The following is a 56152-nucleotide window of genomic DNA, read 5'->3' on the forward strand; positions in this document are numbered from 1 at the left end:
ATGGCGTGCAGCCCGCCCACTGCGATCACGACCTGCGTGCCCGCATCGGGATCCCCGTCGGTGATGGAGAACACGGTCCCGGTGATCGGCACGGGGCCGTGCGGGCCTGCGTCGACCCCTGCGCCGGCGTCGAGGGTGACGGTGGCGCCGACACCGGCGGCCGCTGCCTGGGTGACGGCCACGGGATCGAAGATCGAGGCGACCAGCGTGGTGCGGCTGCCGTCGGTGAGCTCCGCACGCTGCAGCAGGTGCGCGAGCGTCCAGGTCACGTCGCCCGCACCACCGGCGGTCGGGTTGTCGCCCGAGTCCGAGATCAGGTACGGATGCGGCGCTCCCGGGGCGAGCGCCTTCTCGAGCGCCTCATCGAGGGATCCGGTCTCGGCCACGAAGACGAAGTCCTCGCGGGCGTCCCAGAACATCCGCGCCACGCGCTCGGCCTCACGGGCGATCAGCTCCTCGTCGTCACCGGTGACCACGACGTACGCCTGGCACCGCGGCTCATCCGCCCAGGCATAGCCGATCCACACCGAGGCGTCGACGACGCCGGGAAGCGCTTCGATCTCGGGCAGCTGCGCGTAGATGCTGCGCGCCGGCTCCAGGCGGGTGCTGGTCTTCTCCCCGGGCAGCAGCACCGGGACCGGCACCCACGCCGTGAACGGGCGCCGACGCAGCGGGTCGGTGCCGTGCGGCCCCCGCAGTCGCGAGAGCAGGTTCCACACCGCCCTCTCCTTGGTGTTCATCCAGTCCTCGTGCGGCGCCATCCGGTAGCAGGTCAGCAGATCGACCGCGTCGCGCAGCACCTCTGAGACGTTGCCGTGCAGATCCATCGACGTCGACACCAGCGTGTCGGGGCCGAGGGCTGCGCGCACCGCGAGAGCGAGATCCCCCTCGGCGTCCTCCATGCCGACGACGCTCATGGCGCCGTGGATGTCGAAGAAGAAGCCGTCGAAGGGCCCCTGCGTGCGGATGCCCTCCACGATCGCATCCTTCATCCGGTGGTAGGTCTCCGGAGCCACGGCGCCGCCCGGCAGAGAGCGTCCGTGTGTGAGCGGCACCCACTCCGCGGCGGCTTCGAGCTCGCGCCCGTCCTCGAGGAAGGGATAATACGCGCGCAGGGCCTCTCCGGTGCGGACCGTGAAGGCCTCGTCACCGGAGATATGAGGGGAGAACGTGCTCGACTCGATCGAGATCCCGGCGATGCCGATGCGGGGTCTCGGGAGCCCGCCGTCTACGACGGAAGGAAGGGAACCCATCCAGATCTCGTGGGCTTCGGGACGTGCAGTCACGTGGTGTGCTCCTTGTCGGGGGTCGTCGGGTGGACTCATCGGGTGTTCGGGGGCCATCGGGTGTTCGGTGCGAACCGGGATCAGTGTGCTCGTGCCGGCACGAGGGCACGGCGGGCGGTCTCGATGGCGCCGAGAGCGACGGCATCGGAACCGAGGACGGCGGGGATGATGCGCAGCGGGATGCCCGATACCGGGGAGTCCGTGCGCAGCGTGCGCGCGATCGCCGGCTCGAGGAGGTCCCAGGCGGTGGCGACGCCGCCGCCCACGATCGCACAGGGCAGATCGATGATCGTCGCCGCACTGGCACACGCGAGCGCGAGCGCGTGTCCGGCGGCGTCGAACACCGCGATCGCGTCCACGTCGCCCTGTCGGGCACGGTCGGCGACGTCTCTGGCGTCGAGGATCGGTCCCGCCGTGCGCTCCTGAAAGCGCAGTGCGATCGAGGTGCCCGACGCCAATGTCTCCAGATGGCCGGTCTGGCCACAGGTGCACACGAGCTCGCTGTAGCCGGGGGTGTGTCCGATCTCCCCCGCCGCACCGTGCGGACCGTGATGGAGTTCACCGTCGATCATGAGCGCACCGCCGACGCCCGTGCCGAGCATCACGCCGAGCACATCGCGGTCCGTGCGCCCGTCGGCGGCGGCCTCGCCGAGCAGGAAGGCGTTGACGTCGTTCTCGACACGTACGGGGACGCCGAGACGTGCTTCGAGTTCGTCCGCCAGGGGGAACCCCGCCCACCCGACGAAGGTGGCCGATGCCGCGCGGATCGTCCCGGTCTCATGGTCGATGACCCCCGCTGCGCCGACCCCTGCCGCGACGAGTGTCACGTCGGCCTCGGCGACCAGCGCGCGGGTGAGTTCTGCCGCCGCATCGGCCATCGCGCCTCCGCCGAGGGCAGCGGGTGCCGGGACGCTTCCCCTGGCGAGGACTGTTCCTTCGGCACTGACGAGGAGGGCCGCGATCTTGGTGCCGCCGATGTCGATCCCGACCAGACCGGTGCCGTCGGGGAGGACGATGCCGTCGACGGGCATGGTGGTGCGCTGTTCCTGACCGATCATGCTCAGCGCCCGCCCAGTCCTGCCATCGCGATGCCCTTGACGAGGTGCTTCTGCAACACGATCACGAGAATCGTCGTCGGCACCATCGAGATGATGGCCGCGGCCATCTGCAGGTCCCACCGCGTGCCGGTGAGTCCTGCGAAGCTCGCGAGTCCGACGGGGAGCGTTCCGTGCGCGTTGTAGTCGACCGTCACGATCAGCGGCCACAGGTAGCTGTTCCAGAACGAGAGGAACGTGAACACCGCGAGCACCGCCACGGCCGACTTCGACAGGGGAAGGATGATCTGCAGGAACGAGCGCACGGGGCCGGCGCCGTCGACGCGTGCCGCCTCCTCCAGCTCGTACGGGATGCCGCGGAAGAACTGCCGCATCAGGAACGTGCCGAAGGCCCCGAAGGCGAAGGGCAGGATCAGCGCCTGGTAGGTGTCGACCCAGTTGAACCACTGCATCACCTGGAACATCGGGATGACGAGGACTTCGGCCGGCACCATGAGCGTCGCGAGGAACAGCACGAACACCGCGTCGCGGCCCTTCCAGCGCAGACGCCCGAAGGCGTACCCTGCCGTGGTCGAGACGACCAGAACGACGAGGGTGCCGCCGATCGCGACGATGAAGGAGTTCATGATGTAGGTCAGGAACGGCCCGTAGGCGAACACGTCGACGAAGTTGCTCCACCGCAGCTCGGAACCCACCAGGGTCGGCGGCATCGAGAACATCTCGGCGTTCGGCTTGAGCGCCGAGAAGAACGCGTAGATCAGCGGGGAGATGAAGATCAGCGCCGCGATGTAGATCGCGACATGGGCGAGGATCAGTCGCGCGCGGGCACCCGGTGTGGTCGCCGCGCCGCGCGCACGCTCCCGATCGGAGCGGCCGGCACGGCCCGTGGGGCGGACGAGGGTCTCAGTGCTCATAGTGCACCCACTTCTTCTGCGCGGCGAACTGGAGCCCGGTGATCGCGATGATGATCGCGAAGAGGATCCACGCGGCTGCGGCGGCGAGGCCGAGGTCGCCGAAGGTGAACCCCTGCTCCCAGATGTACATGACGAGCGGCTTGGTGGCGTTGCCGGGACCGCCGCCGGTGAGCATCTGCGGCTGGACGAACACCTGCAGGGAGGTGATCATCGTCATGATCGTCGCGAAGAAGATCGACGGCGAGATCATCGGGATGATGATGCTCCATACCCGGCGGAACCCTCGGGCGCCGTCGATGCTCGCCGCCTCCAGCACGCTCTCGGGGAGCTGCTCGAGAGCGGCCGAGAAGATCAGCATGTTGTAGCCGAGCCCCTGCCAGACGCTCATCACGACGACCATGATCATGGCCCATGACGGGTCGGCGAGGAAGTTCGGCAGCTCGATGCCGAACCAGGTCTGCGAGAGACCGTTGAACAGCCCCTGCGGCTGCAGCATCATCTTCCACACCAGCACGTTGGCGACCATCGGAGTCACCACGGGGATGAAGAAGAGCACGCGCAGGGCTCCTCGTCCGCGGATTCGCGATCCGAGGCCGAGAGCGAGCACGAGCGAGAGAGCGACGCTCAGCGGCACGTAGAGCAGGGTGTACACCGCCGAGTTGCGCAGCGCCGGCCAGAAGTCGGGGCTGCTGGTGAACAGCTTGACGTAGTTGTCCACGCCGTTGAAGGTCCGCTCGCCGAAGGTCGGCCAGTCGAAGACGCTCATCACGATCGAGAGCCCGACGGGCACGATCGTGAACAGGGCGAGCCCGATCAGGGCGGGGCTTGCGAACCCCAGCGCCTGACCGGCCTCCACCTTGGCGAGCGATCGTCGACGTCTCGTCGTGATCGTCATCTCAGTTCTTTCTCTGTTGCTGCGTTACTGCGGTGGCCGGAGCCGGGTCACTCGCCGAACTGCGCCTGCGCGTTGGAGAGCAGCTCTTCCATCGTCATCTGACCGTTGTAGACGCTGACCAGGTTGGGCTGGATGTAGCTGTCGAGCTTCTGCCAGTTCTTCGTCATGTACAGCGGAACGGTGTCGCCGAACGCGGCCTCGAACACCGACTGCACCTGGTCGCGGTACTTCTCATCGATCGACTCGAAGTACAGCGGCTGCGAAGAGGTGCGCGCGGGGTACGAGCGACCGGAGGAGGCGATGTAGTCCTGCGCATCCTCACCCAGCAGCGAGCCCATGACCTTGAGCGCGGCCTCCGGGTTCTTGCAGTTCGCCGAGATGCCGTAGCCGGAGCCGAGGATCGGGCCGGGGTTGCCGTCCGCACCTGCGGGCAGCGGCACCATGCCGGCGGCGAAGCCGGACTCGTTGTCGAGGTAGCTCACGGCGTTCCACGTGCCGTCGACCGCCATCGCGGCGTTCGCGCCCGTGTACTGGTTCTCACCCCAGCCGGTGTCCGACGCCGACGCCACGGGAGCCGCGACCTTCTTCTCGGTGACGAGCTCGGCATACCAGGTCGAGGCGTCGACGAACGCCTTCTCGTCGATGTGCAGGGTGCCGTCCTCGGAAGCCGGCTGCGTCGCGGAGTACGCGATCGGCATCGACATCCACTGGTAGCCGCCCATGCCCATGCCGAAGCCGTACTTGCCGTCCTTGGTGGCAGCCGCGGCGATGGTGTCGAAGTCGTCGAACGTCCACCCGATCTCCGGGGTGGGGGCGCCCGCTGCGGTCAGCATGTCCTGGTTGTAGTAGACGAGCATGGTCGCGACGTCGAAGGGCACACCGTAGGTCTTGCCCTCGAAGCTGAGGATGCCGTCGGCGCTCGGGTTGAACTCGGACCAGTCGATGCCCGCCGTCTTGAGGTCGGCGTCGCTCAGCTCGCGGAATCCGCCGGTGTAGCCGCCCAGCTGCGCTCCGCTCATACCGGTCACGCACGCCATGTTGCCGCTGGCCATGTTGGTGGTCAGCTTCGTGAAGAAGTCGCTCCACGGCGACGTCTGCAGCTTGATCTTGATGTCGGGGTTCTGCTCCTGCGCGAATGCGACCTGGGCCTCGAGGGCATCGACGTCGGACTCGCTCCCCGCCCACATGTCGACGACGATCGTGTCGCCGTCGGCGGAACCGCCGGTGCCGTTGCCGCTCGCGCAGCCGGTCATCGCGACTGCGACGCCGGCGACGGCGACAACAGCCCCTACACGCAACTTCTTCATTGAATGCCTCCTGGAAGGGAACTGGTTATTTCGAGGCTCGAATTAACCTAGTAGGATTTCGTATGAAGTTACCGTTTCATACTTCGCAAGGGGCCGCAAGCTGAACATCCGATGTTTATCGGACCTTGATAATTCGTAACTCCCGGGAAACACGACCATCCCCCGCTACGCTGACGATGCTCCGACAGGAAAGTGCTCCCATGACGAACACCGCTGACACCACCGTCGACGACCCGCACACGCGGCGGATCCTCGACCTCGTCGCGCGCGGCGAGGCCCGCTCGCGATCGGAGCTCGCCACATCGCTCGGCGTCGCCGCATCGACGGTCGGACTCCGCGTACAGTCCCTCCTCGACGCCGGAGTCCTCCGCGAAGCGGGCGACGGCACCTCGCGCGGCGGACGACGTCCCCGGGTCCTCCAGATCGCCGCGGACGGCTTCGTACTCTCGGCAGACCTCGGCGGCGGCCACGCGCGCATCGGCAGGCACTCCCTCAGTGGCGCCCTCTTGGACAGCGAGTCGATCGCCGTCGATGTGACCGAGGGCCCCGAGGCGACGCTCGACCGCCTCGGTGTCGTGTTCGACCGCCTGGCGTCCGCCGGCCGCGTCCACGCGATCGGCATCAGCCTTCCGGGCCCCGTCGACATCGCGACAGGCTCGGTCGATCAGCCATCGCGGATGCCCGGATGGCCGGGGTTCCGCGTCGGCGAGCACCTCTCCACGCGCTACGACGTTCCGGTGGCGGTCGACAACGACGCCAATCTCGCCGCCCTGGGAGAGCACCGTGAGCGCTTCGGCCACACCGGCCACAGCATCACGGTGAAGGCGGGAACCGCGATCGGCAGCGGCATCATCGTCGACGGCCGCGTGCACCGCGGTGCGACCTCCGCCGCCGGCGACATCACGCACACCCGCATCGACGGCAGCGGCGACATCCCCTGCTCCTGCGGCAACACCGGCTGCCTCGAGACCGTGGCGAGCGGGGCGAGCCTCGTGCGGCAGATGCGAGACCGCGGCAACGACTCCGTGCACACGACGACCGATGTGCTCAGCCTGGCACGCGATGCGGATCCCCTGGCCACGACGCTGGTGCGGACCGCAGGCACCCATCTCGGACAGGCGCTCTCCGGCGTCGTGAACTTCTTCAACCCGCACGCCGTGTTCCTCACCGGCAGCATGAGCGCATCCGAACCGTTCATCGCCGCCGTCCGCAGCCGGGTCTACGAGGCGTGCCACCCGCTCGCCACGCAGCGCCTGCGCATCGAGTCCGCGACCACGGGCGCTGATGCCATCCTGCATGGAGCCGCGCGCCTCGCGCTCGAGGGCATGGACATCCCCGTGGCGACGGCCTGAGCCGCCGCCACGAGGGACTCAGTCGGCGATCAGAGTCAGTTCGATCACGGGCACGAGCACGTCGGGGCGCCGCACCGGGAGGTGCACCGTCAGCGTCCCCTCGGCCTCCCCCGCAGGCGTCATCAGATCCGCCTCGCGATCCGGATCGGACACGCTGGTCCGGAGCCACGATCCGTCGTTCAGCAGCCGCGCGTACGACACCTTCCCGGCGAGCTCCGGCAGGTGCACGAAGCCCATCGGCCAACTGAACAGGTTCAGGTACAGGCGGTTCCCCCTACGCGTGTACACCCCCTCGCGCGGCGGGGTGAACGACGCGTGCCCGGCGCCGATCACGGCGCCCCGATGCAGGCGCATCCACTCGCCGATCTCTCCCAGCGTCTGCGCATCGCGGGGCGCGATCGCCCCACGTCCGTCCGGGCCGATGTTCAACAGCATGTTGCCGCCCATCGACACAGAGTCCACCAGCATCTGCACGAGCATGGTGGGCGACTTCTGATCGGTGTTGTCACGGTGGTAGCCCCAGGAGCCGTTCAGCGTCTGGCACGCCTCCCAGATCAGCGGCACACCGTCACGCACGATCGGCGAGGTCGGCTGGTACTGCTCGGGGGTGACGAAGTCGGCCGGAATGCCCAGACGATCATTCACGAGCATGTTCGGCTGCAGTTCCCGGCACAGGGCGAGCAGGGCTGTCGCGTCCCAGTCGCCGGGCCCCTTGCCCACCCATCCGTCCTTCTCCTCGGGGTAGGTGAAGTCGAAGAAGAGGTAGTCGATGTCGCCGTACTCCGTGAGGAGCTCGCGCACCTGCCCGTGGAGGTAGTCGCGGTACGCGGCCATGTCGCGCCCGACGTTCAGCGCGTGCGCGCCCTCGTCGTCACGGCGCGGGTGATTCCAGTCCACGGTGAAGTCGGGGTGATGCCAATCGATCACCGAGTGGTAGAGGCCGACCTTGAGGCCCTCGGCCCGCAGCGCCTCCACATACTCGCGCACGAGGTCGCGTCCGGTGTTCGTCACCGACGTGAAGTCCGTCAGCTTCGAGTCCCAGAGGCAGAATCCGTCGTGGTGCTTCGTGGTGAGCACCACGTATCCCATGCCGGTCTCCTTCGCCGTGCGCGCCAGGGCGGTCGCATCGAAGAGATCCGGGTCGAAGTGCTCGAAATACTGCCGGTAGTCCTCATCGGTGAGGCGTTCGTAGTTCTGGACCCACTCGTGCCGGGCAGCGCCGCTGTAGAGGCCGAAGTGGACGAACATGCCGAACCGGGCCCGGTCAAACCATTCCTGTCGCATGTCCTCCATCCTGGCATAGACATCGGATGTTTAGAGGCAGAATGACCTCGGTCACGAAGAACGGGCGCCCCCGAAGGGACGCCCGTTCTTTCGAGAATCGAATCAGCGCGCGGCGCTGCCGTCGACGTAGTCCTCATCCTGCTGCTTCCACGCGAAGAGCGAACGCAGTTCCTTGCCGGTGACCTCGATCGGGTGCTGCTCCTCCTTCGCACGCAGTGCCAGGAACTCCTCGGCCCCGTTGTCCTGGTCGTCGATGAAGCGCTTCGCGAAGGCGCCGGACTGGATGTCGGCCAGCACGCCCTTCATGCTCTCCTTGACGCGCTCGTCGATGACGCGCGGGCCGGAGACGTAGTCGCCGAACTCGGCGGTGTCGGAGATCGACCAGCGCTGCTTGGCGATGCCGCCCTCCCACATCAGGTCGACGATCAGCTTGAGCTCGTGCAGAACCTCGAAGTACGCGATCTGCGGCTGGTAGCCCGCCTCGGTCAGCGTCTCGAAGCCGGCCTGCACCAGGTGGCTCACGCCACCGCAGAGCACGGCCTGCTCACCGAACAGGTCGGTCTCGGTCTCCTCGGTGAAGGTCGTCTTGATGACGCCGGCGCGGGTGCCGCCGATGGCCTTGGCGTACGAGAGCGCGAGGTCCCATGCCGTGCCCGATGCGTCGCGCTCGACGGCGATGATGTCGGGGATGCCACGGCCGGCGACGAACTCGCGACGGACCGTGTGACCGGGAGCCTTCGGGGCGACCAGGATCACGTCGACACCCTCGGGAGCGTCGATGTAACCGAAGCGGATGTTGAAGCCGTGCGCGAAGGCGAGCGTCTTGCCGGCCGTCAGGTTCGGCGCGATCGACTCGCTGTAGATCGTGCGCTGGTGCTGGTCCGGCGCGAGGATCATGATGACGTCGGCCCACTCGGTGGCCTCGGCGACGGTCTTCACCGGGAAGCCGGCCTCCTCGGCCTTGGCTGCCGACTTGGAGCCCTCCTTGAGGGCGATCGCGACCTCGACACCCGAGTCGCGCAGGTTCTGCGCGTGGGCGTGACCCTGCGATCCGTAGCCGACGATCGCGACCTTCTTGCCCTGGATCAGGGACAGGTCTGCATCGGCGTCGTAGAAGATCTCGGTGCTCACTATGTGTTTCTCCTTGTTCTTTGCGTTTCGTCTTGCTTCGCGCGCTCGATGAGCGGCGAAAAATCGGTACTCGGGTTGGTCAGCCGCGCAGGACGCGTTCGGTGATGCTCTTGCCGCCGCGGCCGATCGCGAGAAGGCCGGACTGCGCGATCTCCTTGATGCCGAAGGGCTCGAGCGCGCGCAGCATCGCATCGACCTTGCCCTTGTCACCGGTCACCTCGATCACGAGTGCGTCGGAGGCGTAGTCGACCACGGAGGCGCGGAAGAGGTTCACCACCTCGATCACGTTCGAGCGCGTGGCGTTGTCGGTGCGCACCTTCACGAGCATGTGCTCGCGCTGCACGGAGGTGGCGAAGTCGAGCTCGACGATCTTGATCACATTGATCAGCTTGTTGAGCTGCTTGGTGACCTGCTCGAGCGGAAGCTCGTCGACGTCGACGACGACGGTGATGCGGGAGATGCCCGGCACCTCCGTCACGCCGACGGCGAGGGAGTCGATGTTGAAGCCGCGGCGGGCGAAGAGCCCCGCGACACGGGTCAGCAGGCCGGGGGTGTTCTCCACCAGCAGGCTCAGCACGTGGGTCGACATGGATCAGTCCTCCTCGTCGAATGCGGGCGCGTGCTCGCGGGCGTACTGGACATAGCTGTTGCTGACTCCCTGCGGGACCATCGGCCACACCATGGAGTCGGCACTCACGACGAAATCGATCACCACGGGGCGGTCGTTCGTCTCGAGCGCGAGCTGGATGGCGGCGTCCACCTCCTCTTCCTTCTCCACGCGGATCGCGAGGCAGCCGTAGGCCTCGGCGAGCTTCACGAAGTCGGGGATGCGGATCGTGCCGTGACCCGTGTTCAGGTCGGTGTTGGAGTGACGGCCGTCATAGAACAGCGTCTGCCACTGCCGGACCATGCCGAGCGACGAGTTGTTGATGATCGCGACCTTGATCGGGATGTTGTTGATCGTGCAGGTCGCGAGCTCCTGATTCGTCATCTGGAAGCAGCCGTCGCCGTCGATCGCCCAGACCGGACGCTCGGGCTGCGCCACCTTGGCCCCCATCGCGGCCGGCACCGAGTAACCCATCGTGCCGGCACCGCCGGAGTTCAACCAGGCGTTCGGACGCTCGTACTTGATGAACTGTGCCGCCCACATCTGGTGCTGACCGACGCCGGAGGCGAAGATGCCCTCCGGACCGGTGAGCTCGCCGATCCGCTGGATCACATACTGCGGAGCCAGGAGGCCGTCCGTCGTCGGCGCGTATCCGAGGGGGAACTCGGTGCGCAGTCCGTCGAGGTACGACCACCATTCCTCGATGTCGGGCTTCGCGCCGGAGGTCGCCCCGCGGAAGGCCGCATCGAGATCGGTGAGCACATCGCGCACGTCGCCGACGATCGGCACATCGGCCGTGCGGATCTTGGAGATCTCGGCCGGGTCGATGTCGACATGGACGACCTTCGCGTTCGGCGCGAACAGAGCCGCCTTACCCGTGACGCGGTCGTCGAACCGGGCACCGAGCGACACCAGGAGGTCGGCCTCCTGGAGCGCCAGCACGGCGGGAACCGTGCCGTGCATGCCGGGCATGCCGAGGTGCTGAGGGTGCGAGTCGGGGAACGCGCCGCGCGCCATCAGCGTGGTGACGACCGGCGCGCCGGTGGACTCCGCGAGCTCGAGGAGCTCCGCCGACGCCTTGCCGCGGATCACACCACCGCCGACGTACAGCACCGGCTTCTTGGCCTCGGCGAGCAGCGTCGCCGCGGCCTGGATCTGCTTGCCGTGCGCCTTAGTGACGGGACGATAGCCGGGGAGGTCGATCTTGGGCGGCCACACGAACGGGGCGGTCGCCTGCTGCGCATCCTTCGTGATGTCGACCAGCACGGGGCCGGGGCGTCCGGTGCCCGCGATCTCGTAGGCCGCGGCGATCGCGCCGGGGATGTCCGCGGCATCCTTCACCAGGAACGAGTGCTTGGTGATCGGCATCGTGATGCCCACGATGTCGGCTTCCTGGAACGCGTCGGTTCCCATCAGCGTCGAGAACACCTGGCCGGTGATGGCGAGCATCGGAACCGAGTCCATGTAGGCATCGGCGATCGCGGTCACGAGGTTGGTCGCACCGGGCCCGGAGGTCGCGATGCACACGCCGACCTTGCCGGAGGCCGATGCGTAGCCCTCGGCGGCGTGACCGGCGCCCTGCTCGTGCCGCACCAGGATGTGGCGCAGCTCGGAGGCATCCATGAGCGGGTCGTAGACCGGGAGGATCGCACCTCCGGGAAGACCGAACACGTCGGTGACACCGAGCAGCTCGAGCGAGCGGACCACGGCCTCCGCGCCGGTGATCTCCGGCGCAGAGGATTGACGGGCGGGCGGCCTCGGCACGGCCGGGGCGGTATCAGCAGTCATGAGTTTCCTTCTGATGATCTGTGGAGGACGCCGGACGTCGGAGCGTCCGGGTCAGCCGGTGGTCGCTCCCTCGGCGGCGGACCGCACGAGGCGCGAGTACTTGGCAAGAACGCCTCGGGTGTAGCGCGGGGGAAGCGGCTCCCAGCCAGAACGGCGGGAGGCGAGCTCTGCCTCGTCGACGAGTAGATCGAGAGAGCGAGCTGCGATATCGACCCGTATCAGATCACCATCGCGCACGAAGGCGATAGGACCTGCGTCCACCGCTTCGGGTGCTATGTGGCCGATGCACAGGCCGGTTGTGCCGCCTGAGAATCGTCCGTCAGTCAAGAGTAGTACATCTTTTCCGAGCCCCGCGCCCTTGATGGCCGCAGTGATGGCGAGCATCTCGCGCATGCCCGGTCCGCCCTTGGGGCCCTCGTAGCGGATCACGATGACGGTGCCGGGCTCGATCTCCCCCTCGGCGACCGCGTCCATGGCGGCGCGCTCGCGCTCGAACACGCGTGCAGGGCCCTCGAACACGGCGGCGTCGAAGCCGGCGGTCTTGACGACAGCGCCCTCGGGGGCGAGGGAGCCGTGCAGGATCGTGAGGCCGCCGGTCGCGTGGATCGGGTTGTCGAAGGTGTGGATGACCTCGCCGTCGATCGGCTGCGGGTCGAGGTCGGCGAGGTTCTCGGCGAGCGTCTTGCCCGTGACGGTGAGCGCGTCGCCGTGCAACAGGCCCTCGTCGAGCATCGCCTTCATGATCACGGGGATGCCGCCGTGACGATCGACGTCGTTCATCACGTACTTGCCGAAGGGCTTCATGTCGGCGACGTGCGGGACCTTGTCGCCGATGCGGTTGAAGTCGTGCAGGCTCAGCTCGACGTCGGCCTCACGGGCGATCGCGAGCAGGTGCAGGACGACGTTCGTGGAACCACCGAGGGCCATCGCGAGGGCGATCGCGTTCTCGAACGCCTCCTTGGTGAGGATGTCGCGCGTCGTGATGCCCTGACGGAGCAGGTTCACCACGGCCTCACCCGAGCGGTGCGCGTAGTAGTCGCGACGACGATCCGCTGCGGGCGGAGCCGCCGAGCCCGGAAGGCTGAGGCCGAGGGCCTCCGCGACCGACGCCATAGTGTTGGCGGTGTACATGCCACCGCAGGCACCCTCGCCGGGAGCGATGGCGCACTCGATGCGCTTGAGGTCCTCCTCGCTCATGAGACCGGCACGGCAGGCACCGACCGCCTCGAACGAGTCGATGATCGTGACGTCCTTCTCGGTGCCGTCCGAGAGCTTGACCCAGCCGGGAGCGATCGACCCGGCGTACAGGAACACGCTCGACAGGTCGAGGCGCGCGCTGGCCATGAGCATTCCGGGGATCGACTTGTCGCAGCCGGCGAGGAGCACGGAACCGTCGAGGCGCTCGGCCATCATGACGGTCTCGACGGAGTCGGCGATGACCTCGCGCGACACGAGCGAGAAGTGCATCCCCTCGTGGCCCATCGAGATGCCGTCCGAGACGGAGATCGTGCCGAACTGCAGCGGGTAGCCGCCGCCGGAGTGCACGCCTTCCTTGGCCCCCTGAGCGAGACGGTCGAGGCTCAGGTTGCAGGGAGTGATCTCGTTCCAGCTCGACGCGATGCCGATCTGCGGCTTGTCCCAGTCGGCGTCTCCCATGCCGACGGCACGGAGCATGCCTCGGGAGGTCGTGGCCTCGATGCCGTCGGTGACGACGCGGCTGCGGGGCTTGATGTCGATGGGCGCGCTGTGAGAGGGATCATGCGAGGACATGACGGAAGTCTATTGCCGACGAGAGGCGCGTTCGTCCGCCAACGCCTCCAGAAGCTCGGCGATCTGTTGTGGAGTGTCCACACGCAGGGTCGCGACGCTCTCCCCCGGGCCCACGCGCACGCCGAGGTCGCCCTCTCCGAGCACACGCATCGCGTCCTCGTCGGTCACATCGTCGCCGGCGAACAGGATCCCCGTGGCATCGAAGCGATCGCGGAGCGCGGTCATCGCGGCGTCCTTGCCCTCGGTGCGCGAGGAGAATTCGAGAACCCGGTGCCCGGAGCGCCGCCGCCAGTGCGGGAATCGCTCGGCGACGAGCGCGTCGATCTCCGCGAAGACGCGTTGCTCGGTCTCCCGGTCCGCACGGCGGGTGTGCACGCCCATGCCGAAGGTCTTGGGCTCGAACTCCGCACCCTCGTACCGCTCGATGATCGGCTTCGCCGCAGCCCAGAGCTCTTCCCGAGCCCCTTCTTCCGTCTCCTCGCCTGGTGCGTCCACGTCGCCCTCGCCGGGGAACCAGTACTGGGCGCCGTGTGAGCCGGCCAGCGCGATCGCGGAGTCGTCCGTGTGCTCGGTGATCACGCGGAGGTCGTGCATGCTGCGACCGGAGACGTAGGCGACGACCGTGTCCGGCAGAGCGGCGAGGCGTTCGACCTGGACCGCCACCTCGGGAAGCGCCCGTGCCGCCATCGGGTCTGCGACCAGAGGAGAAGCCGTGCCGTCGAAGTCGAGGGCGACCACCAAGCGCGGTGTGGCAGCCAGAGCCTGCAGGTCGTCGTCAGCGGTTCCGGGGATCCAGGGACGCGTCACGGATTCTCCAATCACAGGGGTGGTTCTCGGCGGCTCCGGCGTGAGCCGCACGCTCAGTATCTCGGTCGTGGAGGAACGTCAGCGACCACGGACCTCGGAGAGCGCGGCCAGGAACGACGACGACCACGCGTCGACGTCGTTGTCCAGCACCCGACGTCGAAGCGACCGCATACGCCGCCCCTGCTCCGCCGGAGGCATCTCCACGGCCGTCATGATCGCATCCTTGAGACCCTCGATGTCGTGCGGGTTCACCCGGACCGCCTGCCGCAGCTCGTCCGCGGCGCCGGTGAACTCGCTGAGCACCAGCACCCCGCGGTCGTCGACGCGGGTCGCGACATACTCCTTGGCGACGAGGTTCATGCCGTCCCGCAGGGCCGTCACCAGCATCACATCCGCGGCGAGGTACAGCGCGACCATCTCTTCGCGCGGATACCCCTGGTGAAGATATCGGATCGCGGAATGGCCCATCGTGTCGGTATCACCGTTGATGCGGCTGACCGCGAGCTCGATCTCGTCGCGCAGGTGCACGTACGCATCCACACGCTCCCGGCTGGGACTGGCGACCTGCACGAGCGTCACGTCTTCGACTTTGAGTCGCCCCTCTGCGAGCAGCTCGCCGTATGCCTTGATGCGGTGACGGATGCCCTTGGTGTAGTCGAGCCGGTCGACACCGAGCAGGATGCGCTTGGGGTTTCCGAGGCTCGCGCGGATCTCCGCCGCCCTCGCGCGCACATCCTCGCGGGCAGCGAGCTCGAGATACGGGGTGGTGTCGATCGAGATCGGGAATGCCCGCGCCATCGCGGTTCGGGTGCCCTCTCCCTCGGGGACGGAGACATGGGGACCCTTGACCTCGTAGCGCAGCCGCCGGCGTACGGCGGTCAGGAAGTAGGTGGCGTCCTGCGCGCGCTGGAAGCCGATGACGTCGGCGCCGAGCAGCCCGCGCAGCACCTGGTCACGCCAGGGCAGCTGCGCGTAGAGCCCGTGTGCGGGGAACGGGATGTGATGGAAATACCCGATCGTGACATCCGGGCGCAGTTCGCGCACCATCTGCGGCACGAGCTGCAGCTGGTAGTCGTGAACCCAGACCGTGCCCTCCGGCGCCGCGGCATCAGCGGCCGCCTCGGCGAACCGTCGATTCACGGTGACGTAGGCATCCCACCACTCGCGGTGGTACTGCGGAGGAGCGATCACGTCGTGATAGAGCGGCCAGATCGTGTCGTTCGCGAAGCCCTCGTAGTACTCCGCCACCTCCTGGGCACTCAGCGCGACCGGAATCAGATCGATGCCGTCGGCCTCGAAAGGCTCCAGCTCGACGTCGGCCTGACCGGGCCAGCCCACCCAGGCTCCGTGGACACTGCGCATCATGGGTTCGAGGGCGGCGACGAGTCCGCCCGGAGAGGTGCGCCAGGTCTCCTCACCATCAGGCCCCACCACGCGATCCACGGGCAGGCGGTTGGCGACGACGACGAAATCTGCTGCGGCCACGAGGGCTCCTCCCGGGGGTTTCCTCCAGGCTATCGAGGAACGCGGACTTCCGCGGATCGTCGCTCAGGCCTTGACGAGAGCCTCCCGGCGCCCCACACCAGTCAGGAACCAGTTGGCCAGGCCCGCCGCGAAGGCGATGAACGCCGCGATCATCGGCAAGAGAAGCGCCGCAGGAGTGCCGACGTTCTCTGCGATCTCACCGGCGAACGCGGCTCCGATCGACTGACCGACGACCACACCGGATCCCAACATGGTCATGACGGTGGCCGAGCGTCCGCGCGGACTGCGGGCGGCGCCGAAGCTGTACTGCGTGACGAGGGTGGGTCCGATGCCGATTCCCATGATCGCGAGCGCCAGCATCATCGTGCCCGGTGTGTCGACGAATCCGAGCAGAAGGGTGCCCGCCAGCAGGATGCCGGAGAAGACGAGCCATCGCGCCCGCATCGAGAAGGCGGCGGGAAGCCAGGCGACGCCGAGCGCGAGGATGGCGGAACCGACGCCCATGACCCCGTAGAGGAGCCCGGCCTGCTCCGGCGCGCCGCGATCGGCCATGAACGACGTCAGCGAGGTGAGCATCGTGCCGAAGAAGATCCCGACTCCGAGGATGCCGAGGACGACGATCAGCAATTGCGGGCGGAACAGCTCGGAGACGGCGGACGGCGCCCTGCCGTCGGCGTCGCGATCCTGCGACACGTGTCGACCGCTGGGGTGCAAAGCGAAGGCACCGACGAAGACCACCGTGAGCACGGCCGCGCCGACCAGAGGCGCCCACGGCGCGATGGCCGACGCGAGGATACCGACCAGGAAGGGACCGAAGACGAACACGGTCTCGTCGGCCGCGGACTCGTAGGCCATCGTGCCCGACACCGTCTTGGCGCGGCGAGCCACGGCCATCCGTTCGTTGATGATCGTCACCAGCCGCGAGCGCGAGAGCGGTGCGACCTGCGGGGCGGTGGCTCCGATGCCCACTGCGGCCAGCAGCACGAAGCCGTCTGCCGCGGTGCCATAGACCACGAACGTGAAGAGCAGGAGCATGGCGCCGTTGGCGAGGGCGAGCACCATCAGGACGACGCGCTGACCGAAGCGGTCTGCGGCGGCGCCGAGAAGAGGCCCGAAGCAGGCCGTGCCGAGGCCGACGGCTGCGGAGGTGAGCCCGCCCAGGGACAGGGAACCGCGGGCGGACACGACCACGGTCAGGACGCCGACCACCATCATGGCGAACGGCAGTCGCGCGATGAAGGCGATCAGGAAGTAGGGCAGACCGGCGAGACGCAGAAGGCTCGGCTCGGTGAGTGGTGGGATTGCTGTGGCGCGTGTCATGGCTCTCGCGCGTCGAGGACGCGATGTCGGGTGCCGCCGCTGTCCGTCGGAATGCCGACGGCCGGTAGATACACGGGGTGCGGCCGCGGGCGAGCCGCGACGAAACCATGATAGCGGGTCGGCCCGGGGAACAGCAGGGAAGCCGGCGCCTCGGGACGGGTCTAGTCTGGGCGACACCCGCCCAACGACAAGCGCCCGAGGAGTCCCCGTTGCCCACTGCCCCGCAGGCCGCCGCGCCGATCCTCTCCCTCCCGTCGCGTTCACAGCGTGCCGGCAGTGCCAAGACCTCGCCGGTCCGCGACCTGCTGGCCCTCACCGCGCGCCCCGAGGTCATCTCGTTCGCCGGCGGGCTCCCCGCGCCCGAGCTCTTCGACGTCGAGGGCATCCGCGCCGCGTTCGATGCCGTGCTCGACTCCCCGGGGGTGCTCCAGTACTCCACGTCCGAGGGAGACCCGGGACTGCGGGACGCGGTCGCCAGACGCTATTCGTCCGACGGGCTACCCACCGCGGCATCCGACCTCATCGTCACGACGGGGTCGCAGCAGGGGCTGGGGCTCATCTCGACGACGCTCGTCGATCCCGGCGACACGATCCTGGTTGAGGAGCCCTGCTACCTCGCAGCGCTCCAGACGTTCGCGCTGGCCGGTGCCCGCGTCGTCGGTGTCCCCTACGTCGGCGATGACCTCGACCTCGACGCACTGGACCGCCTCGCCGCGCACCATGGACCGAAGTTCTTCTACACCGTGCCCACGTTTCAGAATCCGACCGGACGCACGCACGATGTCGAAGCACGACGCACGATCGCCGCGATCGCGCAGCGCCGAGGCTTCCGGATCGTCGAGGACGAGCCGTACCGCCAGCTGCGGTACTCGGGGGATGCCCTCCCCTCGCTCGCCGCGTTCGCCCCCGAACATGTCATCAGCCTCGGCAGCTTCTCCAAGGTGATCGCACCCGGCCTGCGCATCGGCTGGATCCGCACCACGGCCGACATCCGCTCGTCGATCACGATCGCCAAACAGGCGGCCGACCTGCACACCTCCACGATCGACCAGGCCGCGGCCGCCCACTACCTCGCTTCGGGCCGCGGCGAAATCGCGCTCTCGCGCATCCGCGAAGCGTATGCCGCTCGTCGCGACGCGATGCTGGAGATGCTTCCCTCCGCGCTCCCGGACGGAAGCAGCTGGAACCGACCCGACGGTGGCATGTTCGTCTGGGTTCGACTCCCCGAGGGACGGGACGCCGCATCGGCGCTTCCCGCAGCGCTCGCCCACGACGTCGCTTTCGTACCGGGCACGTCGTTCTTCTCCGGTATCCCCGACGAACGCACCCTCCGCCTGTCCTTCACCACCTACTCCCCTGCCAGGATCAGGGAGGGCTTGTCAAGGCTCGGTGCGACCTGGGGTACGGGAAGGTAGCGTGGGGGCATGCGCTACCTCTTCAGCACTGGACTTGTCGCTGCGATCTCTGCCGGGGTCTCCCTGCTGCGCGGCACGCGCGAGCAGCCGATCACCTGGCGCGCCGTCCTGTCGTGGGTGAGCTGGGGAATCACGATGGCACTCGCGGTCGGCGCCGTCGTCGACATGAACCGTGAACGCCGCGGCGTCCTGGTCGACGCCGACTCGCCCCAGTCGGTCAAGAAGGCGAAGAAGGCCCAGCGACTGCAGTTCCGGTCGCAGAAGGCTCTCGCCGACACGCAGGACCACGCGAAGGACGCTCGCCCCTGACGTCCTCCCCGCCCGAGACTCTTGTCACCGGGTGAGGATGAGGGCTTCTCCCTGACCGCCACCGCCACAGAGGCCGACGGCGGCCGTACCACCACCTCGACGAGCGAGCTCGTGTGCGACATGCACCACGAGCCGGTTCCCCGATGCGCCGATCGGGTGGCCGATGGCGATGCCGCCGCCATGGATGTTCACGACGCCCTCGTCCAGGCCGAGCTCCTCCTGCGAACGGGCGACGACAGCACCGAAGGCCTCGTTGATCTCCACCAGGTCGAGATCGGCGGGCGCGATGCCCTGCTTCTCGCACGCACGTTCGATGGCACGCGCCGGCTGCGCCTGCAGCGAGTTGTCGGGACCGGCGGTCTGCCCGCTCGCTCCGACGGTCACGAGCACGGGCCATCCCTTGGCGTCCGCAGTCCGTCGTGTCGTCACCACCACAGCCGAGGCACCGTCGGAGATCGGTGACGAGTTCCCCGCCGTGATCGAACCTCCCTCTGCGAACGCGGCACGCAGTCCCGCGAGGGTCTCGACGGTGGTGTCCGGACGCACGCCCTCGTCCCTCGTCACGCGCACGGGCTCTCCCCGACGCTGCGGCACGTCGACGGCGACGATCTCCTCGTCGAAGAGACCTGCCTCCTGCGCTGCCGTCGCCCGCTGATGCGACAGCGCGGCCACCCGGTCCTGCGCTTCACGGGTCAGCCCGAAGCGCGCGTTGTGCCGCTCGGTGGACGCGCCCATGCTCTCCCGGTCATACGCATCCGTGAGGCCGTCGTATGCCATGTGGTCGAGAACCTCGACGCTGCCGTACGCCCAGCCGTCGCGCGATCCCATGAGCAGATGGGGCGCGCGCGTCATCGATTCCATCCCGGCGGCGACGACCACATCGGCGTCGCCGGTGCGGATCATCCGCGCCGCGTCGATGATGGCGGTCAAACCGGACAGGCACACCTTGTTCACGGAGTGCGCGGGAACGTCCCACCCGATCCCTGCGCCGATGGCCGCCTGACGCGCCGCGTTCTGCCCCGACCCCGCGGCGAGCACCTGGCCGACGATGACCGCGTCGACGTCAGCCGGATCGATCGAGCCCTGCTCCAGCGCACCTCGGATGGCGAAGGAGCCGAGCTGAGGTGCGGTGAACGCGGCGAGCTGCCCCTTGAGGCGACCCTGAGGCGTGCGGGCGGCGGCGACGATGACGACATCGTTCTCAGTCATGGTCTGTGGTCCTTCCGGTGAGGAGAGTGCGGGAGATGGTGAGCGGTGGTTCCGTGGCGGCGATGACCTCGTCGACCGTGACGCCCGGCGCCGTCTCGACGAGCACCAGGCCTTCGGCCGTCACATCGACCACGGCGAGGTCGGTGATGATCCGATCGACGACACCGCGACCGGTCAACGGCAGCGAGCACTCGTCGACGATCTTCGCGGAGCCGTCCTTGGCCACGTGCTCCATGAGCACGATGACGCGGCCGGCTCCGTGAACCAGATCCATGGCGCCGCCGGGACCCTTGACCATCTTGCCCGGGATCATCCAGTTCGCGAGGTCGCCTCTCACGGAGACCTGCATCGCTCCCAGGATGGCCGCGTCGATCTTGCCGCCGCGGATCATGCCGAAGCTGGTCGCGGAGTCGAAGAACGCCGCTCCGGGGAGGGTGGTGACCGTCTCCTTGCCGGCGTTGATGAGGTCTGGGTCGACAGCGTCCTCCCGCGGGTAGGGACCGACGCCCAGGATGCCGTTCTCCGACTGCAGGACGACCGTGACCCCGGGCGGGACATGGTTGGGTACGAGGGTGGGCAGGCCGATGCCGAGGTTGACGTAGGCGCCGTCCTCCAGCTCGATCGCCGCGCGGGCCGCCATCTGCTCACGGGTGAGTGCCATCTCAGGCTCCTTCCACGGCGACGGTCCGCCGCTCGATGCGCTTGGGGATGTCGAGGCCCACCTCGACGATCCGGTGCACGAACACGCCGGGGAGGTGGATGTCGTCGGGGTCGAGCTCGCCCGGCTCCACCAGCTGCTCGACCTGCGCGATGCAGATGCGACCGGCCATCGCGGCGAGCGGATTGAAGTTGCGCGCGGCCTTGTTGAACACGAGGTTTCCGTGTCGGTCGCCGCGTGCCGCGTGCACGAGCGAGAAGTCGGTGGTGATCGCCTCTTCCAGGACGAACTCCTTCGGCTGCCCGTTCACCGCGAAGACGCGCACGTCCTTCACCGGCGAGGCGGTGGCGATGGTTCCGTCGGGGTTGTACCGACGCGGCAGCCCGCCTTCGGCGACCTGCGTCCCGACACCCGTCTGGGTATAGAACGCGGCGATCCCCGAGCCGCCGGCCCTGAGCTTCTCTGCCAGGGTGCCCTGCGGGGTGAGTTCGAGTTCGAGTTCGCCACTCAGGAACTGACGCTCGAACTCCTTGTTCTCCCCCACGTACGACGAGGTCATCTTGTGGATACGCTGCGCGGCGAGCAGCACTCCGAGTCCCCAGTCATCCACTCCGCAGTTGTTGCTCACCACGCTGAGGCCCTTGGTGCCCTGCGCGAGGAGAGCCTCGATCAGAGCGATCGGGTTCCCGGACAGGCCGAAACCGCCGACGGCCAGCGACGCTCCGTCCTCGATGTCGGAGACGGCAGCCTCCGCAGACTCCCATTGCTTGTCGATCACGTCGGCTCCTTCGATTCCGTGCTCACCCCAGCATCCGCCGACGAGCCGTCTGCGGGGAAGCCGGATCTTGCGATGTGGCCGAACACCGAGGTAGCGTCCACATTATGGAACCCGCCTCTTCAGTACCCGGCACGCAGGCGATCGCGAGGGCCGCGCGTCTGCTCCGTCTGGTGACCGCCGCGGGCTCCGACGGAGCCTCTTTGCAGGAGCTCGCGGTCGCCGCCACGCTCTCGCGCTCGACCGCCCACCGCCTTCTGAGCGCCCTCAAATCGGAAGGACTCGTCGACCGCGACGGCGCGAGCACGCGATGGATGCCCGGGCCGGAGCTCTTCCTCATGGGATCGGTGGCAGCGGCCCGCTACGACGTCACCACGCTCGCCCGCGATATCGTCCGGTCTCTCGCCGTGAAGACCGAGGAGAGCGCGTTCCTCTCCGTGCGGCGCGCGGACGAGACGGTGTGCCTCCTCCGCGAAGAAGGGTCGTTCCCGATCCGTTCCTTCGTGCTGAGCGAAGGCGTCCGCTTCCCGCTCGGCGTCGCCAGCGCAGGGCTCGCCATCTTGGCGTTCCTTCCCGACCACGATGTGGATGCCTATCTCGACCGCCATCCGGAGCTGGAGGGAGCGTGGGGGCGCGCACACGGACAGAGCCCGCTCCGAGCGCGCCTCGCCGAGACCAAGGAACGCGGGTATGCCGTCAACCCCGGACTCATCGTCGAGGGCAGCTGGGGGCTGGGTGCTGCGGTCTTCGATCGCGCAGGGCGCCCGGAATGGGCGCTGAGCCTGACCGGCGTCGAGTTCCGCTTCGGCCCGGAGCGGATGGCCGAACTCGGTCGCACGCTCCTCGCGCACGCGCACCAACTCTCCGCGAGGATCGCCAGCACCAGGCGGTGACGACCATTCATACCAAACGGTATATACTCGTTGGTATGAATCGCGTCGATGTCATCCCCTCTCTGGTGCTGTCGGGGTACGCGCTCGGCCGCATCGCCGCTCAGGACGCCGGGAACGACGCACCTGCGGCGCAGTGGCGAGTGTTGAGCCTCCTCGAACAGGCAGGCGCGAGAAGGGTGGGTGAACTCGCCGCGGCCGCCCGCACAACCCAACCCGGCATGACCCGCCTCCTCGGCGGCTTGGAACGGGAAGGACTCGTGCTCCGCTCCCCCGATCCCGACGATTCACGAGCGACGGTCGTCGACATCACACCACGGGGAACCGCCGCCCTCGCCGCCTGGCGCGCCGAGTTCCGTGACACGCTCGCCCCGCGCTTCGCCGCGCTGAGCGACGAGGAATGGGCTGCCCTCACCCGTGCGGCGGAGATCCTCGCCGCGCACACCGCCACTGATCGAACAGGAGAATCTCGGTGAACACCCCCGCCACCCCCTCGGTGTGGAAGCAACCGGCCCAGGTGTGGGCCGTCGCATTCGCGTGCGTCGTCGCCTTCATGGGCATCGGCCTCGTGGACCCGATCCTGCCCGCGATCGCGGAATCGCTCCAGGCCTCGCCGGTCGAGACCGAGTTGCTGTTCACCAGCTACCTCCTCGTGACCGGGCTCGCGATGCTCGTGACCAGCTGGATCTCGAGCCGCATCGGCGCGAAGGCCACCCTGCTCATCGGATTGGCGCTGATCGTCGTCTTCGCCCTGCTGTGCGCCCTGAGCGGCAGTGTCGATGCCGTCATCGGTTTCCGGGCAGGCTGGGGCCTCGGCAACGCCCTGTTCATCTCGACCGCGCTCGCTACGATCGTCGGCGCCGCGTCAGGTGGCAGCAGCGCCGCCATCGTGCTCTACGAAGCCGCGCTCGGCCTCGGCATCGCCGTGGGCCCTCTCCTCGGCGGACTCCTCGGGGAGCAGAGCTGGCGCGGCCCGTTCTTCGGCGTCGTCGTGCTGATGGCCGTCGCATTCGTTGCCGTGCTCGTGCTGCTGCGGGGGCCCGGGGAGAAGCGGGTTCCCGTGAAGTTCTCCGCGCCGTTCGCCGCGCTGCGGCGTCCCGCACTGGCGGTCCTCGCGATCACAGCGCTGTTCTACAACATCGGCTTCTTCGTGCTGCTGGCGTTCTCGCCGTTCCCCCTCGGCTTCGGCGCGATGGGAATCGGCTTCACGTTCTTCGGATGGGGCGTCGCACTCGCCGTCACCAGCGTGTGGGTCGCGCCGATCCTGATGCGCCGGATGCCCCGCACGCGCATCATCCTCGTCGTGCTCCCCCTCCTGGCGATCGACCTCGTCGCCGCCGGCCTCCTGGTCGCGAACGCCGCTGCTCTCGTCGCCTGCATCGTCATCGGCGGGCTCCTGCTCGGCGTCATGAACACCGTGCTCACGGAGGCCGTGATGGAGGCCACGGATCTTCCGCGCTCCGTCGCCTCCTCGGCGTACTCCGCCGTGCGATTCCTCGGCGGTGCGATGGCTCCTCCGATCGCGGCGCTGCTGTGGCACGCGTTCAACGCGACGGTTCCCTACCTGTTCGCCGCTGCCTCGGTGCTGCTGGCCGCACTCACGGTGTTCCTGGGACGCCGAGTGCTCGCGCACATCGACGACGAGCCTGCGGACGCGACGACGGAGGACGCCGCGGCTATCCTCGTGGGCGACGCCGCCTGAACCGGACCTGCGACGTCGGAACGGCCAGCGGAGCCCGCTCCGGCGTCGCAGCCTGCACCCTCTGGATCCGGCAGCCTGCGCCTTGGATATCGTGGGGCGATGAGCGAAACGCCTTCCCTCCCCGAACGCAGCCGTCTCGTGCATGAGCATCTCGTGGACGCCGGCGTCGAGACAGCGATCCGTGTGCTTCCGGACTCCGCACGCACAGCCGTGGAGGCCGCTGCGGCGATCGGGTGCGACGTCGCGGCGATCGCCAACAGTCTGGTGTTCCTCGCCGATGGCGTCCCCGTCCTGGTTCTGACCAGCGGCGGTCACCGCGTGGAGCTCTCCACCCTGCGGGCGAGCATCGGCGCGGACGACGTGTCCATGGCGCCCGCATCCGTGGTCCGCTCGGCGACCGGCCAGGCGATCGGCGGCGTCGCGCCTGTCGGGCACCCCGCGCCGCTCCGCACGTTCATCGACGAAGCACTGCGGGACCATCGAGAGCTGTGGGCGGCCGCGGGCCATCCGCACACCGTCATGCCACTGACGTTCGACGAGCTCCGCCGTATCACGGACGCGACGGTGATCGCCGTCGTCTGACTCCCGGGAACGACCTCACGGAGAAGGATCTCGCGGAAGACCGGAGAGCCTTTGCTCTCCCGCGCGCGACGAAGCCGGTACGACGAAACCGGTACCGCGGAGCAGGAGACTCCTCGGCACCGGCCTCGTCCGGTGGATCAGTCGTCCGATGGACCAGTCGTCCGATGGATCAGTCGTCCGATGGATCAGTCCTGGGCCGCGCGCGAGCGCGCCCGGACCGCTCCGAGAACGGTCAGAGCGATGCCGACCAGCAGCGCAGCGGCGCCGCCCCAGAGCATCGCGGCGGGCACATAGCCACCGGTGGTGGCCAGCGACGACCCACCCGTGAGTGGCAGCTCGGTGGGCGGAGTGACCGCGGTGGGCGGTGTCGGCGGTGTCGTCGGCGGAATCACGGGCGGCGTCGTCGTCGCGGTGTTGGTGAGCGTGACCGCGAGTGTCGTACCGGAGCCGACGGTGAACTGCGCTCCGCCGTCGGCCACGGAGTGCACATCGGGTCCCGAGAACACGGGAACACCCCAGTCGACCCCCTCGACCGCCGGTGGCGTGAGTTCCACGAGTGTGACGACGGTCCCCGTGGGCAGCTGGATGAGCGGTGCGGTCGCCCCCGCCGTGACCGTGACGGTGCGCTCGACGACCGGGTCGCCATAGCTGTAGCGCACGGTGTAGACGGCATCGGCCGGTACCTCAGACGAACCGGAGCCGCCGACGACCTTAGTGAGGGTGAATGCGCCGGTGGCGTCGCCGTCTCCGCTTCCCCCACCGGTGACAGACCACACCTCCCTGTCCTGGAGCTTGATCCCGTTGACGTCGGCGGTGTTGGCGTAGGTGGCACCGTCGACCTGCGAGCTCGGCACCGTGAAGTACTTGACGAAGTACATCCGCGTCGGGTCGATCGGGCCGGGGATCACGAGGTGGAAGGCCGTGCCGCCGTCGTTCCATGATCCGGTCCAGTTCGTGATCGACTGCGGATCCCGATCCTGCATTGTCGTGCTCCATACCTCGAGCTGCTCATCCTCGTTGTGATGTTCGGCGAATCCGTCGCCCGCCCCGGTCAGGGTGTCGTCGACGACGATCGACTCCGCGCCCGCGAAGCTCGCACCCGGCAGCGCCAGCTGCCACGCGATCCTGCCGTCATCCGTCTGCCACGACCACTTCTGCGGTTCTGTGGGCAGCGGCGACGACGGTCCGATGCCGCCGCCGGGAATCTCGACGGGCGTGATGGTGCCATCGACGGTGAACTCCACCGTGCTCTCGGTCGTCTGCTCATCGGCGGAGGCGACGAACCACAGGGAGCCGCTGACCCCGGTGCGCCCGTTCACGTAGTCGGTGAGCGTGCAGGTGACGACCGGTGCGGCGTCGGTGCTCACGGTGCACTCGGCGATCGTCTTGCTCGGATCCTCCGCAGAGGGTACCGAGAAGGATGTCCCCGCCCGGGCGAACTCCTTCGGCAGGGTGAACCCGAAGGTCTGTCCACCGACCGCGCCGTCCGGCACCGACCACTCGGCGTCGACCCGCACCTGGTCCCACTGCGAGACCGCTCCGCCGCCCCCGACCGTGGTCACGGTGATCGACGAAGGATCGATGGCCGCGGGATAGTCGTACTCCGCAGCTGAGGCGGCTCCCGCACCGGCCAGTGTGATCACGGCGCCCAGCGCTGCGGCCGCAGCGGCGATGATCGCGGTTGTCTTCCGGCGCACGACGGCGCCACCGTTTCTCTCGTACAAGATCTTCCCCAGTTCTTGATGTAGCCCATCCCGTCGGCGCTGCTGCGAAGCAGTGAGGCGTCCGAGGGCGCGAGGCATGTGTCCCCATATGAGAGACGGCGGCGGGCTCGATCCATTACGCGATACCGCAGAATCCGTCGCGCTCGTCGCTCGGACACACGATGACATCGCCGTCGTCACGCGGGGCGAGCACGGCCGACACGTCGAGGAGAAGCGGGCGGAAAGGTTCGCCCCATCGGGGAGCAACCGGGAAAACAGAAAAGCCTCGGTAGATGGCGAGATCTACTGAGGCTGTTCCGTGCACCCCCTGGGACTTGAACCCAGAACCCACTGATTAAGAGTCAGTTGCTCTGCCGATTGAGCTAGAGGTGCGTGGCCCGGGATAACCCCGACCGAGGAATTACATTACCAGCCGACCGGTCCCATGTGAAATCGAGACCGGCACCCGGGCGCGCCGCCGCCGGGCGGGCAGCGAAACATGGTCTTTCGGCCCTCCGGCCCCGCCGATCCGGCCAGTATTCTTAGACCGTGACCACCTCCCCCGACAGCCTGCGGCACGACCTCGACCTCGCACTCCGCCTGGCCGATGCCGCCGATGCCCAGTCGCTCCCCCGGTTCGACGCGTCCGACCTCGAGATCTCGACGAAGGCCGACAACTCCCATGTGACGGACGCCGATCTCGCGACGGAACGTGCGATCCGCAGCATCCTCGAAACCGAGCGGCCGGAAGACGGCATCTTCGGCGAGGAGTTCGGCGCGCAGGGCAGTACCCAGCGTCAGTGGATCATCGACCCGATCGACGGAACGGCCAATTTTCTTCGTGGCGTCCCGCTGTGGGGCACGATGATCGCGCTGGCTATCGACGGCGTCCCCCAGGTGGGAGTGGTGAGCATGCCGGCGCTCGGACGGCGCTGGTGGGCATCGGCCGGCGGAGGCGCCTGGACCACGCTCGAGGGCGAACCGCGTCGGCTCCGGACGTCGTCGGTCTCCTCTCTCGACGACGCGAGCGTGAGCTTCCAGAGCATCGCGCAGTGGTCGGAGGCGGGGCGCCTCGACACCCTGCTGGCCGTGGCCGGGCGTGTCTGGCGAGACCGGGCCTATGGGGACGTCTACTCGTACATGCTCCTCGCCGAAGGACGCATCGACATGGTCGCCGAGTTCGACGTCAAGGAGTACGACATCGCAGCGGCCGTCCCGATCGTCCGCGAGGCCGGCGGGCGCATGACCGACGTCGACGGTGTCGAGACGATCTCCGCCCGCTCGACACTCGCAACCAACGGCACCCTTCACGACGACTTCCTCACCCTGATGCAGAACTGATCGAACCACGAGGCCCCCGCGATGAATTTCCGCATCATGTCCGCAGCCGCGGGCGTCCTGCTGCTCGTCGGAGCCCTCACCGCGTGCGCCGCTCCGGAGCCGCGTACGTCGCCCACGCCTGATGCCGGCAGTCCGCAGCCGACGCCGTCCTCCGTGCCGGTGACCTCGCCGACGCCGGAGCCGGCCGAAACGGAACTCACCTGCGAGTCGATGATCTCGGCCGGCACGGTCACCGCTCTCGCCGATGCCGGCTGGACCGCCGAGACGAAGGAGTTCGTCGTCGGGGGTGTCGAATTGACCGAGGGGCTGCTGTGCTTCTGGGCCGATTACACCGTCGGATCCGACCATGGGCAGCTGTACGGCTGGTCTCCGATCGACGACTCCGATGCCGCAGCGGCACAGGCCGCACTCCTCGCCGAGGGCTGGAAACGGGAAGACGGCCCTGACGGCGTCTACTTCACCGAAGACGCCCGATACGCCATGGGCACGGACGAAGACGGCTACGGCATGACGTATCTCTTCGGCGACGGATGGGTGCGCCTCGCGGACACGCGCCAGGGGCTCATCTTGATCGAGTGGCCGCGTTAGATCCCTCGTCGACTCCCGTCGGGGTCGATCTCCGTCAGGGGCGACCCGACCCCATCGAACTCTCGAGTATCCGCCCGAAGGTGCGGGAGACCGGTGGCGTCCACAGCAGCACGATGATCGCGGCCGCGAACGCGACCGTCAAGGCCGCTCCCCAGTCCCAGCGGTCTCCGAACACGAGGACGACCGCACTCAACGCGATCGCGATGCCGAGGAAGATCGTGAGCATGAGGCGGGAGAGCCCGCTTCCGCGGCGGACCCCGGCGGCGACGGCGAAGACCAGAAGACCGAACAGGGCGATGGCGGCACCGGTGAGCGAGAAGGCCGAGGCGCTCACGTCCGGGTCGTAGCGTCCCAGGAACACCAGTATCCCGAAGCCCGTCGCCAGCGCGCCGAAGACGTATGCGAGCACGGCGACCACCGTGGTGATCACCGTGGCGACGGGGGCCGACGAGGAGACGGGCACCGTGGAGGAGGACGTCGTCACGCGTGGAGCGTTCCTCGTCGGCACCGTCAGCACCAGACGGCGATGCACGAAGCGCACAACTTCGATGGCCGCGACCATCACGATCGTGATCCCGGTGAGCGCGACGGCGAGGTCCTCCCCCGGGTCGACGAGCACGAAGAACTCGCGAGCGAGCGGGATCGTGAACACTGCGATGAGGAAGATGAACATCGCCCCGACGACCGCCACCTTGAACCGGTTGAGCGGGCGGGCGAGGACCGCCAGAATCCAGATGCCGACGACGGCCAGGATCACGGTGGCGCCCGTGCGCAGCTGCTCCTCGTGCACACCGAGTCCACGCGCGACGAACGTGTACCAGGTCAGCCCGAGCGCGACGACGATGCCCGACGGGATCGCGAAACTCAAAGACCGTCGGAGGAAACCCGGCACGTAGCGCGCCGCGTTCGGCATGAGCGCGAGGAAGAAGGCGGGGATGCCGATCGTGAGGCCGTCCGTGATGGAGAGCTGTCGCGGCAGGAACGGGAACTCGAGGAGGAACGCCCCGAAGATGATCGCGAGCAGTGTCGCGTAGACCGTCTTGTTCAGGAACAGCATCGACACGCGCTCGATGTTCGCGATGACCTGGCGCCCCTCGGCGACGACGTCCGGCAGGTGCGAGAACTGTCCGTCAAGCAGCACGAGCCTCGCAACGGCCTTCGTGGCCGGCGAGCCCGAGTTCATCGCGATGCCGATATCCGCGGACTTTATCGCGAGGGCGTCATTGACACCGTCTCCGGTCATCGCGACGGTGTGTCCGTGGCTCTGCAACGCCGTCACCATGCGCTTCTTCTGCTCGGGGGTGACGCGCCCGAACACCGTGTGCTGGTCGAGCACGTCGGCGAGCTGGGCGTCATCATCGGGAAGCTCTCTGGCATCGAAGCCGTCGGCCACGTCGAGACCGACTTCTCGGGCGATGGCCGCCACCGTACGCGGGTTGTCGCCGGAGATGATGCGGATGCCCACCTGCTGGCGCCCGAAATAGGCGAGTGTCTGAGCGGCGTCGGGGCGCACCTGCTCGCGGAAGGTCAGCACGATGATGGCCGCGAGTCCGTCAGGGAGCCGCTCGGAGTCGACGTCGGCGTCCGAGAGCGTCGCGTGCGCGTGGCCGAGCACGAGAGTGCGGCGGCCCGTCTCGGCGAGTGCCGTCACGGTGCGCCCCAGCTCCGTCTCCGCCGATGTGGCCGCATCGCCGAACACCATCTCCGGTGCTCCCATCACCCAGGTCCCAGGGATGCCGGTGAAAGACGCCGCACTCCATTTTCGTGCAGATGAGAACGGGATGTACCCCGACACGACGAGTGGCGAGGCGACCGGGTAGGCCGTCCGCATCGACCGTGCTGTCGGGTTCGCATCGGGCGCCGCGGCATACCAGGCAAGCGCCGCCGCCGCGTCCTCTGCCTGTTCCGGGGCGAGGCCGTGGAGGCGATGTGCCTCGTCGAAGCCGATCTCCCCGACGGTGAGCGTGCCGGTCTTGTCGAGGCAGATGACGTCGACGCGCGCGAGGCCTTCCACAGCCGGTAGTTCGTTCACCAGAACCTGCCGGCGTGCGAGTCGTGAGGCTCCGACGGCGAAGGCGATGCTCGTCATGAGTACCAGGCCGAGCGGGATCATCGCCGTCAACGACGCGATCGTGTTCACCACCGCCTGTACCCACGCGCCGTTCGAGAACACGGTCGTGTAGCCGCCGAGCACGATGATCTGCGCGTTCAGGACGAGCAGGCCGACGGGGCCGATGATCCAACTCACCCATTTCAGCACCCGGTTGACCGAGGTGCGCAGTTCACTCGAGACGAGGGAGAAACGCTTCGCCTCCCCGGCGAAGTGGTTCGCGTAGGAATCGGCGCCCACGCGGGTCGCGATCGCGGTCCCCTCCCCTGCGACGACCACGGCTCCGGACAGCGCATCGTCGCCGGGCTGCTTCTCGACCGGGTCCGACTCCCCGGTGAGCATCGACTCATCGATCTGGAGCCCGCGCGACGCGAGAACCCGCGCATCGGCCGGCACCTGCTCGCCGGCGCGGAGCACGAGGACGTCGTCGAGGACCACGTCGCCGGGGGCGATCTCCGCCTCCTCGCCGTCTCTCAGCACCAGCGCACGCGGCGCGTTCATCAGCGCCAGACGATCGAGCGCCGACTTCGCCCGGAACTCCTGCACACATCCGATGATCGCGTTCGCGAACGCGGCGAGTCCGAAGAGTGCGTCCTGCCAGCGTCCGACCAGGAACAGCACGAAGAAGCAGGCGAAGACGATGCCGTTGAAGAGCGTGAACACGTTCGCGCGCACGATGCTCCAGGCGCTGCGACTCGTGTCGGCAACGAAGGCGTTCGTCTTTCCGGCGGCGACGCGTTCGGAGACCTGAGCTTGCGTGAGACCGATTGAGACGTCTGCGGGGGTCGTGTCCACAGACTTCAATATAGGTCCACGACATCGGTACCCAGGCGTCTGAGCGGACATGAAAAGACCCGCCTCCCTAGTGATCACTGGGGAGGCGGGCCTCATTCCTGTGTGACAGCGACATGGTGGAGCTGGGGGGAATCGAACCCCCGTCCAACGCTGAGTCTCCACGCCTTCTCCGGGCGCAGTCTGTGAAGACGTTCTGCTCGGCTCCGACCTTTGTCACAGACACCTAAGTCGACGAGCCCAGCCTGGGAAGAGTCCCACGTGACGTCCAGACGCCATCACGCAGCAAGATTCCTAGATGACGCCAGGATCCGTATCGGAATCACATACGGCCTGACGGACTATCGGGCTCGCTTATGCAGCGAGGGCGAAGTCGTTGCGCTTGGTTTCGGCAACTATTGTTTTGCAGAGAGCGTTTACGAGATAACTCTGCATCCTCGGCCCGCTTCTCGTGGATTCACAGGCGCTGTCGAAACCGATCAGCCCCGTGGTCCTTCTCTCGAAGGAGCCGCTGTCACACTGTGGAATTACCATCCCGGGTGAGGAACACCCGAGCATCACAGACTACAACGTTCTCCGCCGCCACGCCATTCCACGGCGGGTCCAGCCGCTGGCGTAGAGTCGCCCCATGAGCGAAGTCACCGTCACCGTCCGCGGCGAGCATGAAGCGCGAGTCGCGCCGGAGCGCGCCACCATCCGTGTCGGGGTACGCGCCGAGGGCCCCGAGCGCACCACGGTCGTCGAGAACGTGATGCGGCTCGCCGAGCCGGTGCGCGCGAGCATCACCGAGCGCGCAGACGCCGGCAGCGTCGTCGACTGGACCAGCAAGCGGCTCTCGGTGCGCGCCGAACGCCCCTGGAGCAGCGAGGGCAAGCGCCTCGCCCCCGTCTACTACGCCAGCATCGACTACACCGCCACCTTCGCGGAAGCATCCGAGCTCTCGCTGTGGGTCTCCGACATCTCCCCCTGGGACGGCGTCGAGGTCGGCGGGGTGGACTGGCACCTCACGCCCGAGACACGCACGCGGATCGAGCGCGATGTGGCGGCGGACGCTGTCGGTGTCGCCGTGACCCGGGCCGAGGCTTACGCGGGCGCGCTCGGCCTCGGTGAGGTCACGCCGCTGGAGATCGCCGATACCGGCCTCATCTCCAGCGGACAGCCGTCACCTGGGGCTCCGATGCTCAAAGCGCGTGGAGGTGTGGCGTTCGCCGCCGACTCGGCACCGGCCATGGAGTACGAGCCCGAGGAGATCGTCATCTCCGCAACGGTGGAGGCGCGGTTCCTCGCGCGATAGTCGCGTTCAGCCGTGGGCGGTGAAAGGAGCCAGTTCCGCGGCGAGACGCTCTGACACGCGTGCATGCACCGCGGTGCCATCCTCTCGATGGTCCACGGAGAGGAGCATGCCCGACTCGTGGATCGCTGCCACGAGATCGCCGCGGTCATACGGAATCACGGCATGCACCTCGACGGCGGGCTTCGGGAGCGCTTCTTCGACGGCTGCGCGCAGTTCCGCGATTCCCTCGCCCGACCGCGACGACACGAAGTGGGCGTGCGGCTGAAGGCCTCGGAGCACGAGCCTCTCGTCCTCCGCGATCAGATCGGCCTTGTTGAAGACGACGATCTCCGGAAGGTCACGGACGCCGACATCCCCGAGCACGTCGCGCACGGTCTGCAGCTGACCCGCCGGGTCGGGATGCGAACCGTCGACGACGTGGAGCACGACGTCGGCCTCGCCGACCTCTTCCAGGGTCGACCGGAACGCTTCGACGAGCTGATGCGGGAGATTGCGCACGAACCCGACGGTGTCCGTGAGCGTGTAGACGCGACCGTCTTCGGTCTCCGTACGACGCACGGTCGCATCCAGCGTCGCGAACAGGGCATTCTCGACCAGGACGCCAGCGCTGGTCAGCGCATTGAGCAGACTCGACTTGCCGGCGTTCGTGTATCCGGCGATCGCGACGGAAGGAATCGTGTTCCGCTTGCGCTCGGCGCGCTTGGCGTCGCGGGCAGGGCCGAAGTCTCGGATCTGGCGTCGAAGCAGAGCCATCTTCGTGCGGATCCGTCGGCGATCGAGTTCGATCTTGGTTTCACCGGGACCGCGCGAGCCCATGCCTGCGCCGCCGGCGCCGACCTGACCACCGGCTTGGCGGCTCATCGAGTCACCCCAACCGCGAAGACGAGGCAGCAGATACTCGAGCTGGGCGAGCTCGACCTGGGCCTTACCTTCTCGGCTCTTCGCGTGTTGGCTGAAGATGTCGAGGATCACGGTGGTGCGGTCGATGACCTTGACCTTGACGACGTCCTCGAGAGCGCGTCGTTGGCTCGGCGCGAGCTCCGTGTCGGCGATGACGGTGTCAGCCCCGACAGCGGCGACGATGTCTTTGAGCTCCTGGGCCTTTCCGCGGCCGAGGTATGTCGCGGCGTCGGGGTGCGGGCGGCGCTGCAGGACACCGTCGAGCACGACGGCGCCGGCGGTCTCCGCCAGAGCAGCGAGTTCCCGCAGAGAGTTCTCGGCATCTTCCTGCGCCCCCTGGGGGTAAACCCCCACCAGTACGACGTTCTCGAGTCGCAACTGCCGGTACTCGACCTCGGAGACATCCTCGAGCTCTGTCGAGAGTCCACCGACGCGTCGAAGAGCGTGTCGGTCTTCGAGATCCCACTGCGCGCCGTCCGTACTCGCGTGCGATGCCGTCGATTCGTCCTGCAGCGCCTGTGCGGCGCCGAAGACGTGGACGTCCGAGCGCTTCTCCGCGTTCGCGAGCACACGATCGACCGTGTGGTCGTCGGTGGAGGGTGTGGTGGTCTCCGTCATCCGTTCCTTGTCTCTGGGATTTGTTGCGAGCCTTAACCTTAGCCCGCGCTGTCCGGTACGCTCACCGTATGGGGTCAGATCACTACTTCACTGCGGCCCCGGCAAGCCCCGAGAATCTGCGTAAGATCCGCGTATCACTCGCGGGTCGAGAGCTCGAAGTCACCACCGCCGGTGGGGTCTTCAGCCCGGATCGTCTCGACGCCGGCACTGCAGTGCTCCTCGCCAACATGCCCCCGGTACCCCCGGGCGGCGATCTTCTCGACCTCGGCAGCGGTTGGGGTCCGGTGACATTGTCGATGGCCCTGGCCGCTCCCCATGCGACGGTATGGGCCGTCGACGTGAATGAGCGTGCCCTCGATCTGGTGCGTCGCAACGCCGCAGCTCTCGGGCTCACCAATGTCAACGCATCCCTGCCCGACGATGTTCCCGAGCACGTCTCATTCCGCACGATCCGATCGAATCCGCCGATCCGCGTCGGGAAGAACGAACTCCACGGCCTTCTGGAGCGATGGATCCCGCGCCTCGACGAGCGCAGTGATGCCTGGCTGGTCGTGCAGCGCAATCTCGGTGCGGATTCGCTCCAGCGGTGGATCGGATCGACCTTCCAGCCCGGCTACAGCGTCTTCCGCACCGCTACGGGCAAGGGCTATCGCATCCTGAAAGTGCGCAAGCACGGAAACCCGCCGACGGAGCCGATCATTCTCGGATGAGGCCGATGCGGGCCTGACGAAGCCGACGGTCAGGACCTCAGGCGAGGTCGACCTCGCCTTGGAACACGAGCTGAGCCGGCCCGGAGAGAGCGACGTGCTCACCGTCTTCCGCCGGGAACATTCGAACGCCGAGCGTCCCCCCGGGCACCTCGACCTGCCAGTTGCTCGGAGCGTTCTCGCCCGCCCAGTAGCGCACTGCCAGGGCCGTCGCCGCGACGCCCGTGCCGCAGCTCAGAGTCTCTCCGACCCCGCGCTCATAGACACGCATGCTCACATGTCCGATACCGTCGCGCACGAGCGGTTCGCCGGGTACGACGAACTCGATGTTGGCTCCCGCGGGCAGCAGCGGGTCGAGGCCGGGCGCACGGTGGAGCTCGAGGGACGCGAGCTCAGCCTCCGACGCGAGCGCCACCACGACGTGCGGATTCCCGACGTCGATTCCGAGACCTGGACGGGTGACAGACAGGCCGTCCACTCGAACGAGCGGGTCGTCCCCGGAGAGCTTCCACCGGCCGAGGTCGACCTGATATCCCGTCGCGCTTCGGGTGACATCGCGCACTCCCGCCCGCGTGCCGATCGGCAAGGTCGAGCCGGGTTCGATCGCCGCAAGGCCGGAGCGCACGAGATAGTGGGCGAACACGCGGACGCCGTTCCCGCACATCTCGGCGACCGATCCATCGGCATTGCGGTAGTCCATGAACCATTCCGCCTGCGGCTCTTCGTCGAGTGCAGCCGCACCGTCGGGAATCGCCGACGACTTCACCACGCGGAGGATTCCGTCTGCACCGATGCCGAAGTGACGATCGCAGAGCACGGCGACCTGCTCGACGGTGAGGTCGAGCTCACCGTCCGGGTCAGCGATGATGATGAAATCGTTGCCCGTGCCGTGCCCCTTGGTGAATGCGACCATGGGTCCAGTCTAGAGATCGTCGCGGACTTCTCCGTCCCGCGCGAGCCGGTACCGACCGCAGAGAAAGTTCCGGTTTCGCGCCACCTCGATCAACTCGAGGTCGAGTCTGCGCGGAAGCAACGGGGCTCCCGAGCCGAGTGTGACGGGTGCGTACTGCACCCACACCTCATCGAGCAGGCCGGCGTCGGCGAACTGCCCCGCCAGGTCTCCGCCGCCCACGACCCAGAGGTCTTTCCCACCCGCCGCCTGCGCCATCTCCGCGTGCACCGTGCGGATGTCGGCCTGCGTCAGTCGGACATCGCCCTCCTTCGGGAGGTCGAGTCGACGGTGGGTGAACACCCACGTGGGCTGGGTGTACCCCCAGCGGCCCTCTTCATGGCGCATCACCCACTCGTAGGTGGAGGACCCCATCGCCAGAGCGCCGATGCTCCGCTCGAAACCCGTGTACGCCATCGGTCCGTCTTGGTCGATGTCCTGTGTGAGCAACCAGTCCAATGAGTGCTCCTCGGTGGCGATGAACCCGTCGAGGCTGGAGGCCGTGTAGAAGTGCGTCGTCATCCGGCCAGCTTCGCAGCACCCTCCGACATCGAGATCAGGCGTGGAGAAGCGTCACGGCCCGCACCGGAGCCTCCCACCACTCCAGGTCGGGATACCGCTTGAACCAGGACACCTGGCGTCGCGCATAGCGTCTCGTGAGCGCCTGGGTCTGTGCGATCGCCTCACGCTCCGTGAGGCCGCCGTCGAGCTGGGCCAGGGCCTGCGCGTACCCGATCGCGCGAGGAGCCGTTCCTCCACGCTCGAGCCCGTGCGCACGAAGATCCTCGACTTCGGCGAGGAGGCCGCCCTTCCACATGCGCTCGACCCTGGAGTCCAGCCGCTCCACGAGAGAGGGGCGGTCCACATGCAGACCGATGAGACGAGTATGCGGATGCCACAGGACAGGCTTCTCCGGAAGCGAGGCACCGTGCGTCTCGCTCCCCTGCTCGAGGACCTCGAGCGCACGGATGATGCGGCGCGGATTCTGTGGATCGACGCGAGTAGCCGCTTGCGGGTCGAGAGTTCGCAGACGTTCGAGCAGATGCGCGGTCCCTCGGGTCTCGAGCTCTTGTTCGAGACGATCCCGCAGTTCCGGGTCGCGCGGAGGGAATTGGAAGTCGTAGACGACACTCGATACATAGAGACCGGATCCGCCGACGAGGATCGCGTCTCCTCCCCCGCGGTGGATCTCTTCGATCGCCTCACGAGCTCTCGGCTGGTACCACGCGACAGCCGCATCTTCGTCGACGTCGAGTACGTCGAAGAGGTGGTGCGGGATGCCCCGGCGTTCCGTCATCGAGACCTTCGCGGTGCCGACGTCCATCCCGCGATAGAGCTGCATGGCATCGGCGTTCACGACCTCGGCGGGGTTTCCCTCCGCACGCAGCGTCTCGGCCAGCTCGATCGCGAGATCGCTCTTACCGGTGCCGGTCGCCCCGACGATCGCCCAGAGACGTGGCGCTGGCACGTTCCGTCCGGTCACACGCCCACGCGCAGCGTGGGCAGACCGAGCGACACGGCCTTCGGCGCACCGTCGCCGACAGAGGCGGGGACTGCGCACGATTCCGACTGCGATCGATCCCACGCGTCGCCGCCGCGGGTCCGACGGATCTTCAGGGGCGCGCCCGTAGGATCGTCGGCGAGCAGATGGAACGGGGCGCCGTGTGTCACGGTCACGGTCACCACGTCTCCGGGGCGAGGCAGCTCGGACCCCGGGGTCACCTCGAAGTGCACCAACCTGTTGTCTTCGGCGCGTCCCGTGAGGCGGTGTGTCTCGGTATCCTTCTTGCCTTCGCCGGTCGAGACCAGCACGTCGATCTCACGGCCGACCTGCTTCTGGTTCTCCTCCAGCGAGATACGTTCCTGCAGAGCGATCAGGCGGTTGTAGCGGGCCTGCACGATCTCCTTGGGGACCTGATCCTCCATCGTCGCCGCGGGTGTGCCCTCGCGGATCGAGTACTGGAAGGTGAACGCGCTGGAGAAACGCGCCTGCTCGACCACCCGCATCGTGTCCTCGAAGTCGTCTTCGGTCTCGCCGGGGAACCCGACGATGATGTCCGTGGTGATGGCGGCATTCGGGATGCGGGCACGAACCCGCTCGAGGATCCCGAGGAAACGCTCACTCCGGTAGGAGCGGCGCATCGCCTTGAGGATGCGGTCGCTCCCTGACTGGAGCGGCATGTGCAACTGCGGCATCACGTTCGGCGTCTCGGCCATGGCGTCGATCACGTCATCGGTGAACGCCGCGGGGTGGGGACTCGTGAACCGGATCCGTTCCAGCCCCTCGATGTCGCCGGCCGCGCGCAGGAGCTTGCCGAAGGCCTGACGGTCACCGAACTCGACCCCGTAGGAGTTGACGTTCTGGCCGAGAAGCGTGACCTCGATCGCGCCGTCTTCGACCAGGAGACGGATCTCGTTCAGGATGTCGCCGGGGCGACGATCCTTCTCTTTGCCGCGCAGGCTCGGAACGATGCAGAAGGTGCAGGTGTTGTTGCAGCCGACCGAGATCGAGACCCAGCCGCTGTGTGCCGAGTCGCGCTTGGTCGGCAACGTCGAGGGGAAGACCTCGAGCGACTCGAGGATCTCGAGCTCGGCATCGCCGTTGTGTCGCGCGCGCTCGAGCAGACCCGGCAATGAGCCCATGTTATGCGTGCCGAACACCACGTCGACCCAGGGTGCCTTGTCGAGCACGGCCTGCTTGTCCATCTGCGCCAGGCAGCCGCCGACGGCGATCTGCATGCCTTCCTTGCGACGCTTGACGGAAGCGAGGTGCCCGAGGGTGCCGTACAGCTTGCCTGCCGCGTTGTCGCGGACGGCGCAGGTGTTGATGATCACCACGTCGGCCTCGTCACCGTCGACGGCTCTCACATAGCCGGCGCTCTCCAACGAGCCCGAGAGCCGCTCGGAGTCGTGCACGTTCATCTGGCACCCGAAGGTGCGCACTTCATACGATCGCTGTCGTCCGTCGTCGTCGACGGCTGCCGACGACGCGCCGATGATCGTCGGTTCGCTGCGCGGGATAGTCATGATCTCCCCATTGTACGAGCCGTTGCTGAGCTGTCGTGGCGTCCTGGCGTCAGTCCGAGTCGACGAATCGGACCCCGGACGTGGAACCTCCGAAGGAGTTCTCCCGCAGCGCAGCCTTTGCGGCTTTCATCGCCACGGCTCCGTTGTAGCCGCGTCGTGAGAGCTGGCCCACCAGCCGCCGCAGAGCCGTGTCGTGATCGAGCCGACTCATCGACCGCGCCTTGCCGCGAGCGAACTCGAGCGCGCGATCGTCATCGTCGTCCGGCAACTCGTCGAGAGCGCCGTCGATCACATCGCGCGGAATGCCGCGCTGCGCGAGTGCGCGAGACAACGCGACCCGTCCCTGTCCCTTCCGCTCGACGCCCGATGTCACCAGCACGGCAGCGAGGCCGGCGTCGTCGAGATAGCCGCGGCGGGAGAAGTCATCGATCACGTCGTCGACGACCCCACCGTCGAGGCCGACGCCTCGCAGGACCTGTCGGGCCTCCGAGATGGACAACGATCGCGCCCGCAGCTTACGGACGAGAGACTCCTCCGCGGCCACACGCACCTCGTCCGGCGATGCCTTCTCGTCGGCGCCGGCATCGTCGCTCTCTCCGCCGCCGAGTGCGCGAAGATGAGGAGCGGACTTCGTCGGGCGCGTCGACGCTGTGGCGGAACTGCCCCTGATCCCCCGCGCGGGATGACGATCGCTGGGAGTACCCGCGTCGGACGCGTCGATGTGCGAGGCACTGTCCGGAGGGGCATCCCAGGTCGTGCGCCAGACCGCCGCGTCGCTGGCGCGGGGATCGTCCGTCGACTGGTCGTCGCCTTCCGCAAGGCGAGGCGGCGGCGTGTGCGTTTGCTTCTTCGACCCACCGCCGAAGAGGGGGATGATGGGGGCGATCCGGTCGGGATCGCCCCCACGCGTGTCGTTCATCAGGCCGGACGACGCTCAGCGAGCTCGTCTGCAGCTGCCGGTACCGAAGCGGGGCCGCCGATACCGAGCTTCTGCTTGATCTGCGTCTCGATCGCCAGCGCGATATCGGGGTTGTTCAACAGGAAGGTGCGCGCGTTCTCTTTGCCCTGGCCCAGCTGGTCACCGTCGTAGGTGTACCACGAGCCCGACTTCTTCACGATGGCGTGCTCGACGCCGAAGTCGATCAGGCTGCCCTCACGGGAGATGCCGACGCCGTAGAGGATGTCGAACTCGGCCTGCTTGAACGGCGGCGCCATCTTGTTCTTGACCACCTTGACCCTGGTGCGGTTTCCGACGGCGTCGGTTCCGTCCTTGAGGGTCTCGATACGACGGATGTCCATGCGGACCGAGGCGTAGAACTTCAGCGCCTTACCACCGGCGGTCGTCTCGGGCGAGCCGAAGAAGACGCCGATCTTCTCGCGAAGCTGGTTGATGAAGATCATCGTCGTGTTGGTCTGGTTCAGGCCACCGGTGAGCTTACGCAGCGCCTGCGACATGAGTCGCGCCTGCAGACCGACGTGCGAGTCGCCCATCTCGCCCTCGATCTCGGCGCGGGGCACGAGCGCCGCCACGGAGTCGATGACGATGAGGTCGATGGCTCCCGAGCGCACGAGCATGTCGGCGATCTCGAGGGCCTGCTCACCGGTGTCGGGCTGCGACACCAGGAGCGCGTCGATGTCGACGCCGAGCTTCGCGGCGTAGTCGGGGTCGAGCGCGTGTTCGGCGTCGATGAACGCGGCGATTCCGCCTGCGCGCTGAGCGTTCGCGATCGCATGCAGGGTGAGGGTCGTCTTACCCGAGGACTCCGGTCCGTAGATCTCGACGATTCGACCACGCGGGAGGCCTCCGACGCCGAGAGCGACGTCGAGGGCGATGGAGCCGGTGGGGATGACCGCCACGGGGGCGCGCTCATCGCTGCCCAGCCGCATGACCGAGCCCTTTCCGAACTGGCGATCGATCTGGGCGAGGGCGGTCTCGAGGGACTTCTCGCGGTCGGCGGGTGATGGCATGATGTGCTCCTTCTGCGCGCGTGATGCCGCCTGTAGGCTGTCGCGGCTCTCCCGGTTGGGAGAAACTCTCCGACAAGGCGTAATGGCTCTTCGGCTTGTTTTCCACCGTAGGAGAGGCCACCGACATCGATGCGGAGAGCTCACATACCGTGCAGAACAGATTCCCTGAACCACTTGTGCAGAAGACTACGCCCGCTTCGAACAGATCTTCGACGACACGCCGTGGATCTCAGGTCGTGTCCCGTAGGCATCGGAGATCGACGAACGACTCAGCGTCCGCGCGGCTCCTGCCGACCGACGCCGTGTCGCCTGTTCTCCGGAACATCCATCTCGACGCACAGGGCCAACCAGATGTCGCGTGGCGGTGTTCCCTCGGCCAGCGCCTCGCGCGCTGTTCGACCGCCGACAGCGCTGAGCGCCAGGTCGTTCACCAGAGAGGACGCGCGTGCCTGAAACTCGGTCTCGACGGCGCGAAGGAATTCGCTACGACGCATGGCTTCCCCGACCGGGGATCAGTGCAGCGAAAGCTGAGGTTCGATCGACGCGACGAGGTCGTCGGGAACGACGTCCGGGAAGACCTGGATGCCCTCGAGCACCGAGATGCGGTCTCCGACCTCGCGCATGATCGTCGAAATGGGAACGTCGAGCGCGTCGGCGACGGAAGCGAGGATCTCGCTCGACGCCTCCTTCTGCCCACGCTCGACCTCGCTGAGGTAGCCGAGCGCAACCGACGCCTTGCTTGCGACCTGCCGGAGCGTGCGCCCCTTCTGCAGGCGGAAGTCCCTCAGCACATCGCCGATTTCCTGTCGTACAAGAATCATCGGAACCTCCTCCCCATGTGATCGTTCGAGGTCTCCCCCGATGAGACAGCCAGTCTAGTACCCCTGGCATGCACAGAATCTACCCCTGCACTCTGTGGTTTAAGTGTGAGCACATCAGAGATAACCACCCCGGCGGTCCTGCTATTCCGCCAGCATCGCGCACAGTTCTTCGAGCGCTGCCGCGACCGTCTGCGCGCGGATCGAGTCGCGATCTCCGAGGAAACGGAAGGCCGTCGTCCTCATCGCCGCCGGCGTCGCCACGCCGATGTGCACCGTGCCGACCGGTTGCCCGTCGGGGGAATCCGGACCGGCGATTCCCGTCGTCGACACCCCGACATCGGCCGGCGAGCCACCGACGCTCACGACACTCCTCACTCCGTCTGCCATCTGCAGCGCGACCTGCGGATGCACCGGCCCGTGCACGGCGAGAAGATCCGCGTCGACGCCCAACACCGACGCCTTCACCGGCGTCGCGTACGCCACCACCCCGCCGAGCAACACCGTGGACGCGCCGGGAACCGAGACCAGGTCGGCGCACAGGGCGCCGCCGGTCAGCGACTCCGCGACTACGAGCGTCCATCCCCGTCGACCCAGCGCCGCGAGGACGGCAGCAGCCGCGTCGCTCACGACTTCCGGCGCGAGCCGCGGACCTGCGCCACGATGTAGTCGATACCGCTCGCGACCGTGAGCACCAGGACGATGAGCATGAGGATGAAGGTGATCAACGTCCATGCATCGAGACCGACGAGATAGTGCAGCGGAAGCAACGCCCAGCCGAGCGCCACACCTTGGAACGCCGTCTTGATCTTGCCCATCCAGGCCGCAGCGACGACATGCTCGCTGGCGACCATGAGCCGGTGGATTGTGATCCCCCACTCGCGCACGAGGATGAGGGCGACGATCCACCAGCCGACCTCGCCGAGGATGGCGAGTCCGATGAACCCGGCCCCCGTGAGCATCTTGTCGGCGATGGGATCCCAGAGCTTGCCGAAATCGCTGACGATGTCGTACTTGCGCGCGAGGTAGCCGTCGACCCAGTCCGTGGAGATCCCCACGATGAAGATGACCGCGGCCGCCCAGCGGAGGCCGGGCTCGGCGAGGCCGTAGGTTCCGCCCAGCAGCAACAGGACGAAGAAGACGACCGCCAGCGGGATGCGCGCGACGGTGATGGCGTTGGGCAGCTGCCGCGGGATGGCCATCAGTCGCGTCCCGTCAGGCCCCAGGCGTCTTCGTCGCCCTCGGCCTCCACCTCGGGAAGCCCCTCATACTGGGCAGCGATCGGATCGTGCGTCTGGGGCAGGGGTGGCACCGGCGGAGCGACAGGGGCGGCGGAAGCGGGCGGCGACGTCGGAACGTCGTCACCGCGCAGCTTCGCCATCACCTGTGGGAGCTGCTCGGCCGTGGCCAGCACGTCGCGCGCCTTGGAGCCCTCGGACGGGCCGACGATCTCACGTGACTCCAGCAGGTCCATGAGGCGACCGGCCTTCGCGAAGCCGACCCGCAGCTTGCGCTGGAGCATCGAGGTCGATCCGAACTGCGACGAGACGATGAGCTCGGCAGCCGCGAGCAGCAGTTCCAGGTCGTCGCCGATGTCTTCGTCGACTTCCTTCTTCTTGGTCGGCTCCATCGCCTCCTGCACGTCGGGACGATAGTCCGGACGAGCCTGGCGGGTGACGTGCTTGACGACCGCGTCGATCTCCTTCTCGTCGACCCACGCGCCCTGCAGACGGAACGGCTTCGACGAGCCCATCGGCGAGAACAGCGCGTCACCCTGACCGATGAGCTTGTCCGCCCCGGGGCTGTCGAGGATGACGCGGCTGTCGGTGACACTGGTGACGGCGAAGGCCAGTCGAGACGGGACGTTCGCCTTGATGAGTCCGGTGACGACGTCGACGCTCGGCCGCTGGGTCGCGAGGACGAGGTGGATGCCGGAGGCTCGCGCGAGCTGCGTGATGCGCACGATCGAGTCCTCCACGTCGCGAGGGGCGACCATCATGAGGTCGGCGAGCTCGTCGACCACGACCAGGAGGTACGGGTACGGCTTCAGAACGCGCTCGCTGCCCGCCGGCAGCTCGACCTCCCCGGCGCGCACGGCACGGTTGAAGTCGTCGATATGACGGAAGCCGAAAGACGCGAGGTCGTCGTACCTCATGTCCATCTCCTTCACGACCCACTGCAGCGCTTCGGCCGCCTTCTTGGGGTTCGTGATGATGGGCGTGATCAGGTGCGGGACACCGGCGTAGCTGGTGAGCTCCACGCGCTTCGGGTCGATGAGGACCATGCGCACATCGGCGGGCCGCGCCCGCATCAGCAGGCTGGTGATCATGGAGTTCACGAAGCTCGACTTACCGGAGCCGGTGGAACCGGCCACCAGGAGATGCGGCATCTTCGCGAGGTTCGCGATGACGATGTTGCCGCCGACGTCCTTGCCCACGCCGATCGTCATCGGATGCGTGCTCTTCTGCGCGGCGGGCGAACGCAGCACGTCGCCGAGTGCGACCATCTCCTTGTCGGCGTTGGGAATCTCGATGCCGATCGCGCTCTTGCCCGGGATCGGCGAGAGGATGCGGACGTCGTTCGAGGCGACCGCGTAGGCGAAGTTGTTGCTCAGCTGCAGGATCTTCTCGACCTTGACGCCGTGGCCGACCTCGACCTCGTACTGGGTGACCGTCGGGCCGCGCGAGAAGCCGGTGACCTTCGCATCCACCTTGAACTGCGACAGCACACTGGTGATCTGCTCGATCACCTTGTCGGTGGCCTCGGAGCGCATCACCGGAGGCGGCCCTTCGACCAGAAGACCGGGAGAGGGCAGGATGTACGGCGTCACGGGCGCCTGCGGCCCGCGGTCGCCTGGCCCCTCGGTGCCGAAGCCGTCGAGGCCGGGAAGCTCCGGTACCTCTCCGGTGTCGGAGGAGTCGTCGAGCAGTGCCGTGGTCTGCTGCTCCGCGAGCGAATCGGCGACGGACCTCACGTCGGACAGCACCTCGGTGGCGGCGTCGTACGGGTTCTCGACGACGACGGCCTGATCGTAGGCGGGAGTCGGGTCGGAGGTCGTGAGCAGTGCGGTGATGTCGTCGGAGCCGAGCGTGCCTTCGTCGGGGTCCTCTTCACGGCCGGTCTTGTTGCGCCGCCACCACGGCAGCACGTCGGGATCGTCGACCTTGTCGGTGTCGTCGATCGCCGCGGAGTCTTTGGTCGACTTCTCCGGACGCTCGGCATCGAACATCCAGGCGTAGAGATCGCCGAGACGGGCGCCGATGCGGTTCGGCGGAGTCTTGGTGAGGATGAGGATGCTGAGCGCCGCCAGCAGCGACAGCACGATGTACGCGGGGATGTCGGTGAGGTAGCTGAGCGGCTGGCCGAGCATCCATCCGAAGAGTCCGCCGGACTCGCTCAGTGCGAGCATGCCCTCCTTGGGCTGAGGGCCGTCGCCCGCGACGTGGCAGAAGCCGGCGAGCGTCAGGACGAACAATCCGAAACCGATTCCGATGCGGCCGTTGTCGTGAACCGACGAGGGGTGGCGGAACAGCCATCCGGCGAGCAGGAGCAGCAGAACGGGCATCACGAATGCGACGCGCCCGATCAGTCCTCCGACCGAATACGCGCTGATGTTCGCAGCGACCTCGTTGCCGATGAAGAACCACTCGTTGATCGCACCGAGCACGGCGAGGAGCACGAGGAGGAAGGGAAAACCGTCGCGACGATCGTCTTTCTCGAGAGTCTCGGGGCCGAACGCGCGGAAGAGTCCGCCGACGCCGTGCGCCAGCCCGACCCAGGCCCGGACGGCGACCGGCGGCTTGTCTGCCTCGTCGATGTACTTCTTGGGAGCGGGCTGCGCCTTGCGAGCGGGCTGGGCCTTGGGAGCCGTCTGCCGCTTGGGGCGCGACGGTGCGCTGGTCGACGCGCTCTCTGTCTTCGTGGTACTCCTGGCCATGCTCTCACGTTACGTCCAACAGCCGACATCTCCGCGTAATGACGCGGCTTTCCATGGATCCGAGGGGCGCGATTACGCCGTGCCGCGAGCCATCGTGTCGCGGGTCGCGCCCTGACTCACCACGGCAAAACCCTCGGCTCGATACAGGTTGCGCGCGAAGTTGTCCCGTTCCACGCTCAGGCTGATCCGGGCATGCCCCTGCGAGCCCGCCAGGTGCACGACGCCGCGCAGCAGCGCCCGCCCGACGCCTCGGGCACGCCAGAGCGGGTGCACACCGATGATCAGCTCCGGGACCGCGACACCGATGAAACCGAACCCGGGATCGTTCTGCGGGAGCACCCGGTACCAGGCCGCACCCACCGGTGTACCGTCGTCGCCGGCAGCCACCAGTCCGTCGTCCGCCATGCGCTTCCAGCCCGCGAGGTAGCGCCGGTGGTCGGGCGACGTCAGCACCTCATGACGGGGACGCACTCCCCCGGCGCGCCAATTGGCGGCCTCGACGAGCATGTCGCCGAGGAACGTCGCATCCGTCTGCGCCGCCCTGCGAAGGGAGAAGTCCCTGTACATGACGCGAGCATAGGACGTCGGTGTTACATCGGGATGACGCTCACCCGTGAGTGCGAGACGACTCGCCTGTCGTCATGCCTCGATGACGAGCGGCACGATCATCGGACGGCGACGCAGCCGCTGGTTCACCCAGCGACCGATCGTGCGTCGCACGACCTGCGACAGTGCGTGGGTGTCGCGGACGCCGTTGCCCGACGCCTCCTTGAGCGCAGCGACGATCTTCGGCGTGACGTCGTCGAACACCGAGTCGTCCTCGGCGACACCGCGCGCGTGGATCTCGGGACCGGAGATGATGCGTCCGGTGCCGGCGTCCACGACCACGATCACGGAGATGAAGCCTTCCTCGCCGAGGATGCGGCGATCCTTGAGGTCGGCATCGGTGATCTCTCCGACGGTGGAGCCGTCGACGTAAACGAATCCGAGGTCGAGCTGCCCGGTGACCTTCGCGACGCCGTCCTTGAGGTCGATCACGGTGCCGTTCGAGGCGATGATCGTGTTCTCCTCGGAGATACCGGTGTCCTGCGCGAGCTTGGCATTCGCGATCAGGTGCCGATACTCGCCGTGCACGGGGAGGACGTTCTTCGGCCTCAGGATGTTGTAGCAGTAGATCAGCTCACCGGCGGCGGCGTGCCCGGAGACGTGCACCTTCGCATTCGCCTTGTGCACGACGTTCGCGCCGAGCTTGGTCAGTCCGTCGATGACGCGATACACGGCGTTCTCGTTGCCGGGGATGAGGCTGGAGGCGAGGATGACGGTGTCACCCTCGCTGATCTCGATCGCGTGGTCCATGTTCGCCATGCGGCTGAGCACGGCCATCGGCTCGCCCTGGGAGCCCGTCGACATGTAGACGATCTGCTCGTCCGGCAGGTCGCGCGCCTTCTTGAAGTCGATCAGCACCCCGTCCGGCACCTTGAGGTAGCCGAGCTGCTCGGCGATGGTCATGTTGCGGACCATGCTGCGGCCGAGGAACGCGACACGGCGGCCGTTGGCGTGCGCGGCGTCGATCACCTGCTGCACGCGGTGGACGTGGCTGGAGAAGCTCGCGACGATGACGCGACGGGGCGCCTTCGCGATCACCTGGTCGAGCACGGGACCGATGGAGCGCTCCGTCGGGGTGAAGCCGGGGACGTCGGCGTTCGTCGAGTCGACGAGGAACAGGTCCACGCCCTCTTCACCGAGGCGGGCGAACGCACGCAGGTCGGTGATCCGACCGTCCAGCGGCAGCTGGTCCATCTTGAAGTCACCGGTGGCGAGCACCATTCCTGCGGGTGTGCGGATGGCGACGGCCAGTGCATCGGGGATCGAGTGGTTGACGGCGACGAACTCGAGGTCGAACGGACCGACCCGCTCCTGCTGCCCCTCTTTCACCGTGAGCGTGAAGGCCTTGATCCGATGCTCTTTGAGCTTCGCCTCGACCAATGCGAGGGTGAGGCCCGAGCCGATCAGGGGGATGTCGCTCTTGAGCCGGAGCAGATACGGAACCGCGCCGATGTGGTCTTCATGACCGTGCGTGAGCACCACGCCGACGATGTCGTCGAGCCGGTCGCGAATGGGCTCGAAGTCGGGAAGGATCAGATCGACACCGGGCTGGTGCTCCTCGGGGAAGAGCACACCGCAGTCGACGATCAGGATCTTCCCGTCGTACTCGAACATGGTCATGTTACGACCGATCTCGCCGAGTCCGCCGATCGGGATGACCCGCAGCGTCCCTTCGTCGAGAGCGGTCGGTTCTACCAGGGGAATGGACATGCTGTCTCCTCAGTCGGACACTCCGCGCGTCCGTTCGTTCATGGCGACGCGACTCAGCGCGTCGTGCCGTGCACCTTCGGCAGGGCACCACCCGCAGCCGCGTTGCGGTCGGGTCGGAAGTTCGAGAAATCGGCTCCGGGAACGTTCTGCACGAGGTCGAGCTCATCCTCGATGAGCGCGGCCTCCCATTCCTCGGGACCGACCAGGGGAAGGCGAACGCGCGGGCTCGAGATGCGACCGAGTCCGTGCAGGATGTACTTGGCCGCAACGGTTCCGGGCACGTGGGTCATCACAGCGCGAACGAGCGGTTCGAGGCGCTTGTGCTCGGCGGTCGCCGTGGCGAGGTCGCCGGCGTTCACCGCGTCGATGATCGTGCGGTACGGCGCCGCTGCGACGTTCGCCGTCACGCCGATGAGACCGGTCGCGCCGATCGCCAGGTGCGGCAGCACGTTCGCGTCATCTCCGGAGAAGTACATCAGATCGGTCTGGTTCAGCACGCGGCTCACCTCGGAGAAGTCGCCCTTGGCGTCTTTCACGGCGAGGATGTTCGGGTGCTTCGCGAGACGCAGGATGGTCTCGTACTTGATGGGCACACCCGTGCGTCCCGGGATGTCGTAGAGGATCACGGGGAGGTCGGTCGCATCGGCGACCAGACGGAAGTGCGTGAGGATGCCGGCCTGCGTGGGCTTGTTGTAGTAGGGCGTGACGATCATGATGCCGTCGGCGCCGGCCTTCTCGCTGGCCTTGTAGAGCTCGATCGCGTGCGCTGTCTCGTTGGAGCCTCCGCCGGTGATGATCTTGGCCCGCCCCGCGGAGACGGACTTGCCCACCTCGACGAGCTTGAGCTTCTCGGGGTCCGTCAGGGTCGAGGTCTCGCCTGTCGTCCCGGTCACGACGATGCCGTCCGCTCCCGCGGTGATCACGTCATCGATGTGCTTCTCGACGGCGGGCCAGTCGACTTCGCCGTCGGCCGTCATCGGAGTGACGAGCGCGACGAGAACCTGCCCGAATGGGTTGCCCGAGTGCGTCATAGACCCAGCGTATCGGTTCGGCTGCCGCTCATGCGGACGCGGTGACGCGCGAGACGTCGCCGATCTACGCTCGAAGCATGGCATGGGTCACACGAGGCACCGAGACGAAGTACGAGAACGCGTGGATCCGGGTGCGGGAGGACCGGGTCACAGGACCAGCGGGCGCGGACGGCATCTATGGTGTCGTCACCATGCAGCACCCGGCGGTCTTCATCGTCGCCGTGGACGAGGAAGACCGTGTGTGTCTCGTCACGATCGACCGCTACACCGTGGGGACGACCATCGAGGTCCCCGCTGGCGGCAGCGACGGGGAAGACCCCCTGCTCGCGGCGAGACGCGAGCTCCGGGAGGAGACCGGATTCGAAGCCGGTGAGTGGACGGCCCTGGGCACCATGCACGCTCTGAACGGGATCGCCGAGGCGCCCGAACACGTCTTCCTCGCACGCGCTCTGCGCCCGGTCGCAGAGGACGACGCCGAGAACGGGAGCGACGCCGCCGAGAGCCAGGCCGAAGAAGGCATCCAGGCCGTCTCGTGGGTACCTTTCGCGCACGTGCTGCGCATGATCGCCGACGGCGACATCACCGACGGAGAGACCATCGCGGCGATCGCCAAGGCGGGGATCCTGCTCGGCAGGTTCCACTGACCGCTGCCGATCAGATGACCGCTGCCGGTCAGACGCGGCCTCGGCGCGCCACGCGGGAGGTGAGCGTGCTCGGGAGGAGGCGTGTCAGCGCCACGATCACCTTGTACCGCAGCGACGGCACCGAGACCGACCTGCCACGGGCGGCATCGCGCAGGCCGACGCGCACGACGTCCCGCGCGTTCAACCACATGATGCCGGGAACGCCCTCCTGGCCCACCGCGAGCCCCATGCGCTCGTGGAAGGAGGTGTGCGTGAACCCGGGGCACAACGCCGTGACGGAGACGCCATCGCGCGTGTACTCGGCATTCGCCCAGCGGCTGAATCCGATGAGCCAGGCCTTGCAGGCGGAGTACGTCGACCGGGAGATGAAGCCGGCCACGGAAGCCACATTGATGATGCGACCGCCACGACCACGCATGGACTGCAGTGCCGCGTGCATGAGCCGCATCGACGCCTCCACATGTACACGGAGATGACGCACCTCATCGTCGATGTCGTTGTCGGCGAACTGCAGCGGAAGACCGAACCCGGCGTTGTTCACCAAGAGGTCGATGGGGTCCGCCGTGTCGCGCAGGCGCGCGGCGACCTTCTCGACGCCGGCCTCATCCGCCAGGTCGGCGGGGATGATCTCGACCGCGACCCCGTATTCGCTCCGCAGTTCGGCGCCCAGCGTCTCCAGCGCGTCCTCTGATCTCGCCACCAGGACGAGGTCGGCACGTCGCCGCGCGAGCTGACGCGCGAACTCGGCGCCCAGTCCGGCGCTGGCTCCGGTGATCAGTGCGGTGGGCATCAGCGCTCGTATCCCAGGAAGCGGTACCGCACTCCCGTGCGCGACGTGAGCCACTCCCCCTCGTCGATGAGGCGCCACCCGGTCTTCGCCGGTGCGTAGGCGTCGCCGGCGACGTCGAGATCGAGCTCGGTGACCTCCAGCCGATCGGCGTCGCCGATCACCTGTCGGAAGATCTCCGCCCCACCGATGATCCAGACCCTGTCGAGTCCGCGAACGGCCTCGGCGACGGTGGATGCACGCCGCGCGCCCTCTTCGGACCAGTCCTGCTGCCGGGTCACCACGATGTTGTCCCGTCCGGCGAGCGGGCGGAATCGCTCGGGCAGCGAGTCCCAGGTCTTGCGCCCCATCACCACGGGAGCGCCGAGGGTGACCTCCTTGAAGTGCGCCAGGTCTTCGGGCACGTGCCAGGGCATGCCACCCTCGGCACCGATGACCCCTCCGTGCGCCTCGGCCCAGATCAACCCGACCCAGGTCATACCGCCACCGCCGCCCTGATCGGCGCGTGGTGCTGATAGTCCTCCACGAGGAAGTCCTCATAGCGGTAGTCGAGAATCGATTCGGGCTTCCGCGCGAAACGCAGCGTCGGGTAGGGGTAGGGCTCACGGCTGAGCTGCTCCCGCACCTGATCGACGTGATTGTCGTAGACGTGGCAGTCTCCGCCCGTCCAGACGAAGTCTCCGGGCTCGAGGCCGACCTGCTGGGCGATCATCATGGTCAGCAATGCGTAGGAGGCGATGTTGAACGGCACACCGAGGAACATGTCGGCGCTGCGCTGGTACAGCTGACACGAGAGCTTGCCGTCGGCGACGTAGAACTGGAACAGCGCGTGACAGGGCGCGAGCGCCATGTCCGGGATGTCGGCCGGGTTCCAGGCAGACACGATGAGCCGACGGGAGTCGGGCGAGCGTCGGATCTGCTCGATCACGTCGGAGAGCTGGTCGATGCTCCCCCCGTCCGGCGTCGGCCACGAACGCCACTGCACCCCGTAGACCGGGCCGAGGTCGCCGGATTCATCGGCCCACTCGTCCCAGATCGTGACCCCGTTCTCGCGGAGCCACCCGACGTTGGAATCACCCTGCAGGAACCAGAGGAGCTCGTACGCGATGGATTTGAAGTGCACGCGCTTGGTGGTGATGAGGGGGAAGCCCTTCGACAGATCGAAGCGGATCTGACGCCCGAAGACGCTCGTCGTCCCCGTCCCGGTGCGATCGGACTTATGCGTGCCGGTCTCCAGGACGTCGCGGAGCAGGTCTTCATAAGGAGTCGGGACGGCTGCGCTCATGGCAGCCACGATACCGTCACGCTCGCCTCCTCGGGTGGAACCGCTTCCGCGCGTGGGCCCTCCGTCATCGTCGGAAACATCGACCCGATCCCGCTTCGACACGACATATCCTCGACCCATGTCACCCGCGCTCGCCCTCGGTATCGCCGCAGCACTCCTCGTGCTCGCGACGGGCATCGGCGTCGTGCTGCGCCGGCGAGACGGACGACGGCGGGACGGCGGTGCTCTCCGCTTCGATCCGGCGGACGCGGTCACCTCGGAGCTCGGGTCCCGCGCGACTCTCGTGCAGTTCAGCACCGAGATGTGCGCGCGGTGCCCACAGGTGAGACGTCTGCTCGGTTCGTATGCCGACGACCACGACGGTCTCGCCCATGTGGAGGTCGATCTGACGCACCGGCCCGATCTCTCCGCGCGCTACAAGGTGCTCCAGACGCCCACGACCTTCGTGGTCGACGGTGCCGGTGCCGTCCGCGCCAGATTCCACGGAGTGCCGACCAGGCACGCCCTCACCGAAGCCCTCACCGCCGTCTGAGCCGGAAGACCGGAGCGCCCCATGAGCACCCCCGCAGGCATCGACCCCCGAGGCCCCCGCTTCGCCGCCGCCATCACCGCGGTCCTGCTGCTGGTGGCGACGTTCCTCGCCCTGATCGGGATCTCGACTCTCCGGACCGGAATCGCCTCGTTCGGTTGGTTCGCCTACCAGCCCCTCGCCGATGCCACATTCGTTCCGTCCGGGTGGGCGATCTCCTCGGCCCCGCTCCTGCAGCGCGCTCTCGACCCGGGGTTCCTCCTCACGGTCGTCATCGCTCTCCTGTTCCTCTGGGGATTGGTCTCTCCGCAGACGGCCCCCTGGGCCACGCTGTTCCGCTCAGCGATCCGTCCACGCCTCGCCGCTCCGACGGAGCTCGAAGACCCGCGGCCGCCGCGGTTCTCGCAGGGCGTCGGGCTCTTCGTCGTGGGTGTCGGCCTCGTCCTGCACCTCCTGGGTGTTCCGTGGGCGCTGCCGATCGCGACGTCCGCGGCATTCGTCGCCGCATTCCTCAACGCCGCCTTCGCCTTCTGCCTGGGCTGCCAGCTCTACCTCCTGCTGCAGCGCGCGGGCGTCGTCGGTCGCGAAGCCACCCCCGCCTGACCGCGGTTCCGCGTCGGCAGGACGCTCGCTAGGCTGACCACGAGTCGACGCTGCGCCCGCAGCTCGAGAACCGGAGGAATCATGCCCGTCACCAGCGAAGCCGCCAGCACGTGGACCGGATCGCTCATGGAGGGATCCGGCACCGTCGCGTTCTCGTCGTCGAACCTCGGCACCTTTCCGATCAACTGGAAGGCCCGCAGCGAAGGCAGCGACACGACGACCACCCCGGAAGAGCTCATCGCCGCCGCGCACGCCTCCTGCTTCAGCATGGCGCTCTCGCACGCGCTCGCCGAGAACGGCACCCCGCCGGAGCGCGTGAACACGACGGCCTCGGTCACCTTCAAGCCCGGCGTCGGCATCACCGGCAGCCACCTCAACGTCAACGCGACGGTCCCGAACCTGACGCCCGAGGCATTCCAGGAGATCGCGAACGGCGCCAAGACCGGTTGCCCGGTGTCGCAGGCGCTCGCCGGAATCGAGATCACCCTCGAGGCCACGCTCGCCTGAGTGCGTCGTCAGGGTCGGCGTGGCGCGAGACGGATGGCCTCGCGAATGCTGGCCCTGGCGTCCTTGCGGCGGCCCGCCGCATCCTGCACCACGCCCAACCGGTAGCGCGCCCGCCAGTCCTCGCCTGCCGCATCCGCTTCGGCCGCGTACCGCGCGATGAGCGGATCCGCGTCGGCGCGGGCGATCCTGCCGCTGGGGGTCAGTTCGGTCTCAACCGGCGGCATCCCGCCTTCCGCATCGAGAAGTCGCCCGAGGCGGTCGGCACCGAATCCGAACATCATCTCGCGGATGAGCGCCCATGCTCCGATCGGCGCCAGAACGAGGAGCGTGATCCCCATACCGGTCGACACGGGTGTGCCGACCGAGATGAACATCACGGCGAGCCAGATCGCCACCGCGAGGTAGACCAGAAGCGCCGCGGCCATCAGCGCGACGCCGATGCGCGACATCACGACCGGATGCCGATGTCGATCATGTGCTCGAGACCCACGAACACACCGGTGGCCTGCACCGCGAACGGCACCGAGAGCCGGATGCCGGGGGCATAGGCGAGCGCCGAATCGATCGTGTCGTGCGTGAACGTGAGCGATTCGCCGGGACCGGAGAGGATGACCTCCTGTTTGGCGACGACACCGGGACGACGCAGCGAGTGGATCGGCACGCTGCCGACCTGCTGCCCGCGGGCGCGCTGGTCTGCGTGCGGTGCGCTGACCGGCCCCTGCTCGGCACGGGCGGCGGCGATCAGTTCCGCGGTGCGCACAGCGGTTCCACTCGGCGAGTCGATCTTGGTCTCACGATGGGCTTCGATGATCTCGGCCGAGCCGAAGAAGGGCGCAGCCGCGGCGGCCAGCGCCGAACCCAGAACGGATCCCAGCGAGAAGTTGGGGATGAACACCGCGCCGGTGCCCGCCGCTTCGACGAGAGGACGCACCAGAGCGATGCGCTCAGCCGACCAGCCGGAGGTCGCGACCAGCACGTTGATGCCGCGCTCCACGGCGGCGCGCACGACGTCGATGCTGACCTGCGGCGTCGACGCGTCGACCACGAGGTCGGCGCCGTCGAGTTCGGACAGATCACTGGATGAGGTCAGCACCCGGCTCACCTCGAAGCCCTCGAGCTCGTCGATCACCGCACCGATGATCGTGCCGAGCTTCCCGGTTCCGCCGACGAGTGCTACCTGCGTGGTCATGCGTCCAGTCTATTTCGCGGGTGACGCCGTCCGGCCCGGGGCGCGCGGGCCGGACGCACCATCTTGCGCCTGCGCAGGTGGCTCAGACCAGGAGCGCGTCGGGGATCCCGGTCCGCAGCTCCACCGGAAGGTGGCCGGTGTCGTTGTGCGTGAGCAGCGTCCATGGTCGCCCCTGCTTCTGCGCGATCACCGTCAGACCGCAGTGCGACTGGTTGAGGGTCATCCACCGCCACTCGGGGGCGGAGAGCACCTCGCGGACGAACCAAGAGATCACGAAGTTGTGGGTGATGAGCACCTCGTGCACATCGCCGGTCTTGCGCACCAGGAACTCGTTCACGGCATCCGACATCTGCGCCCGCCCCGCCTCGATCTCCGCCTCGGTGACGGATCCGAAGAACGGCTCGAACACCGAGGGAGTCTCCTCGGTCATCCCCGTGGGAACGCAATCGAAGAGCAGAGCGGTCGGCTCGGGGTCGACCGACGGAAGGCGCGCCGCGATCGCCCGCGCCGTCTCGTTCGCGCGCAGCAACGGTGAATGCCAGACGGCATCGAGAGGAAGCCCCGACAGACGGTCGGCGATCAGTTCCGCCTGACGCTGGCCTCTCGGAGAGAGGGGTCCGTCGGCGAGACCATGCTCGGCATCCTGATGTTCACCGTGTCTGACCAGATATATGTAGTGCGTCACAACTCGCTCGCTTCATCGCCAGCATCCGCCGGGCCTCCCTTCCACCCTATGTCACGGGTGAAGGGATACTCAGTTTCCCGCCCGGGTGAGCTCGGCGACCTGGCTGCGCGAAAGCGAGACGCCCGCTCCCTGCATGAGTTCATCGACGTGATCGCTGGCGAAGGCGTTGACGATCGGCGCGGCGACCGTGCGCTGGGCGAGCAGCCAAGCCACGGATACCGCCGCGACCGGAGCGCTCACCTCTTCGGCGACCTGATCGAGAGCGCGCAGGATCTTGATGCCCCGGCGGTTGAGGTGCCCTCGCAGCTGCTCGCCCCGCACGCCGCGGGAGGTGAGCGCCTTGCTGCGGTGGCGCCCGGAGAGGAAGCCGTGCTCGAGCGCGTGCGATGGCGTGACCGCGAGGTTCTGCGCACCCGCGACGAGCCGGAGATCACCCTCGAATGGCTGGCGACGGACGAGGTTGTACGGCGCATCGATCACCTTGATGCGCGGGTAGCCGGCCGACGCGAGGATGCGCGCCTCGACGAGTCGCTCCGGCGCGAACCCGAACGCACCGAGCGCACCGATCTTTCCGGCCTCCGTCAACCATTCGACGGTCGCCAACGTGTCTTCGAGATTCGTGGTCGCATCGAGGGTGGCGTCGAGGTAGACGACATCGATGCGATCCACGTCGAGACGCGTCAGGGACCCCTCCACCGCGCGGACGAGATTGACCGAGCCCAGACCGGGGTTGTCGGCGTGGGCACCGATGCGCACACTCACGATGCTGCGGTCGCGCTGGCCGCGTGAACGCAGCCACTGCCCGATGATGTGCTCGCTGCGACCCCCGGAGAAGCCGTCAGCCGTGTGGATCGCGTTTCCGCCGAACTCCACGTAGCGGTCGAGGATGCCGTGGCTGGTCTCGAGGTCGACGTTCCAGCCGAACTCCGCAGCTCCCAGCATCAACGGGAAGGTCTCGTAGCCGGTCTCGCCGAGAGCGGTGCGGATCGTCTCCCCTATCCCTGGCCCGACGATCGGGATGGGCGCAGAGGGATGCTCGGCGACGCCCTGCTGGGCACGTTCCTCAGACGCTCCTGCGCCTACGCTGAACAACCGCATACTCTCTCACCCCCGCGTCGATCGGTGCGTGCCGACCTGCGTACCTGCTCGATCTGCACCCCCCGGTGCGTACTTCGAGGGTAAGCGAATTCAGCGAACGTCCTGACCAATCCGGGGAACGGCGCGGAAACGCCCGATAACGATTTGGTCACACCGTGACAGCGCGGAACCCGGGCCCCTCCCTG

55 protein-coding genes, 1 tRNA gene and 1 other RNA gene (1 of these 57 only partly in view) are annotated in these 56152 nt (G+C 67.6%); 15 read left to right on the plus strand and 42 right to left on the minus strand.

Translation table 11 applies throughout. The features are described 5' to 3' along the window. The 5 genes from GZ64_RS0106020 to GZ64_RS0106040 all read right to left on the minus strand — a co-directional run. A protein-coding gene (locus GZ64_RS0106020; protein WP_331280732.1) for a M81 family metallopeptidase crosses the window boundary here: on the minus strand, positions 1–1253 show its 5' portion. Its footprint begins 292 nt before the window's first position; the window shows 1253 of its 1545 coding nt (coding positions 1–1253); its start codon is at positions 1251–1253; the stop codon falls past the left edge of the window. A gap of 113 nt (positions 1254–1366) precedes the next feature. Beyond that, positions 1367–2344 (minus strand): ROK family protein, encoded by a 978-nt coding sequence (locus tag GZ64_RS0106025; RefSeq protein ID WP_081859684.1) that lies wholly within the window; start codon positions 2342–2344, stop codon positions 1367–1369. Positions 2345–2346: 2 nt separating this feature from the next. After that, positions 2347–3255 (minus strand): carbohydrate ABC transporter permease, encoded by a 909-nt coding sequence (locus GZ64_RS0106030; RefSeq protein ID WP_029259044.1) that lies wholly within the window; start codon positions 3253–3255, stop codon positions 2347–2349. Next, positions 3245–4150 (minus strand): carbohydrate ABC transporter permease, encoded by a 906-nt coding sequence (locus tag GZ64_RS0106035; RefSeq protein WP_017830811.1) that lies wholly within the window; start codon positions 4148–4150, stop codon positions 3245–3247. Before GZ64_RS0106035 ends, GZ64_RS0106030 begins: the two co-directional genes overlap by 11 nt. Positions 4151–4197: 47 nt before the next feature. Further along, positions 4198–5457: an ABC transporter substrate-binding protein gene (locus GZ64_RS0106040; RefSeq protein ID WP_029265506.1), complete on the minus strand. Its 1260-nt coding sequence runs from the start codon at positions 5455–5457 to the stop codon at positions 4198–4200. 200 nt (positions 5458–5657) lie between these two features. On the opposite strand from GZ64_RS0106040, the gene GZ64_RS0106045 reads away from it, so the two are divergent. Then, the gene (locus GZ64_RS0106045; protein WP_021200380.1) at positions 5658–6809 is read left to right on the plus strand and encodes an ROK family transcriptional regulator; all 1152 of its coding nucleotides are present in this window, start codon (positions 5658–5660) and stop codon (positions 6807–6809) included. An 18-nt stretch (positions 6810–6827) separates the two neighbouring features. Here GZ64_RS0106045 and GZ64_RS0106050 read toward each other — a convergent pair whose 3' ends face one another. The 8 genes from GZ64_RS0106050 to GZ64_RS0106085 all read right to left on the minus strand — a co-directional run bounded on the left by GZ64_RS0106050 (position 6828) and on the right by GZ64_RS0106085 (position 17001). Next, on the minus strand, positions 6828–8102 hold the full coding sequence (locus tag GZ64_RS0106050) for an alpha-L-fucosidase (protein WP_373695051.1): 1275 nt from the start codon (positions 8100–8102) through the stop codon (positions 6828–6830). Positions 8103–8195: 93 nt separating this feature from the next. Next, positions 8196–9416, minus strand: a complete 1221-nt coding sequence (gene ilvC, locus GZ64_RS0106055) for a ketol-acid reductoisomerase (RefSeq protein ID WP_331280733.1) — start codon at positions 9414–9416, stop codon at positions 8196–8198. Then, positions 9304–9813, minus strand: coding sequence for an acetolactate synthase small subunit (ilvN, locus tag GZ64_RS0106060; protein ID WP_017830816.1), 510 nt, complete (start codon positions 9811–9813; stop codon positions 9304–9306). Before ilvN ends, ilvC begins: the two co-directional genes overlap by 113 nt. A gap of 3 nt (positions 9814–9816) precedes the next feature. Beyond that, positions 9817–11619, minus strand: coding sequence for an acetolactate synthase large subunit (locus GZ64_RS19990; protein ID WP_021200377.1), 1803 nt, complete (start codon positions 11617–11619; stop codon positions 9817–9819). A 51-nt stretch (positions 11620–11670) separates the two neighbouring features. Then, the gene (gene ilvD, locus GZ64_RS19995) at positions 11671–13389 is read right to left on the minus strand and encodes a dihydroxy-acid dehydratase (RefSeq protein ID WP_021200376.1); all 1719 of its coding nucleotides are present in this window, start codon (positions 13387–13389) and stop codon (positions 11671–11673) included. Positions 13390–13398: 9 nt separating this feature from the next. Beyond that, the gene (otsB, locus tag GZ64_RS0106075) at positions 13399–14196 is read right to left on the minus strand and encodes a trehalose-phosphatase (protein ID WP_029265510.1); all 798 of its coding nucleotides are present in this window, start codon (positions 14194–14196) and stop codon (positions 13399–13401) included. A gap of 78 nt (positions 14197–14274) precedes the next feature. Beyond that, positions 14275–15681 carry an alpha,alpha-trehalose-phosphate synthase (UDP-forming) gene (locus GZ64_RS0106080; protein ID WP_021200374.1) on the minus strand — a complete coding sequence of 469 codons (1407 nt, stop codon included), beginning with the start codon at positions 15679–15681 and terminating at the stop codon, positions 14275–14277. 63 nt (positions 15682–15744) lie between these two features. Next, entirely contained in the window at positions 15745–17001 is a 1257-nt protein-coding gene (locus GZ64_RS0106085; RefSeq protein WP_021200373.1) for an MFS transporter, read from the minus strand. Positions 17002–17210: 209 nt separating this feature from the next. Between GZ64_RS0106085 and GZ64_RS0106090 the strand changes: the two genes are divergently transcribed. Further along, on the plus strand, positions 17211–18416 hold the full coding sequence (locus GZ64_RS0106090) for an aminotransferase-like domain-containing protein (protein ID WP_029265511.1): 1206 nt from the start codon (positions 17211–17213) through the stop codon (positions 18414–18416). Between the two features lie 9 nt (positions 18417–18425). Continuing rightward, a complete protein-coding gene (locus tag GZ64_RS0106095; protein WP_021200371.1) occupies positions 18426–18725 on the plus strand; it encodes a hypothetical protein in 300 nt (99 codons plus the stop codon). A 24-nt stretch (positions 18726–18749) separates the two neighbouring features. On the opposite strand, the gene GZ64_RS0106100 is transcribed toward GZ64_RS0106095, so the two are convergent. The 3 genes from GZ64_RS0106100 to GZ64_RS0106110 are packed head-to-tail and all read right to left on the minus strand — an operon-like array spanning position 18750 to position 21370. Then, a complete protein-coding gene (locus GZ64_RS0106100) occupies positions 18750–19934 on the minus strand; it encodes an acetyl-CoA C-acetyltransferase (protein WP_029265513.1) in 1185 nt (394 codons plus the stop codon). Continuing rightward, on the minus strand, positions 19927–20595 hold the full coding sequence (locus tag GZ64_RS0106105) for a CoA transferase subunit B (protein ID WP_029259037.1): 669 nt from the start codon (positions 20593–20595) through the stop codon (positions 19927–19929). The genes GZ64_RS0106100 and GZ64_RS0106105 overlap by 8 nt, the downstream gene beginning before the upstream one ends. Position 20596: 1 nt before the next feature. Continuing rightward, on the minus strand, positions 20597–21370 hold the full coding sequence (locus GZ64_RS0106110) for a CoA transferase subunit A (protein ID WP_029265514.1): 774 nt from the start codon (positions 21368–21370) through the stop codon (positions 20597–20599). 104 nt (positions 21371–21474) lie between these two features. Here GZ64_RS0106110 and GZ64_RS0106115 point away from each other — a divergent pair, with 104 nt between their 5' ends. The 4 genes from GZ64_RS0106115 (at position 21475) to GZ64_RS0106130 (ending at position 24541) form a co-directional block, all read left to right on the plus strand. Beyond that, complete coding sequence (locus GZ64_RS0106115) at positions 21475–22260, plus strand: IclR family transcriptional regulator (RefSeq protein WP_029265515.1); 786 nt, start codon at positions 21475–21477, stop codon at positions 22258–22260. A gap of 35 nt (positions 22261–22295) precedes the next feature. Next, positions 22296–22733 (plus strand): MarR family winged helix-turn-helix transcriptional regulator, encoded by a 438-nt coding sequence (locus GZ64_RS0106120; protein WP_021200366.1) that lies wholly within the window; start codon positions 22296–22298, stop codon positions 22731–22733. After that, positions 22730–23959 carry an MFS transporter gene (locus tag GZ64_RS0106125; protein WP_036271558.1) on the plus strand — a complete coding sequence of 410 codons (1230 nt, stop codon included), beginning with the start codon at positions 22730–22732 and terminating at the stop codon, positions 23957–23959. The genes GZ64_RS0106120 and GZ64_RS0106125 overlap by 4 nt, the downstream gene beginning before the upstream one ends. Positions 23960–24058: 99 nt before the next feature. Beyond that, positions 24059–24541, plus strand: coding sequence for a YbaK/EbsC family protein (locus tag GZ64_RS0106130; protein WP_021200364.1), 483 nt, complete (start codon positions 24059–24061; stop codon positions 24539–24541). A 185-nt stretch (positions 24542–24726) separates the two neighbouring features. Here the strand turns inward: GZ64_RS0106130 and GZ64_RS0106135 are convergent, their stop codons facing one another. Both GZ64_RS0106135 and GZ64_RS0106145 read right to left on the minus strand, forming a co-directional pair. Next, positions 24727–26238 carry an Ig-like domain-containing protein gene (locus GZ64_RS0106135; protein WP_136025519.1) on the minus strand — a complete coding sequence of 504 codons (1512 nt, stop codon included), beginning with the start codon at positions 26236–26238 and terminating at the stop codon, positions 24727–24729. 326 nt (positions 26239–26564) lie between these two features. Beyond that, positions 26565–26637 (minus strand) — tRNA-Lys (locus tag GZ64_RS0106145). A gap of 156 nt (positions 26638–26793) precedes the next feature. On the opposite strand from GZ64_RS0106145, the gene GZ64_RS0106150 reads away from it, so the two are divergent. Continuing rightward, positions 26794–27585, plus strand: a complete 792-nt coding sequence (locus GZ64_RS0106150; protein WP_029259031.1) for an inositol monophosphatase family protein — start codon at positions 26794–26796, stop codon at positions 27583–27585. Positions 27586–27606: 21 nt separating this feature from the next. Beyond that, entirely contained in the window at positions 27607–28173 is a 567-nt protein-coding gene (locus GZ64_RS0106155) for a hypothetical protein (protein WP_021198648.1), read from the plus strand. 34 nt (positions 28174–28207) lie between these two features. On the opposite strand, the gene GZ64_RS0106160 is transcribed toward GZ64_RS0106155, so the two are convergent. Together GZ64_RS0106160 and ssrA are read right to left on the minus strand one after the other, a co-directional pair. Next, positions 28208–31078 (minus strand): HAD-IC family P-type ATPase, encoded by a 2871-nt coding sequence (locus GZ64_RS0106160; RefSeq protein WP_029265518.1) that lies wholly within the window; start codon positions 31076–31078, stop codon positions 28208–28210. A gap of 114 nt (positions 31079–31192) precedes the next feature. Continuing rightward, positions 31193–31562, minus strand: a transfer-messenger RNA (tmRNA) gene (ssrA, locus tag GZ64_RS19670). A 141-nt stretch (positions 31563–31703) separates the two neighbouring features. Between ssrA and GZ64_RS0106165 the strand changes: the two genes are divergently transcribed. Next, positions 31704–32369 carry an SIMPL domain-containing protein gene (locus GZ64_RS0106165; RefSeq protein WP_021198646.1) on the plus strand — a complete coding sequence of 222 codons (666 nt, stop codon included), beginning with the start codon at positions 31704–31706 and terminating at the stop codon, positions 32367–32369. A 6-nt stretch (positions 32370–32375) separates the two neighbouring features. Here the strand turns inward: GZ64_RS0106165 and hflX are convergent, their stop codons facing one another. Next, positions 32376–33887 carry a GTPase HflX gene (gene hflX, locus GZ64_RS0106170; protein ID WP_029265519.1) on the minus strand — a complete coding sequence of 504 codons (1512 nt, stop codon included), beginning with the start codon at positions 33885–33887 and terminating at the stop codon, positions 32376–32378. Positions 33888–33955: 68 nt separating this feature from the next. Here hflX and GZ64_RS0106175 point away from each other — a divergent pair, with 68 nt between their 5' ends. Further along, on the plus strand, positions 33956–34597 hold the full coding sequence (locus GZ64_RS0106175) for a class I SAM-dependent methyltransferase (protein WP_021198644.1): 642 nt from the start codon (positions 33956–33958) through the stop codon (positions 34595–34597). Between the two features lie 37 nt (positions 34598–34634). Here GZ64_RS0106175 and dapF read toward each other — a convergent pair whose 3' ends face one another. From dapF to dapA, 14 genes are all read right to left on the minus strand, one after another. Beyond that, a complete protein-coding gene (gene dapF / locus GZ64_RS0106180; protein WP_029265520.1) occupies positions 34635–35507 on the minus strand; it encodes a diaminopimelate epimerase in 873 nt (290 codons plus the stop codon). Between the two features lie 9 nt (positions 35508–35516). Further along, positions 35517–36065, minus strand: coding sequence for a dihydrofolate reductase family protein (locus GZ64_RS0106185; RefSeq protein WP_029265522.1), 549 nt, complete (start codon positions 36063–36065; stop codon positions 35517–35519). 34 nt (positions 36066–36099) lie between these two features. After that, on the minus strand, positions 36100–37011 hold the full coding sequence (gene miaA / locus GZ64_RS0106190) for a tRNA (adenosine(37)-N6)-dimethylallyltransferase MiaA (protein WP_029265523.1): 912 nt from the start codon (positions 37009–37011) through the stop codon (positions 36100–36102). 11 nt (positions 37012–37022) lie between these two features. Continuing rightward, positions 37023–38570, minus strand: coding sequence for a tRNA (N6-isopentenyl adenosine(37)-C2)-methylthiotransferase MiaB (gene miaB / locus GZ64_RS0106195; protein ID WP_029259025.1), 1548 nt, complete (start codon positions 38568–38570; stop codon positions 37023–37025). 49 nt (positions 38571–38619) lie between these two features. Continuing rightward, positions 38620–39489 (minus strand): regulatory protein RecX, encoded by an 870-nt coding sequence (locus GZ64_RS0106200; RefSeq protein ID WP_029265525.1) that lies wholly within the window; start codon positions 39487–39489, stop codon positions 38620–38622. Then, positions 39489–40538 carry a recombinase RecA gene (gene recA / locus GZ64_RS0106205; RefSeq protein WP_021198638.1) on the minus strand — a complete coding sequence of 350 codons (1050 nt, stop codon included), beginning with the start codon at positions 40536–40538 and terminating at the stop codon, positions 39489–39491. Before recA ends, GZ64_RS0106200 begins: the two co-directional genes overlap by 1 nt. Positions 40539–40807: 269 nt before the next feature. Further along, positions 40808–41032, minus strand: a complete 225-nt coding sequence (locus GZ64_RS0106210; protein WP_029259023.1) for a DUF3046 domain-containing protein — start codon at positions 41030–41032, stop codon at positions 40808–40810. Positions 41033–41050: 18 nt separating this feature from the next. Further along, positions 41051–41359 (minus strand): helix-turn-helix domain-containing protein, encoded by a 309-nt coding sequence (locus GZ64_RS0106215; RefSeq protein WP_017830901.1) that lies wholly within the window; start codon positions 41357–41359, stop codon positions 41051–41053. A 141-nt stretch (positions 41360–41500) separates the two neighbouring features. Next, on the minus strand, positions 41501–41986 hold the full coding sequence (locus tag GZ64_RS0106220) for a CinA family protein (protein ID WP_029265526.1): 486 nt from the start codon (positions 41984–41986) through the stop codon (positions 41501–41503). Further along, positions 41983–42558 carry a CDP-diacylglycerol--glycerol-3-phosphate 3-phosphatidyltransferase gene (gene pgsA, locus GZ64_RS0106225; protein ID WP_029259021.1) on the minus strand — a complete coding sequence of 192 codons (576 nt, stop codon included), beginning with the start codon at positions 42556–42558 and terminating at the stop codon, positions 41983–41985. Before pgsA ends, GZ64_RS0106220 begins: the two co-directional genes overlap by 4 nt. Further along, positions 42558–45293, minus strand: a complete 2736-nt coding sequence (locus GZ64_RS0106230) for a DNA translocase FtsK (RefSeq protein WP_029265527.1) — start codon at positions 45291–45293, stop codon at positions 42558–42560. The genes pgsA and GZ64_RS0106230 overlap by 1 nt, the downstream gene beginning before the upstream one ends. Positions 45294–45365: 72 nt before the next feature. Then, on the minus strand, positions 45366–45860 hold the full coding sequence (locus GZ64_RS0106235; RefSeq protein WP_029265528.1) for a GNAT family N-acetyltransferase: 495 nt from the start codon (positions 45858–45860) through the stop codon (positions 45366–45368). Positions 45861–45932: 72 nt separating this feature from the next. Beyond that, positions 45933–47609, minus strand: coding sequence for a ribonuclease J (locus GZ64_RS0106240; protein WP_021198632.1), 1677 nt, complete (start codon positions 47607–47609; stop codon positions 45933–45935). 53 nt (positions 47610–47662) lie between these two features. Beyond that, entirely contained in the window at positions 47663–48640 is a 978-nt protein-coding gene (gene dapA, locus GZ64_RS0106245) for a 4-hydroxy-tetrahydrodipicolinate synthase (protein WP_029259018.1), read from the minus strand. A gap of 77 nt (positions 48641–48717) precedes the next feature. Between dapA and GZ64_RS0106250 the strand changes: the two genes are divergently transcribed. Further along, positions 48718–49284: an NUDIX domain-containing protein gene (locus GZ64_RS0106250; RefSeq protein ID WP_029265530.1), complete on the plus strand. Its 567-nt coding sequence runs from the start codon at positions 48718–48720 to the stop codon at positions 49282–49284. Between the two features lie 28 nt (positions 49285–49312). On the opposite strand, the gene GZ64_RS0106255 is transcribed toward GZ64_RS0106250, so the two are convergent. From GZ64_RS0106255 to GZ64_RS0106265, 3 genes are read right to left on the minus strand one after another with little or no spacing between them, the layout of a single operon-like run. After that, positions 49313–50074 carry an SDR family NAD(P)-dependent oxidoreductase gene (locus GZ64_RS0106255; protein ID WP_029265531.1) on the minus strand — a complete coding sequence of 254 codons (762 nt, stop codon included), beginning with the start codon at positions 50072–50074 and terminating at the stop codon, positions 49313–49315. Continuing rightward, positions 50074–50550, minus strand: a complete 477-nt coding sequence (locus tag GZ64_RS0106260) for a dihydrofolate reductase (RefSeq protein WP_029259015.1) — start codon at positions 50548–50550, stop codon at positions 50074–50076. Before GZ64_RS0106260 ends, GZ64_RS0106255 begins: the two co-directional genes overlap by 1 nt. Next, positions 50547–51356 carry a thymidylate synthase gene (locus GZ64_RS0106265; protein ID WP_029259014.1) on the minus strand — a complete coding sequence of 270 codons (810 nt, stop codon included), beginning with the start codon at positions 51354–51356 and terminating at the stop codon, positions 50547–50549. The genes GZ64_RS0106260 and GZ64_RS0106265 overlap by 4 nt, the downstream gene beginning before the upstream one ends. 118 nt (positions 51357–51474) lie before the next feature. On the opposite strand from GZ64_RS0106265, the gene GZ64_RS0106270 reads away from it, so the two are divergent. From GZ64_RS0106270 to GZ64_RS0106280, 3 genes are all read left to right on the plus strand, one after another. Further along, the gene (locus GZ64_RS0106270) at positions 51475–51888 is read left to right on the plus strand and encodes a thioredoxin family protein (protein WP_021198626.1); all 414 of its coding nucleotides are present in this window, start codon (positions 51475–51477) and stop codon (positions 51886–51888) included. 21 nt (positions 51889–51909) lie between these two features. Then, positions 51910–52488: a DUF4395 family protein gene (locus tag GZ64_RS0106275; RefSeq protein ID WP_029265533.1), complete on the plus strand. Its 579-nt coding sequence runs from the start codon at positions 51910–51912 to the stop codon at positions 52486–52488. A gap of 81 nt (positions 52489–52569) precedes the next feature. Continuing rightward, on the plus strand, positions 52570–52995 hold the full coding sequence (locus GZ64_RS0106280) for an OsmC family peroxiredoxin (RefSeq protein WP_021198624.1): 426 nt from the start codon (positions 52570–52572) through the stop codon (positions 52993–52995). Positions 52996–53003: 8 nt separating this feature from the next. Here the strand turns inward: GZ64_RS0106280 and GZ64_RS0106285 are convergent, their stop codons facing one another. From GZ64_RS0106285 to GZ64_RS0106300, 4 genes are all read right to left on the minus strand, one after another. Continuing rightward, entirely contained in the window at positions 53004–53444 is a 441-nt protein-coding gene (locus GZ64_RS0106285) for a hypothetical protein (protein WP_029259011.1), read from the minus strand. Further along, positions 53444–54184, minus strand: a complete 741-nt coding sequence (dapB, locus tag GZ64_RS0106290) for a 4-hydroxy-tetrahydrodipicolinate reductase (RefSeq protein WP_021198622.1) — start codon at positions 54182–54184, stop codon at positions 53444–53446. The genes GZ64_RS0106285 and dapB overlap by 1 nt, the downstream gene beginning before the upstream one ends. A gap of 82 nt (positions 54185–54266) precedes the next feature. Continuing rightward, positions 54267–54869, minus strand: a complete 603-nt coding sequence (locus GZ64_RS0106295) for a histidine phosphatase family protein (RefSeq protein ID WP_021198621.1) — start codon at positions 54867–54869, stop codon at positions 54267–54269. Between the two features lie 69 nt (positions 54870–54938). Next, positions 54939–55967, minus strand: a complete 1029-nt coding sequence (locus tag GZ64_RS0106300; RefSeq protein ID WP_029265534.1) for an aldo/keto reductase — start codon at positions 55965–55967, stop codon at positions 54939–54941. Positions 55968–56152 lie beyond the last annotated feature (185 nt).

Origin of the sequence: Microbacterium sp. Cr-K32, from assembly GCF_000708345.1 — a bacterium.
Classification (GTDB): Bacteria; Actinomycetota; Actinomycetes; order Actinomycetales; family Microbacteriaceae; genus Microbacterium; species Microbacterium maritypicum_A.

Excerpts from the sequence above, each read along its gene's own strand:
- dapB (WP_021198622.1), bottom strand. The coding sequence starts at position 54,184 with ATGACCACGCAGGTAGCACTCGTCGGCGGAACCGGGAAGCTCGGCACG.
- GZ64_RS0106300 (WP_029265534.1), bottom strand. The coding sequence starts at position 55,967 with ATGCGGTTGTTCAGCGTAGGCGCAGGAGCGTCTGAGGAACGTGCCCAG.
- GZ64_RS0106240 (WP_021198632.1), bottom strand. The coding sequence starts at position 47,609 with ATGTCCATTCCCCTGGTAGAACCGACCGCTCTCGACGAAGGGACGCTG.
- dapA (WP_029259018.1), bottom strand. The coding sequence starts at position 48,640 with ATGACGCACTCGGGCAACCCATTCGGGCAGGTTCTCGTCGCGCTCGTC.
- GZ64_RS0106045 (WP_021200380.1), top strand. The coding sequence starts at position 5,658 with ATGACGAACACCGCTGACACCACCGTCGACGACCCGCACACGCGGCGG.
- GZ64_RS0106275 (WP_029265533.1), top strand. The coding sequence starts at position 51,910 with ATGAGCACCCCCGCAGGCATCGACCCCCGAGGCCCCCGCTTCGCCGCC.
- GZ64_RS0106085 (WP_021200373.1), bottom strand. The coding sequence starts at position 17,001 with ATGACACGCGCCACAGCAATCCCACCACTCACCGAGCCGAGCCTTCTG.
- GZ64_RS0106260 (WP_029259015.1), bottom strand. The coding sequence starts at position 50,550 with ATGACCTGGGTCGGGTTGATCTGGGCCGAGGCGCACGGAGGGGTCATC.
- ilvD (WP_021200376.1), bottom strand. The coding sequence starts at position 13,389 with ATGTCCTCGCATGATCCCTCTCACAGCGCGCCCATCGACATCAAGCCC.
- GZ64_RS0106120 (WP_021200366.1), top strand. The coding sequence starts at position 22,296 with ATGAATCGCGTCGATGTCATCCCCTCTCTGGTGCTGTCGGGGTACGCG.
- GZ64_RS0106250 (WP_029265530.1), top strand. The coding sequence starts at position 48,718 with ATGGCATGGGTCACACGAGGCACCGAGACGAAGTACGAGAACGCGTGG.
- GZ64_RS0106270 (WP_021198626.1), top strand. The coding sequence starts at position 51,475 with ATGTCACCCGCGCTCGCCCTCGGTATCGCCGCAGCACTCCTCGTGCTC.
- GZ64_RS0106035 (WP_017830811.1), bottom strand. The coding sequence starts at position 4,150 with ATGACGATCACGACGAGACGTCGACGATCGCTCGCCAAGGTGGAGGCC.
- GZ64_RS0106285 (WP_029259011.1), bottom strand. The coding sequence starts at position 53,444 with ATGTCGCGCATCGGCGTCGCGCTGATGGCCGCGGCGCTTCTGGTCTAC.
- GZ64_RS0106200 (WP_029265525.1), bottom strand. The coding sequence starts at position 39,489 with ATGAACGACACGCGTGGGGGCGATCCCGACCGGATCGCCCCCATCATC.
- GZ64_RS19990 (WP_021200377.1), bottom strand. The coding sequence starts at position 11,619 with ATGACTGCTGATACCGCCCCGGCCGTGCCGAGGCCGCCCGCCCGTCAA.
- miaB (WP_029259025.1), bottom strand. The coding sequence starts at position 38,570 with ATGACTATCCCGCGCAGCGAACCGACGATCATCGGCGCGTCGTCGGCA.
- recA (WP_021198638.1), bottom strand. The coding sequence starts at position 40,538 with ATGCCATCACCCGCCGACCGCGAGAAGTCCCTCGAGACCGCCCTCGCC.
- GZ64_RS0106175 (WP_021198644.1), top strand. The coding sequence starts at position 33,956 with ATGGGGTCAGATCACTACTTCACTGCGGCCCCGGCAAGCCCCGAGAAT.
- hflX (WP_029265519.1), bottom strand. The coding sequence starts at position 33,887 with ATGACGGAGACCACCACACCCTCCACCGACGACCACACGGTCGATCGT.
- GZ64_RS0106185 (WP_029265522.1), bottom strand. The coding sequence starts at position 36,065 with ATGACGACGCACTTCTACACGGCCTCCAGCCTCGACGGGTTCATCGCC.
- GZ64_RS0106040 (WP_029265506.1), bottom strand. The coding sequence starts at position 5,457 with ATGAAGAAGTTGCGTGTAGGGGCTGTTGTCGCCGTCGCCGGCGTCGCA.
- GZ64_RS0106095 (WP_021200371.1), top strand. The coding sequence starts at position 18,426 with ATGCGCTACCTCTTCAGCACTGGACTTGTCGCTGCGATCTCTGCCGGG.
- GZ64_RS0106100 (WP_029265513.1), bottom strand. The coding sequence starts at position 19,934 with ATGACTGAGAACGATGTCGTCATCGTCGCCGCCGCCCGCACGCCTCAG.
- GZ64_RS0106215 (WP_017830901.1), bottom strand. The coding sequence starts at position 41,359 with ATGATTCTTGTACGACAGGAAATCGGCGATGTGCTGAGGGACTTCCGC.
- GZ64_RS0106115 (WP_029265515.1), top strand. The coding sequence starts at position 21,475 with ATGGAACCCGCCTCTTCAGTACCCGGCACGCAGGCGATCGCGAGGGCC.
- GZ64_RS0106105 (WP_029259037.1), bottom strand. The coding sequence starts at position 20,595 with ATGGCACTCACCCGTGAGCAGATGGCGGCCCGCGCGGCGATCGAGCTG.
- GZ64_RS0106025 (WP_081859684.1), bottom strand. The coding sequence starts at position 2,344 with ATGATCGGTCAGGAACAGCGCACCACCATGCCCGTCGACGGCATCGTC.
- ilvC (WP_331280733.1), bottom strand. The coding sequence starts at position 9,416 with ATGCGATGCTGCGCGCGCTCGAGCCCTTCGGCATCAAGGAGATCGCGC.
- GZ64_RS0106030 (WP_029259044.1), bottom strand. The coding sequence starts at position 3,255 with ATGAGCACTGAGACCCTCGTCCGCCCCACGGGCCGTGCCGGCCGCTCC.
- GZ64_RS0106165 (WP_021198646.1), top strand. The coding sequence starts at position 31,704 with ATGAGCGAAGTCACCGTCACCGTCCGCGGCGAGCATGAAGCGCGAGTC.
- pgsA (WP_029259021.1), bottom strand. The coding sequence starts at position 42,558 with ATGGCCATCCCGCGGCAGCTGCCCAACGCCATCACCGTCGCGCGCATC.
- GZ64_RS0106230 (WP_029265527.1), bottom strand. The coding sequence starts at position 45,293 with ATGGCCAGGAGTACCACGAAGACAGAGAGCGCGTCGACCAGCGCACCG.
- ilvN (WP_017830816.1), bottom strand. The coding sequence starts at position 9,813 with ATGTCGACCCACGTGCTGAGCCTGCTGGTGGAGAACACCCCCGGCCTG.
- GZ64_RS0106280 (WP_021198624.1), top strand. The coding sequence starts at position 52,570 with ATGCCCGTCACCAGCGAAGCCGCCAGCACGTGGACCGGATCGCTCATG.
- GZ64_RS0106050 (WP_373695051.1), bottom strand. The coding sequence starts at position 8,102 with ATGGAGGACATGCGACAGGAATGGTTTGACCGGGCCCGGTTCGGCATG.
- GZ64_RS0106210 (WP_029259023.1), bottom strand. The coding sequence starts at position 41,032 with ATGCGTCGTAGCGAATTCCTTCGCGCCGTCGAGACCGAGTTTCAGGCA.
- GZ64_RS0106255 (WP_029265531.1), bottom strand. The coding sequence starts at position 50,074 with ATGCCCACCGCACTGATCACCGGAGCCAGCGCCGGACTGGGCGCCGAG.
- dapF (WP_029265520.1), bottom strand. The coding sequence starts at position 35,507 with ATGGTCGCATTCACCAAGGGGCACGGCACGGGCAACGATTTCATCATC.
- GZ64_RS0106235 (WP_029265528.1), bottom strand. The coding sequence starts at position 45,860 with ATGTACAGGGACTTCTCCCTTCGCAGGGCGGCGCAGACGGATGCGACG.
- GZ64_RS0106155 (WP_021198648.1), top strand. The coding sequence starts at position 27,607 with ATGAATTTCCGCATCATGTCCGCAGCCGCGGGCGTCCTGCTGCTCGTC.
- GZ64_RS0106265 (WP_029259014.1), bottom strand. The coding sequence starts at position 51,356 with ATGAGCGCAGCCGTCCCGACTCCTTATGAAGACCTGCTCCGCGACGTC.
- GZ64_RS0106130 (WP_021200364.1), top strand. The coding sequence starts at position 24,059 with ATGAGCGAAACGCCTTCCCTCCCCGAACGCAGCCGTCTCGTGCATGAG.